The organism is Micromonospora sp. NPDC048040, assembly GCF_055587185.1.
In genome coordinates this window covers 1-47026 of the sequence record NZ_JBVJGT010000052.1, presented here as the reverse complement: position 1 = coordinate 47026, position 47026 = coordinate 1, and the positions used below count along the sequence as shown (strand labels likewise).

Below are 47026 nucleotides of genomic sequence, written 5' to 3'. Positions count from 1 at the left end.
CCCCCCCCCCCCCCCCCCCCCCCCCCGCCGGCCCGGCCCCGGCCTGCTGGCGACCTCCGGCCGGCATCGGCCGGGCCGGCCGGCCACGCTGACGGACGACAAGACCCTGAAGACCTCGGGCTCTGCCCCGAACCCCGGCCCTCCTCAGAGATCAGGTCCGGATCCCCTCATCGGGCACCACAAGGGCTACCAGCCTCCCGGGACGGGGCCAAGGTCGTTCGTCCGGTAGGGCGCTCCACCTTGTCCCCGTCCCGGGAGGCTGGACGGTCTACGACTGCCCGACGAGGAGATCCTCCCAGGACCGCTGGCACGACTTACCTGTTCTACTCTCGCCCCGTGCCCCAGCGACTCTTTGCCCGCATCGCCGTAGTTAGCTCGGTGCTGGTCGGTGTTCTGGTGCTGTGTGGTCTGGCGATTCTGCTACTCGCCGAGCCGATTAAGAGCCCGGGTGTTCGTGAGACCGAGTGCACGGATGCCGATCACCGGTTGGCCGAGCAGTTGGCGCGAGACCGGGTGCTCACTTCTCCTCCACCGGGCACCACCGTCGACCGTATCGATCAGGCCCCGTGCGGAGATGAAAGCGACGATTGGGGGCGCGTTTCGGCGGACATCAGCTTGCCGCCCGGCACCTCCATGGATGCCGCCATCGACCACTACCGCACCTTGCTGATGGCGGGTCGTTGGAGGATCGTGCCGGGTCCAGATCCAGCAGATCGGTTGTGCGCCGACCGGGCGACGAGCGGGCGACAGGTGCGTCTGCTGCTGGTCTACGGGCGATTCCCGCCGGGTCTGCACACCTACGGCAAGATTGGGATTGAGATCAGCTTTCTGCCTGGCGGGGAGGATCTTCGCTGCCACAGCTGAGGGGCCGCCCCAGCTAGGAATTCCCGGGCGGCTTGGGCCATCCACGGGCCACACGACGGTGTCACCAGGGGTCAAACCAGGCCGCTGCGGACCTTGCCGATGACGGGAAACGCCGTGCCCGGATGCGATCTTGTGCGATTCCCAAGCTGACAGTCGGCCCGTGCCCGCGTGCCCGTTGGGATGGGCGACGGCGGTCAACGACGGTCAGCTCCTGGACGTGGCGGCCAGCACGGCGAAGCAGGTCAAGCCATCTCCGGTGTCACCTATTGGTGCAGCAGACCCCTCGGTTGGTCGAAGTACCCGTACCACCAGTCGAAGCCACCCCGAACTTCGTTGAGGTCGGCTTCCATCAGGGCGTGAAGACGGTTCACGCGGTCTACCGCAGTGCGTACTCGCTCGTTGTGAGGGGCCACCTCAGCATTCTCGCTCCACGACAAACAGGTGGATCCGGATCAGGCCTCGCGGCCGTGGGCCGCCCGCCGGCTGGGGTGACCCTATGGGTTCGGGTCGCACCGCTGCGCGGGAGCCAGCCGGGTCGTACGCTGCGGGGCACGGAGACCTTCGGCATCACGGGCGGTGGCACCAGAGCACGCCACCTGCCCCTCGCCACGCGATCACTCGGTGACAGCCGACAGGTGCGGCGGTTCGCCGCCGGTCTTGAGGAAGGTGACTGCCAGTCGTATTGCCGTTTCGGGCCGAAGTTGTAGGTGTTCGGCCGGGTACTCGGTGGGCACTCCGCCGAAGTCGAATTGGAGTCCCTTGGTCGGGGTTTCCGCTGTGGGGTCGTTGAGGTAGCCGCCGTCGTCGGCGATGTGTACCGCGAAGGCGTGGGTGGGGTGACCAAGGCCGATCTGGATGCCGGGTGGCAGGTCGTCGAGGTCGTCGTTGGTGTCGCTGAAGATGGTCAGCACGACGGGCTCGCCGGCCTGCTGGATCTCGCGAAGGAGTGCCTCCAGGGCGTCGGGGTCGGGCAGTTCGACCTCGTGGTTGTCGCGATGGTCGCCCCGGTCGTAGGTCCAGGTCACCTTCATGCGATCGCCTTTCCGTTTCCGGTATAGGTACGCCAATGGCGTACCTGCCCGTCATCGTCGCGTACGTAGACGGCCAGCTGCGCGCCGGCCGGCAGCAGTCGGGAGAGGATCTTCTCGCAGCCGTAGGGGGTGTAGTCGCAGGGCGGATTGTTCGTTACCACAGCCGCCTGGGTGACGTGGTCGCGGCGCATCCGGGCGGCAAGCTTGGCCTCCAGATGGTCGGTCGTGGTGGCGATGAGCTTGTAGGCCGGCTTGAGGTCGGCGGCGGCGGGGTCACGGCCAGACCTCATCGATATCCGCTCACCACCGATCAACGCCACACCGGAGGTAGGGTCTTTCGCTTGCCGTCGAGGCAGGTCCCGAGCGGCATCGGTCAACCCTTCGGGCAGCGGACCGGGTGGAGCCGGCGCTTTCGTTGCGCTCGTGTCGCGTGTGGCGGGCGGTCGGCTGATGTCGCTGCCACCGCCCACGGTCATTTTCCCAGTTCACCGACTTGCCGAGCCTGTGCCAGCGCGGTGTCGACGTGCTGTCGGGCCTCGGTCCCGCGGGTCCGGACGGCCGCTAGGACCTGCAGCACCTGCTGCAGCCGCGACAGCGTGGGACCGGGCTGTCCTCCCTGCAACGCCGCCGTGACCAGCCGTCGCGTGTCGTCGACCGCGGATCCGGCCGCAGCGACATGGCCGTCGACGGCGGTCAGCGCGGCCACGACCGGCGTGAGCGCAGCGACCGTCTCCTGCAGCGACGGCTGCTGCGGCACAGCGCTCAGCGACCGCGACGCCTCACCCAGGACCCCACCGGCCTGCGCCAGCCGAGACCGAGCCTGCCCGAGCCCTTCTCGCACGCGAGCCAACCCCACAGCGACGCCGGCGAAGCCGGAGACCACCGCCCGGCTGGTGATCTGCTCGATCGCATGGTCGACAGCGCCGGCCTCCTGCTGCGCCCGGTCCACACCCGCCGCCATCGCCCGCAAGTCGGCACCAATGCTGTCGGTTAGCGACATCGCGTCACCCTCCGGCCCCGAGTCCACAGAACCGTGGAAGCGTAGAAAGCAGCGCCGATGGAACACAACCAATGCACAAACGGCTTCCGGGTGGGAGAACTGATTTTTTAAGAACAGCAGGCGTCAGTCCTTGTCTCTGCCTGCATCAACACGTTGGGCGTCCCGATGCCTTGGGGCTCTCCCGGTGGCGGCGCGTCTTCGTCCGGTCGGACCGGCGGCCGTTGGCCACGAGGTCTTGCCGGAGGGTGTCGGATCAGTGGATCCGGGCCGCCGACGCAGCTCCAGGTGTCGTTCCAGAGCGCGGAGACGGGCTATGACCGGTCGGCGGGAAAGAACGGATGGGGTAGCGCTCCGTGAGGATGGCGCCTGTGACCCCCGGTGCGCCAGGTGAGGGCTTGCTCGGGGCCGGCCTCGACCAGCACGTACGGCCAGTTCTAAGCCCAGCCCCCTCGAACGCCTCAACCTCGCAGGCCTCGACACCTGACGCATGGTTCGCCGTCGGGACCCGCAACCGGACATCGAACCGTGTCGTTTGCTGGGGTGGACCCGGAGGGTCGGGTGACTGTCTGGGTGTCTGCTGCCGATGTCATGGCCAGCTAGGAGTAGGACGCCCCGGCTCTCGCTGATGACCGCTGTATCAGCACTGGATGGAGACTTGCGACCAGATCGCCCTTTCCGAAGTTGTGGTTACTGAACCGCGGCGGGTCCACGCCCCTGACCAGCACGAGCGAAAAGGGTGATGCCCGGTGGGCAGCCTGTGGGCCGGCGTCGATGTCGGCAAGACCCATCACCACGTGTGCGTCGTCGACGACGACGGCACCGTGGTGATGTCCGAGAAGATCCCGAACGACCAGCACGCCATCTCCGGCATCGCCGGGCGGCTCGGGAAACGCCGTAAGCCGCTCCGCTGGGCCGTCGACCTGCGCGGCGGACCCGCGTCGCTGTTGCTGGCGGTCCTGTTCGACCGGGGCGCGGACGTGCGCTACGTCAGCGGCACGGTCACCTCGCGGATGGCGGAGGCGTTCCACGGCGAACGCAAGACCGACGCTCACGACGCCTACGTCATCGCCTAGACCCTGCGCATGCGCGCCGATCTACCAACCCTCACCCTCGCAGACGGGGTGCAGCAGCAGCTGAAGCTGCTCGTCTCCCGCCGCCTCGACCTGGTTGCCGACCGGGTCCGCATCACCACCCGTATCCAGGACCTCCTGACCATGATCAGCCCTTCCCTGGAGAAGGCGCTGAACCTGCGCAGCAGGGGTGCGCTCCGGCTCTTGGCGCAGTGGCAGACCCCCGCCGGGCTGCGCCGTGCCGGTGAAGCCCGCATCCTGGCCTACCTGCGCCAGCACAGCGTCCAGGCCGCCAAGGCACTCACCGCCAAGGCCCTCACCGCCGCGCGGACGCAGACCGTCGCCGTCGCGGGAGAGGCCACCGCGGCCGGGATCCTGGCGCAGATGGCCACCGACCTGGAAGCGGTCAACGACCGCATCACCGCCATCGAGGAAACCATCGCCGTAGTTGTCGCCGAGCACGAACTTGGGGAGATCGTCACGAGTCTCCCTGGTATTGGCACCACTCTCGCCGCCGAGTTCCTCGCCCACGCCGGCACCCTCGCCAGCTACGCGAGCCCCGCCGCACTCGCCGCGCACGCCGGCCTCGCACCGATCTCCCGCGACTCCGGACGCAGGCAGAGCCACCAGGTCCGGCCCCACCGCTACCACCGCGGCCTACGCCGGGTGTTCAGCATGTCCAGCTTCACCGCGCTGACCCACTGCCCACGATCACGCGCCTACTACGACAAGAAGAGAGCCGAAGGAAAGGCCCACCGCCAAGCCACCGCCGCCCTGTCCAGACAACGCCTCAACGTTATCTGGGCCTGCATCCGCGACAAGACCCCTACCAGCCCAAACAACCAAGATCAGCAGAGCTGGCGCCATGCGAACTCGCGTAGAGACTCCTGAAGGTTGACGACAGCGGCAGCCGACAATGGCAGCCGCTGGGCGGCCACGGACGGAGAACGCATGCGTACAGGGGCAGACGCTGACGCTCGCCCTGCGGGCGGCCTCCGGCCGTCCTCGGGCGGCGCAGCGCCGACGGTCCGGACTACCAGTCACGCCAGCGATCGGTGATCTCCCACCGCTTGAGCCCGTTCCTGGCTGCCAGGGCATCGACCTCAACGCCCACACCCGTAAGCACCTCGTCGATGTAGGCACACAGCTCCTCACGCTCACCGGTCTCATAACCAGAGCCGTTGTGGGTCTCGTTTACACCGTTGAGCGCTATGACGACCCGCTCTACCGCTTCAAAAACAGCGGCGTCTGAACTCAGGTCGATCTGTGTGAGCGCCTGCTCAAAGCTGTACAGCGCAGCGTCGGTCGCAACGATGAGTGAGTCCGGGAAGAGAGACAAGGCCCAGGCTTCGCGCTCTTCCAACACCCCGTCGCGAAGCTGGGCGGCCTGCTCGTCGACGTAACAGCGCCATCTAACGGTAGGTCGGTCAGCCATGACGGCAGAATGTCAGAGCTGTGCGACAGGCAGACCCCGAACGATCGCAGGGCGATCGGCTGCCGCGCCACTGGGTACCGGGGTCCAGGCGCGCGGAGGACCGGCGATACGGCGAGCCGCCCCCGGCCGGAAGGCCGGGGGCGGTAAGCCGTACCCCGCCGGACAGCCACGCGCCCGCCGCGCAGCCGTGCCAGACACGTGCCAGTAGCCGGTGTCCCAGGCGGTCAGCAGCGGTCATGATCGGTCACCACGGCACCGCCGCTGACCAGGCGTTCCGGACAGATCAGGTCAGCCGAAAACGATCTTCCAAACTGAGGCTCCCAAGCGCAGTGCGCGGCCCGAGGGACGCTGACGTCGGGCCATGCTGGGTGTGAGGCCAGCCACAAGGCGGCCCGAGGCGTCCACGCGCACCAAACCCGTCTGTGCGAAACCCATGTGCGACAAGCGGGCGGCCACTAGTGGGATTCTGGGGTCAACGAGGGACAGACCGGACAGACGGCGTTTCGGGCACAACGCAGAAGCGCCGACCGGCGTTTCCGCAGGTCGGCGCTTCTGTAGCCCGGCGAAAGACTATGTGGCCAGGGGTGGGGTCGAACCGCCGGCCTTCCGATTTTCAGTCGGAAGGTCTGATGGGCTGCCCGGGAGGTTAGGCCAGCTGTCGGGCGCGGGTGGCGGTGACCGTCGCGGTGCCGCTGTTGGACAGGCCGGAGATCAGATACGCCTGGTAGGTGCCGTCCGTCAGCACCGTCCACAGGTCCGGGGTGCCGTCGGCGTTGATGTCGGCGGCCTGCAGCGTGCTGATCGCGACGCCGGTGTTCCAGTTCGCCGCCACCTGGTACTGGGTGTGGGTCAGCGTGCCGGTGCCGTCACCGTTGTCGATCATGGTGACTCCGGTCCACAGGTACAGGTCACCGGTGCCTGCGTTGCGCAGGAAGAGCGCAATCCCTGAGGCGGTTTCGGTGCTGGCGAGGCTCCAGTTCTGCCAGTCGGTCCCGCCGGTCGGCGTGGGGTTGGTCAGCCCGGTGACGCCGTAGTAGAGGCCCGGCGCGAAGTAGTTGGGGTGGTAGCCGAGCCGGTAGCCGTTGGTGGCGTCACCGGCGATGCCGAGCAGGTCCGGGATGCCGGTGTCGACGCCGTCAGCCTGGAACGCGTTCACCAGTTGCAGCGGGCTGTTGCCGTTGGCGTCGATCAGATTGTCGTAGCTGATCGAGAACTGGTTGCCGCTGAGCGCCGGGTTGGTCATCGTGCCGTCCCCGGCGCCGCGGATGACGCCGCCGATGCCGGCGGCGGTACCGGTCGGGTAGTAATACAGGAAGTCCTGGCGGTCGACGCCGGTGAAGCGCCCGGTGATGACCTGGGCACCGTCGAAGTCTGTCGGGGCGTTGTATTCGGTGACGCCAGTGCCGCGCAGGCCGATGTTGCTGGCCGGTGTCTGCACCTCGCCGGTGCCGACACCAGTCTTGCGGGACTTCACACCGAGTGCCGACCAGACGCCGGAGCCGAGGCCAGTGCCCGGACCGCCGACGGCGACTAGGTCGGGCACCCCGTCGCCGTTGAGGTCCTTGTCGACCGGGCCGGTGGTGACGGTGGGCGTGGGCTTCGCTGCGGCCTGGGCTGGCAGGGCCGGGGCCAGCGCGGTCAGCGCGAGCGCCACGGGCGCGGTCCAGGCGAGCATGCGACGGGAACCGAAGGAATTAATCAAGGGTTCCCCCGTCCTGTAAGGAACTTGCCGCTCGGACGGTACAGGACTACGGCAACTGCCAGCACCAGCCTTCGCCAGACCAGCCCTCCAGCCGATCGGCCCCGTCACCGCCTCGGCGCCCGCCACCGCCGGCCCCGTTCGTCTGGGGTTCGGGGTCCGATGCAGGGAGTTGGCAGTGCAGCCATCACACAGCCAAGCCAGCCGACGGTAGCGGATGAACATCGGCGGCAGCCGACAGATCAAGCAGGCCAGCCAAAATGGGCGACACTGGCCGACAGACGGCTCAATCTTTCAAGGCAGGGTAGTCCACGCACCTGCAGCTCGCCCTGCGGGCCGAGCCGACCCTGGCGTCGGTCAGGTGTTGTGCAGTGCGGTGGCGGCGGCGCGGGCGATGAGGCGCCCAGCGTCGGCGGGGTTGCCGAGAACGGTGGTGTGAGCGCCGCCCAGTGGGCGGGAGTCGGGCGGGCCGAGCCAGAGCAGCCCGCACCCGGCGCGGACGAGACGGTCCAGGCGTGCCTGGCCGTCCATGATCTCGGCGGCGGTGAACTCGCCGTCGCTGACCACGACGAGCAGCCGCGCTCCGCCGCGCGGGCCGGCTAGGCCGAGGGCCGCGTCGAGAGCATCCACCGCCAGGGGAAAGCCCTGCGTGTGGCCTTCCTTACTGAACAGGCGGACCTTCTCCGGTGGCTGGCCAGGACGGGTCACGGCCGTGACGTACCGGCCGAAGGTGACGGTGGCGCTGGTGCCGCCAGCCCAGGCGGTGGCCTGCGCGGTGATCCACGCCGCGGAGGCGATCGGCCCGGCGAAGGCGCCTACCGATGGCGAAACATCGGCGACGATGCCGACGTGGATCGGCGGCTGGGGCACGCGGCGGCGCTCGGTACGCCGCCACGGTTCGGACGTGGGGATCTGACCGGCGGCGCGTTGGGCGTCGGCGGCGAGTGCGGCACGGGTGACGAGCCGCCCGGGTGGCGTCACCGAGGTGGTGACCGTGTCGGTCGGTTCCCGGTAGGCGGCCTGCCGCAACGCGCGGGCGAGCTGCCGGGCGGCGGCACGCTCGTCGTCAGTCGGCGGCCGGGTCCGGTGCGCGGGCGGTCGCGTGCGGATTAACGGGGAGCCGTTGGTGCTCGCGCCCCCGCCGCTGCCCGCACCGCCGCCGTCGCCGAACACCGCGTCGGCCGCGTCGTGGGACCGTTTCCGCTGGTTAGCCTCGGCCTGGCGCTGCTGGGCCCGCTGTTGGGCGCGGGCGGCGGCAGCCGCCGCGGCCTGGGCGGCTTCGGCGTCGTGGATGGCCACGGCACCGACGACGGAGGTGGCCGCGCGGCGCAGCACGCCCCCGCCCGCGGGGCTGCTGCCGCTGCCCTGACCGGCACCGCCCCGCCCCGCGCTGCCAGAGCCAGCTTGGGCGGGTCCGGGCGCGGCGTCGGGGTCGACACCCAAGGCGCCGCACCAGCGTCGGCCGAGGTCGAGCATGGCGTCCGTGTCGTCGTCGGGCACCTGGTGGGCGGCGCGCCAGATCCGGGTGAGGGTGCCGAGCAGAACCGGGCGCAGAATCCGGGCGACCGCCCTGCGGAGCTGGTCGGCCTCGTCGGAGTCGATGACACCCGCGTCGACGCGGCCGAGCACGAGCGCTGCGCTGGCGGCGGCAGCCCACGGGTCATCGGTCGTGGGAATGTCGTCGAGCATGATCTTGGTGACGGCGGCGCGGAGCCACCGGCGGTCACCGGGCCTTCGGCGCAGCTGGGCGGCCTCGATGCGGGACTCCTCCAGCAGCGCGGCGGCCTCGGCTACCCGGGCGGGTCCGGTACCGAATTCCCAGCGGGTGTGCTGGGAGTGCGCGGCCTCGTGCACCAACAGTCCCCACGCGACCGGGTATCTCTCCCGCGCGTCGGGATCATGCGGGTCCACCATGCGGGGATCGATGCCGAGGTACGTGCCATCGATCTCGACGGTGGCACGTTCACGAATGAAGCAGGCCGGGGCGCCCCCGCCGGCGCCGGGTTCGATGACGACGAGCAGGTCCTCGCGGCCGGCGATCGGTGGGATGTGCGCGCTGAGCGCGGCCGACATGCGCAGCCACGCGTGGTCAGCCGGCAGCGCGGTGGCCGCGGCGTCCGGGTCCGGGTTGAGGTGTTTCGACAGCGACATGCTGGTGCTCCTTCCTGGGTTAGAGCTGGTTGCCGAGGGCGAGGGGCAGGATCTTGGCCTTGCCGAAGGCTTGGCAGACGGCCTTGTGGACCACCTCGCGGTCCTCGACCGGGGCGAGGCCGATCAGGTTGGCCATGGCGGTGTCGATCCCGAGCACGTCGGTGATCCGTTTGAAGGCGAGCAGTTCCCGCAGTTGGGGCGCCCAGCCGATCTCGCCGCTGTCGTACTGGGTGGCGAGGTTGCGGGCGGCGCGGACCATGCGGGAGTCGACGCCGAGCGCCGCGGCCAGGTCGTAGTCGCTGGACACCTTGACCTGGGTGGAGAACCGCGACGCGAGGGCCTCGGTCAGCACGGCGCCGTGGACGCCCGGGTTATGGCCCGCGACGACGTAGAAACCGGAGGCGGCGGTGACGACCCGGCCGGCGGCGGCCTTGAGGATGATCTGCCGGCGGCCGTCCATGGCCGGGTAGACCACGGCGAGGACCTTCGGCTGGATCAGAGTGGCGTCGTCGATGAACAGCACCCCGCCGGCTTCCATCGCCCGCGGCAGCGGTCCGGGAACGAACTCGTAGCCGCCGCTGTCGGTCGGCACATAGTCCCCGACGATGTCCCCGACGGTGGTGTCGCCATCTCCGGGCACCGTGTACAGGTCGGCGCCGAACGCGGCCTCGATCAGCGAGGTCTTGCCGGTGCCGGGCGGCCCGTACAGCAGCACCGGCACGTCGGCGTCGCGCAGGTCGCGCAACACGTCGACATCGGGGCGCTTGGCCAGCAGCCGCGGGTAGTACAGCTGCCCGTTCGGGCGTCGCACCGGCCCCGTGGTCGGCCGCTTCGGTGCGGGTGCCGTGGGTGTGGCCGGTCGCGGGCTCGCGGCGGCCGGACGAATAGCGCTGGCGGCCGACGCCGCCCCCGGACGCGGGGCGGGGGTCGCCGGTCGGGTGGCGGCCGCAGGTCGGGCGGCGGGCTGCGACGCGGGCGGCACCGGCGTCGGGTTCGCCCGGTGCTCGGCCGTCCCCGCCGGGGTGATGCGGTACTGCTTGGGCGAGCCCGGGAGAAGCTCGGCGTGGCCGCGCTCGGCGAGCCGGTCACAGGCCTGACCTATCGCGCCGGAGGACCGGCCGGCCAGAATCGTGGCGATGTCGCCGACGTCCATGGCGACGCCAGCGCGGGCCAGGACGGCGAGGACCTGGTTCTGCAACTCGCCGGCGCGCAACCTCGGCAGCCCGCTGACCGCGTTGATCCCGCTGCTGGGCGCGGAGCCGCTGGGCGTGGCGGGCGTACCCGCTGTCGGTGTGGTCATCGCCGGTCCCCTGACGCCGTCGCTCGGTGTAGCGGGGACACGACTACCGCCGTCCGCTGCGGTGATCAAGTCGCGGTCGGGGCCGGTGTGCTCTGGTGCGGCTTGAGGTTGCATCCGTTGTTCCTCCTGACAAAGGGGCGGGAGGTGGCCACGCCTCCGGCGCGGCCACCTCCCGGTTGGGAATGGGGTTGGTGCCGCCGAACCGCCGCGAAAGGGGGGCGGGGCGGACAACCGGAGGCGGTCGCCGGAAACGGGCGTCGGTCAGCTACGGATGACGCCGCGCAAACAGGTGGAGCGGGTGCCGCTCGCGCCGCACGCCGAGGCGTCCGAGCGCGGAGCGGGTCATGTTGTTGCGACTGGTAGGCGTGAGCGGGGCGGTCCCGGCCTTACGCGGTCTGCCACATCCAGCGGCCGCCGACGCCGTTGAGGCCGTCGCGCGTGCCACGCGACACGACCGTCCCGCGCTCGTCGATGACCTCAATGCGCCAGAACACCGACAGGCTCGACGGGTACGCGCGCTGCACATGCTGGTGCACCGCGGTGAGGCTGGGGAACCGGGTTCCGACACCGGCTGGCACCTCGGTGATCGGGTGAACCGTCGGGTTGCCCTCCAGGTACCGGTTCCCTCGGATGGATACAGCAACGATTCTGAACATGTCGTCCCTTCCTCGAGAGCGTGCAGGCCCTGCCTCCAGGGCTTGGGGTTGCGCCGGCTGTGCTCGCCGCGCGGACGGCCCCCGGCATGCCGGACGAGTTCGGCCGTGGGCGCGGCGACCCCGGCCGTGACCTGGAGGCCTAATTGGCCCACTCCTCCCACGTCCAGGTGCTGGCGCCGACGGCGAACATGTCGTCGTCGTCCGGTGCGATGACTTCCCGGACGCCCTCGTCGTGCAGCAGGAGCACGTCGCCGCTGGCGAGTAGCTGTCCGGGCATGGAATCGGGCTGCGCGCCGCTGCGGCGCCACTGCTCGTCCCGGTCAGCCATCAGCCGAGTGACCACGTCACGGGTAAAGCGGGGCTTGGCCCAGCCGTTCCAGTGCTGTGGCCCGATCTGGCAGGGGTAGGGCCCGCCGTGCGCGCCGGCGATCCGGACCACCGCGGGACGCCAGGTCGAGAAGTCGGCGGCGCGCGTGCCGCCGGGGGCGAGCTGCCGTGCGGCACCGGTGGTGACCGCGGTGGCCAGGAGCGCGGCGATGGCCCAGTAGGCGCGCTCGATCGCTGTGACGGTGTCGGCGACGACGCCGCCGAGGTAGTCCGGGTCCTGGCTGATCGTGTACCGCAGGTCGGGGTCGGCGATGCCGCTGACGTGCTCGATCAGGACCGCGCACAGCCGGGCGCACCTCGGGTCGGTCGTGGCGACGCGCGGATCGGTGAGGAGGGAAGTTTCGTCGAGGTCGTAGCCGAACTGCGTGGCGACCCGCACCAGCGGGCTTTGCGACGGAGGCATGGGTATCTCCCCAACAAGGATTGCGGCGACCACGAAGACGGGGCCCGCTCCGCTGGACGGCAGCGGGCGGGCCCACCCCTCGGGGCGCCGGGTGAACAAAGGGCAAGCGGGAGTGACCTGGGCATCGCGGTGCCGGTTGTCGAGGCGGTGCTGCGGGCCGTCGGACCCGAGGCGACCGAGGGCGGTGGCGGAACCGCTCGCCATCCGGCTGACGCGCCGCAGGTCTGCTGGGTCAGTCAGAGACCGGGGTGTGGGTGATGTGGCTCGGGTCGACAACGGTGCAGAAGCTGCGGTGGACTCCCCGCCAGTAGCAACCGTTGTCGCCGCCGAGCTGGACGAGGGACACCTTGTCGCCGGTGACGCGCAGCACGACGTGAAGCTGCCCGGTGGGCAACTTCCAGCCGGGTCCGGCAACTGTGACGACGCTGCCCGGTCAGAGAATGGTGGAGTTGGCCTGGGGGATGGTCCGGGTGCTGTCCGGCTGGCCGGCCGCGGTGGTGGCGGTGGTGTCCGGTGCCGGCTGGAACATGTCCTTGGGTGCCCGGATAGGGCGCCCGCCGGTCACGGGAGCGGCGATGAGGTTGACGCGGTGCACCTCGCGCACGCGATAGACGACAGTCTCCTCGCCCGGCCGGGCGAAGGCCGGGTCGATGATGACGAGGTCATCCCTGGTGAACATGTGGCTGGGCATGGGAAGAGACACTCCTTGGTGATCTTGTCGGGCAAGGCAAAGCCCCACGCATGACGCGTGGGGCGGGTCGATTGCGAGTCGCACGGGATGTCGACGGCGGCGCTCGTATTCGGTTGTCGGGCCGCAGGATGAATCGTGGGACTTGGGTTGGCTGGGCGCCGTGTGTCTGGCTATGGGTGTGCGAGCAGCGGCTGAACGTGCGCGCAGTACTCGTACCCCTTGTCCCACGGGAACCGGCCCTGCTTGTCCGGCCACACGATCTGCTGCAGGTGCACGCGATCCTTGCCGTACCGGGCGTAGGCCACCCCGGGATGCAATGCCGCGGTGGCTGGCCCTTCGACGATCACCGCGTCGTAGCCGACGATCAGGTCGTCGACGGTTTGACCATGGGTTAGCGGCTGCGCTCGGCGGTACACGCGTCGGGCCATGTCGTTGAGGAGTTCGTGCGCGATGAGGGGATCCAGTCCGGCGATGACCAGCTCGGGGAGATCGCGCTCGGTGAGGCCGACGGTGTAGGCGAACGGGGTGTCGGCCTCGTCGGGATCTGGCATGACGGCGGTCACCGACCAGCCGATGTCGTCGATATGCTTCTGCTGCTGTCGGAAGAGCTCGTCGAGGGATGGCATGTCGTTCTCCTTCTGATGGTGGTTATCGGGCGAGGGTGGAGACGGCGTCGCCGTCAGACCGCGAGGCGCAAGGCGGCCATGGGCTGCCGGCGGGGCAGCGGTATCGGCGAGGGCCGCGTCACCGCCGGTGTGGGTCGGAACCAGCCGGCGAACTTCTGCGCGACAGCGGCGACGGCGGGCACGCGGGCGCGTCCTGGCGTGACCCGCTGCGGACGGACGGCGGCGTGCTGCGCGCGCCGTGCGTCGCGTAGCGGCGGGCAGGGGTACGCCTCGTGGACGCAGCGCAGGTTGGCACACCGGCCGGGGTGGGCCGGGTCGGGTTGATGCGCGGCGGCGACGCGGACGGCCATGCGCCAGAGCAGGACGTCCGTGACGTCCTCGGGCACGTCGGCGGGAGTGGTGGGCAGCATCGGGGCGGGTCCTCTCGACGAGCGGATCGGGGTGGTCACCACCCCGCGGGCCGTCTTGGCTTGTGGCCTGGGAGCCGTCCTACCCGCCGTCCAGTCCGCGCGATGGTGACCGCACCGATCGACGCTCGACTCTGCGAACAGATCAAGTCGTCCACAAGTCGTCGACGGGCCTCCGGCGTCCCCTCGCGCCTCCCGGGCCGGCGTGCTCGCCGCGTCGCGGACCACACCGGGTGGCCCGGTGCGCAACGGCGGCTCGACGAGCTGATGGTCCTCAGCCCAGGCGGCGACGCAGGACAGCTATCGCCAGGCGAGGCCACCTGCTTCTGCCGCTGCCGCCGGACGGCCCCGCTGAGGTCGTCGGTTCTCGCGACGAAGGCGACGGCGGGCGCCAGAGCGTCGACCCGCCGTAATGCGCGCCGGAAGGAGCGGTCGTCGGCAGGGTTCGAGGTTGCCGTAGCCGGTGGCCGGTGGCAGCCCGTCACGGCTGGGCCTGCATCGCAGACGCGAACGTCCAGCGCCACTGGTAGGCGCCGATGGCGTAGCAACCGTTCGCGTCCGGTGCTACCCGATCCTCCTCGACGACCCGGCCGCGATCACCGTCATCCTCTTCCCACTCGATGACGATGGTGTCGCCCGCGAACCGGAGCGTGGGGTGCTCGCCGGGCATGTCGCCGAGGTACAAGCTGCCGAGGTCGCGCATCATGTTCTGCACCGCCCCACGAGGGAACCGGCACACCAGCCCACCATCGAGGGCGGCGTATCCGTTGGCGACCATGGCGCGGTAGCTGCCATCCCCGACGGTGGGGGAGGTGACGGTGGCCGGCGTCCAGGTCGCGAACGATGGGGTGACGTCGCCGCGGCTGTACGACAGCAGATAGCGGCCGTCGGTGCCGTGACCGTCCGCTTCGGGATTCACTCCCAGCCAGTGCACCCGGTGCGTGCGGGCGTAGCGCAGGAGGCCGAGAAGGTGACGCTGCCAGAAGCGGCGCCGGGACAGCAACGGCAGGAAGCCATGCCCGCGGTCGGAGGGCGTGGGGTTGCCGGTAGCGCCGGTGGTGGTGTGGGTCCACGTTTCGGCGCGGGCGCGGTGCTGGGCGCCGTCCGCGTCGTACCAGATCGGCATACCGTTGGAGGACAGCCAATCGCCGTCATCCTCGCGTGACCAGACCAGGGCGGGCCCGTCCGACGGAAGGCCGGCGTGAACCTGCTGGCAGATCGTGCGACGGAGGGGCGCTGCGGCGGCGTGTTCGGCGAGGGGGAGGATCTCCTCCACTCGCCACCAGAGTCGACGTGTCATGGTCGGTTGGCTCCTTGCATAGGGGGACGGCCACCCGGGTGCCGCGCGGGACGCGGGCCGGGTGGCCGTCGGTGAAGGATTGGTGTTGGGTTCCGCCGTCGGTGGGCGCGAAACCGGTAGGTGTGGCGTGGCCTGCGGCGGCCGGGGCAGTGGGTTGCCGCTGCCGACCTCATGCGCCGCGCGGCCTGCCCACCGCCGCTGCCATCGCGGGCCTCCTGCCGTCCGGCAAGGGCGGCGGGCGGCGCGGTGGCGGCGGGGGTCGTCAACCAGCGGCGGCCGGTCGAGGCGCGCGACGGCGACGGTGTGCCGGTCGATGTCCCGCAGAGCGTCGTCGAGGCCCTCGGCGATGTTGGCGAGCAGGTCGCACACCGCGGCGAGTCTTCGGCGTCAGCAGCCCGGCCGGGACGGGCGCCCGCTGACACGGGCCGGCACACGGCCGGCGGCAGCGCAGGCCCCGGCCGGGGCGATCGCGTCAGGGTGAACTGTCGGATAGGCCGTCGTGGCTACGACGTTGGTGGTCGGGGGCGGAGGCCGGCGGGGAGACCTTGAGCGGGAACCGCACGCCGGACGGTTGTGCCCGTGACGCAGCTGCTCTCCCGGCAGATGGTGGGCGCTGGTGATGAGGGGTGGACTTCCCGTGCCCGGTCGCGCCGATGGTTTCGCTGGCTCACTGCGGCGTCGGGGTGGCCGGGGCCGGATCGGGGTGCTGTGTCAGCCAGAGCCGGGTCATGGCCCGCAGGTGCTCGACCTGCGCGGCTCGCCTGCCGATCAGCGCGTCGAGGCGAGGCCCCCGCGCCTGGAGCACGCCGGTGTAGTCGATGACCGGGATCCGGTCGTCGGGACCGGCGGCGAGGACCTGCTCGACGTCCCGCAGCGCGTGGCCGATGGTCGGGACGAGCCGGGCGATCTGCGCTTCGGTGCTGGCGAGCGAGGTGAGCGCGTCACGCAGTTCCGAGGCCACGGTCGGCTGGTCGATGCCGGCGGGGACGGCGTCCGCAAGCGCATGGGCGCTGATCCGTACGCCGCAGTACTTGAGGACGAGCTGGGTGTCGATCATGGGCTGCTTCCTGTCGAAGGTGCGGGTGAGAGAAGGGTTCGCGCTTTGGCGGTGCCGGGCGACTGTGCATCTGGTGTGAGGCGTCAGGGACCATGGACCCGGGTGAGGAAGTCCCAGTCCCGGCCCGTCCAGATCTCCTAGGCGGTGCCCGTCGGCTGGCGCTTGTGCCGGACGAACGCTCCGTCAGCAGCCAGCTATCGGATGGTCCTGGTCGCCGGCCGGCACACCGGGGGACGATGCGCGCGGCGCGGTCGAGGTCAGAGTCGGTCTGCGGCGTTCCGGTGCCGTTGATGAGCAGGTAGATGGTGGCCTCGTCAGCGACGGTGTCGACCCGCGCCCGCACGCAGGCCAGGTCCATCAGCCGGGCGATCCAGCGGGGTGGTGCAGGCCGGTCACGCGGACGTAGGGACCGTCGTCGGTGTCGTCGGCGATGCGGATCCAGTCGGTGGGCAGCAACGAGGCAGGGATGGCCAGGTTGCCGTCCTGCCAGGCGAGGGCGGTTTCGAGGCGCTGTCGGCCGTCCACCACTGCGTAGGTGATGTGGGTGTCGGGGTCGTTGTCGTGCCAGGCGGCCCCGGTAGCGGTCGTTGAGGACGACGGCGGGGATGGGGACGCCCTGTAGCCCGGACCGCATGAGAGCGATGCGCTGGTCGTCGGTCCAGTGGCGGCCACGCTGGTAGGGGGCGTCGAGGATCATCTCGCCGCGACGAATCCGTTCGGTGTACTCGTCGATGGACCAGACGCCGAAGATGGTGGACAGCTTCGCCAGCGGGAACGCGGTTTGGCGATGACGGACGAGATGGGCTCCACCGGTACGGCCATACTGGCCCCATCACGGGCTGACTGTCCCTGCTCTCGGCTACCGAACGTAGTCTGCGCTGGTGCTTACCGAACGGCGATTGGCGCCGACCCCGCGCGTTGTTTACGGCAGATGTGCGCAGTCGCTGGTCAGTTGACGGTCACGACGACCTTGCCGAGGGCGCGTCCGTTACCCACGCGGGCCAACGCCTCGGGCACCTCGTCGAACGTGAAGGTGCGGTCGATGTGGATGGCGAGGTCGCCCGTGGCGCAGAGGTCGGCCACCGGTTCGAAGTGCGTCGGCCCTTCCTTGACGGCGAGCACGCCCAGCCGGCGGTGCGTGAGCCGGCCGGCCACCGCGCCGATCGTCAGTACGCGCAGCAGCGCCGAGACCGATCCGCCGACGCACCGGTAACGGCCGCCGGGGGCCAGTGCCCGGCGGTAGGCGAACACCGACCGGTGCGCGACCAGATCGAGGATGAGGTCGTACGGGCCGCTGCGGGTGAAGTCCTGGCTGCGGTAGTCGATCACCTCGTCGGCGCCGACCGACCGCATGAAGTCGAGCTTGCCCGCGTTGTCGACGCCGGTCACCTGGGCGCCGAGTCGCTTGGCGAGCTGGATCGCGAATGAGCCCGACCCTCCGCCAGCACCGTTGATCAGGACCCGCTTCCCGGCTGTGGCGCCCTCAGTTCCCTGCCACGCGATCACGCCCGCCTGCGGAATCGCCGACGCCTCGGCAAAGGTCAGTGCCGCGGGCTTGCGGGCCAGCACCGACTCGGGAGCGATCGTGTACTCGGCGAAACCGCCCTTGAGCATGAGGTTGTCGCCGTACACCTCGTCACCGGGTCGGAACCGGGTGACGGCCGGGCCCACCGCATCGACCCATCCGGCGATGTCCGAGCCGAGGGTTCGGCGTGCCGGGGAGCGCAGCCCACCAATGCGCGAATACAGGGGCGAGCCTTGGAGGGTCTCCCAATCGCTCAGGTTGACCGAGGTCGCCGCAATCTTGACGAGCACCTGCCGGGCAGCGGGACAGGGCTTGGGGACGTTCTCGATCCGCAACACGTCAGGAGGCCCGTACCGGTCGTACACGACCGCTCTCATCCGCGTACCCCTAGCCCTTGATGGAAGTAGGCCAGCCGCATTACCCGAGGCGTCCAGGGCCAGCAGGCTCCGCCTCTTGGTAGCACACAGAGACGAACGGCTGACTCACAAGGAGGCTGCCGGCGACCGCGGAGTAGGTGCCCGGGGACTCGGGTGGTGGCCGGTCGAGGACGAGTGATGAGTTCCGGTGCCGAGTCGTGTCTACTCCAGTGTTGAGCGCCCTGGCGGGTGAGCCCTTGCAATTGTCGGGCTAACGCCCGGCATGATGTCGGCCATGAGCCGCGTCGACTTGTACCAACGCCCACCAAGCCGCCGTTGGTACGCGGTGGCCGTGACGGTTGCGGTGCTTGGCCTGCTCACCGCAGCCGCCGTGCTCGCCACCGGGATCCGGTCATGGATCGGGGACTTCCCGACTCTGGGCGGTCACTACCGCAGTGACGAGTCGGTGCACGTAGACCTCCGGGCTGGGCAGCCGGCGGTGCTTTACGTCAGCCCGGACACGGCAGCGTTCGACTGGCGGTGCACCGCCGAGTCAGCCGGCTCGCAGGTCGCTATCACCGAGGCGGATACGTTCACCTTCTTCAGCGACGGACGGACGTGGGCGGCTCGGTACGAGCTCCAGGCCGAACGCGACGGGCGCGCGCAGCTCACCTGCGTCCCGATCGAGGGAACGGGTGCCGCACTGCTGGCGGTGGGCGACAAGCCCGACAACTTGCACCTCCTCCGCAAACTCGTGGGAACGATCGCGGCTGGCGCGTGCGTCGCCCTGCTCGGCCTTGCCCTTGGCGGAGCGCTCGCCCTGGTCGTCTGGAAGCGCTGGCAGGCCCACCGTTCATCGGCCGGTCCCGGTCTTGCCTGACCCGTGACCACCGCACCACACGACTCGCGGATGAGGGCAGGCGTTCAACGGTACTGCCTGTGTTGGGCGAGCGATTCACGGCATGATCGCCGATGTGGAGGCACGCTCATTTAGGTGGGCGGACTATGCCTTCGTGGCCGGTCTGGTAGGCGGGCGGTTTTCGAACTGGCTGGTATTCGCTGCCATCGGGCCGCTTCGAGTTGGGCCACAGGCGGAGTCTGTGGGCCAAGTGGGTGGGCGTCGCTGCGGTTGCGTCCGCTGTGGATTTCGCTGGCGCCTCGGCGAGGCTGGCAGCTTGCTGGGGTCTACTCAACGTCTCCGAGGCACATGATGTGCACGCCCTGATCGGCCGGCCAGAATGCGCCGTCGATCCGCGACCAGTCCCTTCCGCATGTGGTGCAGGTCCATGCCTGTCCGATGCCCGGTGCGCCGTAGTGGGCGACAAACGCAAGTGTTCCGGCTGCTTCGCAGTCGTGCTCGGGGCGGTGAACATTGGCACCGTCATCATCGACTCTCTCCACTACTTCCTCCGGTTACGTAGCTGATGGGAGTTGTTGGCTGTCGGGGGTAGCCTCCGGCGGGGCACTATTTCCCTGACGTCTACAGCAGGAATGCCAGGCCCCGAACGTGCCTAACGGCTGGCACGGACCTTGGCGGTGTTGCGTCTGGTGCCATCACCGTGCGCTTGTGCGGAGCGGTGCCCCTTGCGCGGCCATGAAGGGCACCGGGTCGATCGCGCCGGCGCCGCTGGCGTCGCCGCGCACGTGCACCTCGAAGTGCAGGTGCGGGCCGCTGGAGTGGCCGGTGGAGCCGACGACGCCGATGGACTGTCCAACGGTGACCTGCTGCCCGACCGTCACCACCGGCGGCTGATCCATGTGGCAGTACCGCGTCACGATCCCGCCGGCGTGGTCGATGTCGACGTACCAGCCGCAGCCGCGGGTGCGGACGGGGTCACCGTCGCGGTCACAGCCCCACTGCGCACCTGTGCTGGCGTAGACCGCGTTGCAGCGGACGGTGCGGACCGTGCCGGCGGACGCGGCGCGGATGATGGTGCCGCGCGGCGCGCTGAGGTCGACGCCGTCGTGGCCGGGCCGGTCACTGCTGCGGAACGCGGATCCGACCGTGGCGAGCACGGGCTGGGTCCACGGGCCGGCCGCCCCGCACCCGGCCAGGCCTGCCGTCGGCAGGCCGGCAGCGTCAGCGATCGCCGTGACGAGTTCGGTGGCGGGGCCCTCCCACTTGGCGTACGCGTCGGGATAGGCGCTGATCTGCACGGCCTGCGCCGCTTCGGTCAGCGGCATGGACTGCCAGCCGCCGATCGTGAGCAGCTTCGCGTAGAACCTGCCGGCCGCGTAGACCGGATCCTGGAGCTGCGCCGGGGAGCCCCAGCCCTGGCTGGGGCGTTGCTGGAACAGCCCGACGGAATCCCGGTCGCCTCCGGGCAGGTTGCGCAGCGTGCTCTCCTGCATGGCGGTCGCGACCGCGATGACCCAGCCGCGGGCCGCTACCCCGAGCTGGGCGCCGGTGGTGACGATCGCCGCCGCGTTGGCGACCTGGTCGCCGTTCCATGGGCCGATCGCCGGCCACGTCCCGGGCCCCTTCGCCACAGTGGCGGTAGGGCTGGCCGGTGCGACGGTGAGCGGTAGGCAGGCCTCGGCGGCGGCACCGCCGCCGAGGAGGCCCGCCAGCCCACCCGTGCACAGAACGAACACGGCGACGACGGCGATGATGATCGACACCAGGGAGCGGATCTTCATGGTGGCCTCCAGGGACTCATCGACGTGGCAGCGCCGATGGCGGTGGGGTGCGAGTGATGCTTCGCCGGCTGGACACCAGGTGACGCGGAGTGGACCTGCGGCTAGGCCCCGTCAGGTCTTGTCCGGGTGACCCTGCTTGTTGCACCTCGGGGAGGGGCAGCCGGCCCAGCGGTAGCCGAATGCGTTCGCCTGCGGGCAGCGCGACGCGTGAGCAGGTCATCGGGGCGTAACGGAAACTCAAATCCTGCGCATCTCCCGCGGCCGCGTCGGTTCGACGGGGGCCGGGGATGAGCGTGGCGGAGCAGCAGCGTCGCGGGGCCTGCCCCCGGCCCGCGATCGCGCCGGGTGGAGAAGCGGGCAAGGGTTGTGACTGACGCTGACAGGCAACACCCGGTCTCCCGCGTCTGCGGTGTAGGGGGAGTGGACCCCGCAGCCAGGGCGGCTGCGGGGCCCATGACATGCGCGGCGCGGAGGTTCAGCGGTGGTGGCGATCGCGGCTGCGCACGGTGGGTGTGTGGTCGGGCAGGTACTCGCGTACGCCGACGCCGACGCGTTTCGCCTGGTACATGGCGAAGTCGGCCTGGGTGAGCAGCTGTCGAGGGCTGACGTCAGGGCGGTGGGCGTGGGCGTAGCCGACGGACGCGCTCACCTGCAGGTCAGCGTTGACGACGCGGATCGAATGGGCGGTGATCGCCTGCCAGGCGGCGTGGGCCGCCGCGGCGGTGTCGTCTCGGTCGCCAGCCACGAGAAGCGCGAACTCGTCACCGGAGAGCCGGGCGGCGACCCGCACCGGGCTGGGAAGCCCGGCGAGGCGACGGCCGACCTGGTCGAGCAGATCGTTGCCGACCTCGTGACCGAGGCTGTCGTTGACGGTCTTGAACCGGTTGAGGTCCAACAGCACCACCCCGACCGGCGCGTTGTCGGCGAGGGCGGCGCGTAGGCGGGTGAGGAACAGCCGCCGGTTGGGCAGGCTGGTGACGTCGTCATGGGTGGCCTCGTAGCGGGCCGTCCGCAGAGCTTGCTGCTGACGCCACAGCACGGCTGCGGCGAGGGCGAGGCCGGCGAGGATCCCGCCGACAGAGGTGAGAACGTCGTGCATGATGGGGACGCTCCTTTCCACGGAAGGAGCACCGGGGGCGGGCGGATAGCCTCCAACTTCACGCCCGCCCCTGGGCTACCTCTTGCGTATGCGGTGCCGTCGGCTACTGGTTGGCGACAGCGAGTTGGAAGGTGGCGGGCTTCTCGACGGTCTGCACGGCAGCGCCGGTGGCGACCAGCTTGATCGCCGCGTTGTAGACCGCGCCCGCGCTGGCCTTTCTGGTGCCGGTGCCGGTGTTCGCAGCGTCGATGAGCTTGCACAGCTCACCGGTCTTGTAGGCACGGTCGGGGTGGGCCTCGAGGATGTCCAGCACGGCTCCTCGCAGCGAACCCTTGGCGCGGCGGCCAGCGCCCGCGGGGGAGGCCTCGTCGCCGGGGCCGGGGCCCGGCTCGGCGTCAGTGCCGTCGGGCACGGGAGCAGACTGCTGGCCGTCCCCGCCGGTCGGCGGGTGTTTCTCGTCGCGGGCGGGCAGCGCGGTCGTTTCGGCCGAGGCGGCGGTGTCGTCGACGGAGGTCGGGTGCCCGTCGTCGGCGGGGGCGCTGGGCTCGGGTTCGGGGTGTGCGTCGGCGGGCTGCGCGGTGGCGATGCTCTGGCGCGTTTCGTCGGTGTCGTCGGTGTCGTCCGTGGGCGCCGGCGAGGCGGCCTGGTTGGTGGCGATGCTGGTCCGGCCGGTGTCGGTCAGCCGCCAGAGGGTCCGGTTGTCCTCGGTGCGGGTGCGTTCGGTCTGCCCGGTCTGCTCCCAGGCACGTAGCTTCGCCGTGACGGTGGAGTAGCCGAGCCCGGCTCTCTGCGCCACCGTCGCGGCGGTGGCCTCGCCGAGTTCGCCGAGCGCGGCGAGGACCGTGAACATGGCGTGCGCGGGCACGGCTTCCGGTGCGTCGGTCATGCGTGTGTTCCTCCTCTTCTGCTGTTGAGGTCGGCACTGATCCACGCTTCGAACGCGACGTGGATCAAGTGCGAGGACCGGATCTCGGGACGCCCCGAGATCCGGCCGGGGAAGCGATACCCGGCGACCGCCGGGTGTCGCGGCTCGCGTGCGGGTGACCGCTCTAGTGAGCGGCCTGGTAGGCGGCGTGGACAGCCGATGGGATCGCCCCTCGGGTGCGGGGCTCGGGCAGGTTCTGCTCCTGCCAGTGCATGGCCCACCACCGCCGGACGTCAGCGTTGGCGGTGCGGCGGGCCGCGTTGGCGTCATGCCCGTTTCGTGTCGTCGCTGCCGCCTTCGGTTGACGGCGGGCGGCGGCGATGAAGGGTTGGAAGGCGGCGGCCATCCGGTCGAAGTTGGGGCGGGACAGATCGATCTCGTACAGGACGCCGTTGAAGGCGAATCGGTACGTGCCGACGTCGGTGGTGGATCCGTCGAGGTCGTCGTAGACGACGCTCGTCGTTCGGATGGCCATCAGGGTGTCCTTTCCAGGGAAGGTGCGAAACCGCCCTCGCCGGGTGGGCGGGGGCGGTGGGAATTGGTCGAGGAGCGTTCTGCTGTCCGGCAGGGCCGTTCGGGTGGGCTCTGGCCACGGGAGCCGGCGCCGAGCTGATTGGGCCTAGCGGCCGGCACCGAGGCCGAGTTTGTCGCCGATAGCGGGGTCGTTCGTGCACCGTGCCGGCCGCGGCGGGCAGGTGCCGGCGGTGCCAGCCGTGCAGGGCGGCGGGCAGGTCAGCGGTGTACTTGCGGTGCTGGGTGAGCCCGCCGCCGAGCGGGCGGACGCCGGCGCGGCCTCGGAGACGGTGACCTCGAGCCGGCCTGCGACACCAGCAGGGCGGTGACGGGGCCGGTCAGCCTTCCGCCGACCACGGCGGCGTGTAGCCAGCGGGTGCCGCGTTGCGTGCTGCGGGCGGCCGAGGCGAGGTTCGACATGATGGGGGTTCCTCTGCGCAAAGGTGAGAACCCGGGCACAGCCGTACGGCCGTGCCCGGGGTGCGCGGGATGCGCGGGTCGGCCAGGCGACGGCCAGGTCGTGCGAGGTGCGGTGGTTGCGAAAGTCCGGCGGGCCGGTGTCAGCCGGCGGCCGGACGTCCGGTCAGCAGCCTGGGCGGGTGAGCCCGCCGAGGATGGTGCGGGCGAGGAGCCGGTCTGCCACGCCCGTCACGGGTTCTTCCTCCTGAAAGAGGTGTAGACCGGCCCTTGTACGGGCCGGGCGTCGTCAGATGCCCCAGCCTGGGGCGCCCCGGCGGGACCGCCGAGGGCGGTGACGGCGTCGGGCGACCGCCGGTCGCGGGCCGCCATCGGCGTCGGCGTCGATGGTGAACATGTCGAATCCGGCGGCGTGGCCAGCGCGGAGCAGGTCAAGCAGCCCGTCGGCCAGCGCGATCTGCACCTGTATCGGCCTGCGGCCACGAGGCGGACGGCCGAGCCATTCGGTCCAGGTGATGCCGTGGCCGTAGCGCCGACCGCGATAGGTGCTGCGGAACGGCTCCGCGTTGACGTTGTCCGCGGACAAGCTCGGGCGGACGTTCGCGTCAATGTAGAGGAGATCGTCGAGGTCGCCGTCACTGTCGCGCATGAGGTGCAGCGCGGGCGGAGCGTGGGTCACGACGTCGCCGTCGATGCCGACCCGTCGGTGCGCGGCGACCGCAGTTTCGGCCAGGTACAGCACCGTTGCCAGGTCGAACCAGAGTCGTAGGGGCATGCGAGTTCATCCCTTCGAGGCAGATTGGATCGGGCGGACTGGCGGGGTGGAGCCGGTCGGGCAGCGCACAGGCCCCTGCGGGTGCGAGGGGATGCCGCTGGCTGGCCCGACCGGTCTCCGGTCACGAGTGGTGCAGGTTGATGGCGAACAGCCGCTGGGACTCGTCGAGCGAGTCCAGGTAGCGGGACGCCTGCTCCAGGTAGGTGATCCGGTCGGCGAAGAATGCGCTGGCCGGTTGCAGCCGGTCGCCGGCCTCGGTGAGGAAGGCGTCGGTGCACAGCGCCCAGAGGGCGTGGTAGTTGGCGTACGCGCTGGCACCGGCCTGGAAAATCTCCAGGTCGCCCAGGTCGAGGTGACCCGGACCGTGGGTGGCGGCGTTGTACATGCGCATGGCCTGCACCCGCGGCTGCATATTGAACTCGGCGGTCGCGGTGTCCATCGGATATCCCGACGGGTCGGACAGGTGCCATTGCAGGAACGCGGGCCACACGGTGGCGGCCTTCGTGCCCGCGACGACGCTGGCCCACTGCGCGTGGCGCACGCTGGCCCCGACGTAGGCGCCATGGCGCATGCCGGCCAGGTCGAGCAGGCGGATGGGTCCGCCCGCGCAGTACCGGGGGCCGGTCTTGGCCGTGCGCGGGTCGATGAGCTGGCGGCGCTGCCAGGGGCGCAGGGCCGGGGAGGCCCAGTACCGGGGGCAGCTGGTGCCCGACACGCCGAGGTGACGTTCGAGGTGCCGGCTGCTGTCCAGGACCGGGGACAGCTCGTCGGAGACGCAGACGACCATGGTGCGGACGACTGCATCGGGGATGGCCGTGGGGGCCGGGGCGGCCGTGGGGGCCGTGGGTGCCGTCTTCTTGGCCATGCGGTTCTCCTTCGCGGTGGGGCGTGCGGTAGGCACGCGGAGGTAGCCGGTCCACTGGGTGCGTGGGCGCCGGCTGGGATGGGTTGGGGTTGGTGCGAGGTGGCAGGTGCGACCGTCGGGGTTCGTCGCGGGCTGCTGGGCCGACCGGGCCGGTGAGGCGGGTGGGCGTCAGGGTGCCGGAATGCGGCGAAGGGTCCGAGGGTGGGACCTGTCGGGTGGAGATATATGAGGTGCTGTAGTGCCGAGAACCGTAGCGGCCTGATCTGTCAGCGCCGGGACAGCCGCAGATCCTGGAAAGAGGCCGGTGAGCTGCGCTGTCAGACGTGAGGGGGCGGTCAAGAGCGGCAGGTCGACAACGCGTGACAGATCACCGTGATCTGGCAGGCGGGGTTTGTGGTCTGACAGATGTGGTGCGTGTCTGTCAGCCGGGCGGGTGGTCGACCGGGTCCGGGTCGCGGGAGACGAACCGGTTCGGGTTCGTGGCCGCGTAGGGGCCGTGGTCGCTGGGGAGTTCATGCAGGCGGCGGAGCCTGTCGGGATCCCTGGTCAGCGTCCATACCGGCCCGGCCGGGTCGGTGCCGTGCACGGCGGTGGCCATCGGCATCGCGGTGGAAGCACCGGCGAGCGCGTCGAGCAGGTTGCGCTCGCGGCCTCGGCTCGGCAGCCAGAACAGGACCGGGTAGCGGGGGCCGAACTGGGTCACCCGTTCGTAGGCGCGCAGCTTGGCCAGCACCCGCCTGAGCGGTTCGGTGCCGTTGTCGTGCTCGAGGAAAAACCCGACCGTGGAATCGCCGACGGTCCAGACGCCGTGGCCGTCGGGCTGCACCCCGGCGCTGCCGTAGGCGTCGGTGGCGTGCTGTTCGGACCACCACCGCTCCAGGCGCGCCTGCGGGTTGGTGCGGGCGTGGGCGTGCAGGTCGGTGAAGAAGTCGTTGACGCCGAGCAGGTGGCGCAGCTTGCGGCTGCCGACAATGCGGTCGGCCCGGTCGCGGCTGCTACGCGGCGGCTTCGCGGCGGGGTTGTCCGGGTCGTGGTAGGCGTCGCGGTTGAGCCGCAAACCGAGCGGCCCCAGCGCGTACAGGTACTGCGTGGAGCCGGCGGCGGCGGTGTCGACGAACCGGTCGACCGCCGCGATGCGATGCAGCAGCGTCAGCCGCAGGCGGGCGCTGCGACCCGACGGAAACAGGGCCTTGGTGACCTGGCGGGTGGACAGCAGGTAGTGCTCGGCGAGCCAGGACAGCAGCAGCCGATCACGCGAGGTGAGACGACGGGTGTGCAGATACGGGTCAGACGAGGAAGGACGAGGCGGAAGACGGCTGGACACGACGGAAACTCCTAGGGAGAAGAAAGCCCTCCAGACGGAGGGTGTCTGAGTGGAGGCCGACCACAGTGGTCGGTCGACAGGCCGCAGTGCGGCCCGAACAGCCCGCCACGGGTGATCCGTCAGCCGCTCCGGGCGATCGAGGTGGAAGGGGTAGTGGATCCCCACAGGGATCCCGCTACGGAAGCCAGCACCTGTCGCTCTGACAGATCGGTCACGACGACGGCTTGCCGCCTCTGCGGCGCCGGTCGTCCGGTTTCTGGCTGTGCCGCTTGACCAGGGCGTCGATGGCGGACGGGTCCTGAACGGGCACCGCCTGGGCGACCCGGCGACGAATCGCGGTGGCCTCACCGACCACCGGGAGCGGCGGACGGGTCTTGAGGGTGAACGCGGCGGTCTGCCGGCCGTCCACGACCAGGCGGGCGACCGCGGTGTACGCGTCGAGGTGGGCGAGGTCATGCTCGTCGAGTTCCGGCAGGGTGTGCCGGGCCAGCACCCGGGCGTCCTCCGGGGCCACACTGAAGTAGATCTTGTTGCGGGCGTTCGCGGACACGGCCGCGAGGAGCTCGCGGGGGAACTGGGCGAGGTCCTGGTGGGCCAGGGTCATCGCAAGGCGGTACTTGCGGGCCTCGGCCAGCATCGTGTCCAGGCTCGCCGCGAGGGTCAGGAAGTTCTGGCACTCGTCAAGATAGATCGAGCAGTCCTTGCGCCGGTCAGCGGCGACACTCGCCCTGGCGGTCGCCGCCTGCCACACCCGGGCCAGGATCAGCGAACCGAGCAGCCGGCTGGTGTCCTCGCCCAGCTCCCCCTTGGGAATGCGGACCAGCAGCACCCCGCCGTCGAGGATCTTGCCCATGTCGAAGCTCGACCTGGGGTACCGCATCGTCTTGCGGACGAAGTCCCTGAGCAGGAAGGCGCGCAGCCTGGCCAACACGGGGCCGATGATTTGCGAGCGCAGCGCCGGGGACAGGTCGTCGTACCACTGCCAGAAGCCGTGCAGCCCGTCCGGGTCGTCCAGGTCAACGGTCATCGCCGACCGGAACTGTGCGCTGTTGAGCAGCGGCGGGATGTGCTGGAGGGTGACGTTGGCGTGCCGCAGCAGGGTCAGGCAGGACACCCGCATCACGTCGTCCATCCGCGGCCCCCACGCCTTGGAGAAGATCGAACCGAAGATCGAGACGAGGTTGTCCACGACCAGGTCCGGGTCGTCGCCCTCGAGAGGGTTCATCGCGGGCGGGTTCGGTTGGGCGGGGTCGAACAGCACCACCCGGCCGGCCACCTCAGCCGGTATGCGGTCGAGGACGTCGAGGACGAGGTCGCCGTGCGGGTCGAGCACGATGGTGCCGCGACCGGCCTTGATGTCGTCGATGATCAGGTTCGCGAGCAGGGTGGTCTTGCCGGAGCCGGTCTGGCCGACCATGTGCGTGTGGTAGCGGGCGTCCGGCACGGACAGGGCGACGGCGTGCCCGCCGACCTCGGCGTCACCGAGGACCTTGCGGCCCCGCCCACCGGCCGGTACGGCGACCGGGACCGGCATTGACTTGGCTCGGGCCCGGTCCAGGCCGGGCACTGCGAGGTCGCGGGGCAGTCCCGCCATCGCGGCGAGTTCGGGGGCGCTGGTGAGGAACCCGACGCCGAGCCGACGGGCGGCCAAGACTCCGACGGGCCGGAGCATCCGGGCCCGGGGAGCGAGCCGGTTGCGGCCGGCGTAGACGGCGAATGAGGAGGCGACCGCGTCGGCGACGCCCCGCAACCGCTGATACGGCAGGGTGCCGTCGCGGTGGAGGCGGGAGGCGACCGCGTACCGGATCCCGGTCTCCCACAGCTGGTGGGAGGTCTTGTCGAGGATCGCCCGCACGTCCCGCTCGACGGTCGGGTCCCGCCGGCTGGCCGGCGCCGCGCTGCCACGGCTGCGGGAACGGCCGGGCAGGAAGATCTCGATCATCTCGATCAGCGGCCCGGCCAGGTTGACCGAGGCGGTTGTGCCCTGGCGCAGCCGCCCGGCGGCGCGCCGGGCCCGCCCGGCGCGGCGGGGCGTGGCGGGCCGGGCGAGGATCTGCACGCAGGCGTACTCGCCGCCGTGGAGTTGAGCGCCCGCGGCCATCAGGGCGCGCAGCGGGTCGGCGTCGTGGTCGGTGTTCAGCGGCAGCCACTCGGCGGCCACGGGCAGCAGGTGGCCGCCCACCGCGGCGGCCGTGTTCATCGGGATCGGGTCCGGCGCGGGTTTGCTGGTGGTGGTGGCCGCGCCGGGCCACGCCGCGCGGACGGCGGCCTCGACCGCCCCGTTCGGGACTGTGCCGGGCACCCACAGGGAGATGAGCAGCTGCCGGCCGGTCCAGGCGTACTGCAGCGCGACGTGTGGTGTGCCGTGCAGCAGCCGCCGGCGTCGGGACGGGGTGAGGATGCCGGCCAGGTTCGCCCACAAGGCGGCGGCGCCGTGCTCGTCTACCTTCGGCGGCGGGGCGATGGTGATCAGCCGGGCACCTGCGGCGTGATACCGGTGCCGCCAGAGCGCGACGAGGTTCTGGCCGGCGATCCAGACGAGAAACAGGCCGGCCGTGACGCCCAGCAGCCACGGCCGATCGATGGCCCAGTCCACCGCCTGCAGGAGCCAGCGGGTCGCCGGGGACGGCGGGATTGTCGAGCCGGGATCGGCGGGGATGGGCGACGGGGCAAGCAGAAGCACAGTCATGACGTGCGTCCTTCGCGGTTACGCGCACGGGTAGGCGCCGGTGCCGCACCTGCGCGGGTGCGGCACCGGCGCCTGCCGTAGTTGATGTGGTGGGGCTACACGCTGTCGGCGTCGTCGGCGATCAGGTCGAGCGGGTTGGTCGTCGCCAGGGCGTGCTCCGCGTCGCTGGAGATCGCCTCGAACGCGGTCCGGTTGGTGCCGCTGATCAGCAGGCCCTGGCCCCGGCGGGCCGCGAGCAGCAGCCGCCGCTCACCGGCGGTGAGGCCGAACGCGTCTCCGACGGCGTCGATCGCCTGGGAGGCTTGGCGGAGCAGGATCTGGGTGGCGGCGTTGGCCACCACGGCTTGCCCGAGGTCGGTGCCGAGCACGTCGGCGGCGTCCTGGGTGACCACGGTCAGCCCGGTGTGCCGCTTACGGCCCGCCTTGGACAGGCGGAAAAGAAACTTCGCGCCCTCCCCGTCGCGCATGAGCAGCCACGCCTCGTCGACCACGACGATGCGCCGCGGTGGCGGCCCGCCGGCCGGTGGCGCGTCGACCTGCCGCCAGATCGAGTCGAGGGCGAGCAGGGTGCCGACGGTGCGCAACTCGTCCGGAAGCTGCCGCAGCGACCACACGACGAGGTGACCGTCCGGCCGAGTCGTGCTGGGCCCGTCGAACAGATCCTTGAACGAGCCGTCCACCCACGGCGAAAGCCGGGCGGCGAGCTGCGCGGCAGCCGGGTCCGCGTCAGCCGCCAGGGCCGCGGCGAGGTCACGCAGCAGCGGCGCGGGCCGGCGGTGCGTGCGCGGATCGGCGGTGATCCCGGCCTGCCGGTAGACGCCGAGGATGGCGCGGTCCAGCGCCGCCCGCTCGGCCGGCGGCGGCACGCTCCCGATCAGGACGCTGACCAGGGTGTGCAGGAACAGGCCCCGCCGGGTGAGCACATCAGGGCGGGTGTCACCAGCGGGCAGCTCAAGCGGGTTGACCCGCACGCCGGCCGCGCCGAGCCGCACGACCGTCCCGCCGACCGCGTCGGCCAGGCGCAGGTACTCGTCCTCCGGATCGATGATCGACACCTGGACCCCGGTGTAGAGGTGACGCAGCGTCTCCAGCTTCACAAAGTAGGACTTGCCCGCGCCGCTGCGGGCGAGGACGACGCTGTTGTAGTTGTCCTGGGCGAAGCGGTCCCACCACACCACTCCGTTGCCGGCCGGGTTGGTGCCGTAGAGCACCCCGCCGCTGGCCGCCGGCTCCCCGGGCAGCGGCGCCGGCAGGTCGGGCGACGCGAGAGGGAACGCCGCCGCCAGCGCCTGGGTGTCCATGGTGCGCGGCATCCGCAGCCCATCGGCTGCGAGGGGCAGGGTGGTGGTCCAGCCGGCGAGCTGCCGCCACGTCGCCGGCTGCACCTCCAGCAGGGTGGACGCGGCGGCGGCCTTGACCCGGGCGCACGCCTGCAGCAGCTCCTCCTCGGAGCGGGCGTGCACCGTGACGTACAGGCCGACGCGGAACAGCTTGGCGGCGCCGCGGGCAAGCCGGTCAGCCAGGTCAGTGGCGTCGGCCGCGGCGGCCTCGATGTAGGGATCGGTGAGCTTGCCCCGCTGCGCGTCGGCGCGCCGCGACGATTCCAGCCGCGCCCGCTGCTTACGCAGCCGGGCGGCGGCGATCGGGGCGGACAACGGGTCGATGTGCAAAGTCACGTCGACGCGGCCGGGGTAGGACAGCAGCGGTTCCAGCCAGGCCGGGCCGACCTCGGCGGGATAGCCGGTAACCACGAGGGTGGCGGTGTAGCCGTCGCCGACCCGCAGCCAGCGCGGGGTCACCTCGACCGAGGCCGGCGCGACCGCGGACGCGAGCGCCCCCTCCTCGGCACGACCGGTGGACGCGGTTGCCCTCGGGTGGGCACGGGAGCGTCGGATGCCCTTCACAGCGTTCTCCTCTCAGCTGCTCCTGCTGGCGGGGGTGCGGTTACGGTGATGACCGTGTCCGGGGCAGCCAGGCCGCCCGGGCGCGGCGGCCGGTAAGGGTCGGCGGCGGCGACGAGCGCCGCGGTGGCGCCCGCGCCGTCCAAGGCGCGGGCGGTCACGCCGAGGCCGGACAACGCGCGGACGGTGTCGTCGGCCCGCCGCCGCGCCGTGTGGCTGCCCTGCTCACCCGGCGCGGTGCGAGTGACCACGAGGACCTGGCGGCGCAGCGGATCCCGGTGGGTCGCCAGGTCGGCCAGGAACGCGGCGTGGTCGGCGCACGCCGCCTCCAGCGCGGGGTGCGGCTGGGTGTGGGCGGCGTCGGCGACCGCGCGGGCGTGGGAGGCGAGGTCGACCGGTTGGGCGGAGACCACGACCTGGGTCGGCGCCGACAGCGAGTTGAGCCACCGGCCGAACCCGTCGATCAGGGCTGCCTGCTCGCTGGCGGTGCGCAGCGTCAGGTTGATGTTCGTGGCCGCGACGACCGCCGCCCGGGCGCCGCCGACGCTGATCTCGCCGTCGTCGTCGATCGCGTCGGCGGGCAGCCGCAGCGGAGCCGGCAGCACCACCCGCCCCCTCGGCTGCTGCACCCACTCAGGCACCCCCGTGGTGGATTCCCCAGCCGACGACAGCGCCTTCGGGCCGCGGGAGTGACGGATCGCGTGCAGCAGCCAGACGTCCATCGGCAGCCCGTCGCGGCGCCCGACCACCAGGCCGAACACGACACCGCCGACGATCACGCCAGCGAAGACGATGACCTGCGGCGCAACCACGGTGCGCAGGCCGTTCCAGGCGCCGTAGAACAGCATCCCGGCGACCGCCAGAATGGCCAACTGCCGCCAGGTCAGCCCGTAGGCGACCTTGTCGGGCGCGTCAACGTCGGCGGGCATCCGCGCACGGTCGACAACGTCGTCCCCATCGTTGTTGATCATTTCGTGACCCTCCTGACGGCGTTGAGGCCGGGGATGCTGCGCGTGAGTTGCTGCAGGACGACGACCCGCACGACAGCGCCGAGAACGTTGCTCCCGCCGCGTCCGCCCTGACCGACCCACCGGCCGACCAGACCGGGTATCTTCACGGTCGTCCAGAGCAGGACAATCACGATGAACAGGTTCAGCGCCCCACCCGGCTCGAACGGCAGACCCAGGACGGGCAGCATGTGTGCCGGGTCGAGTAACATCCACTGACCGGTCGTCAGGGTGAACGCCTGGGCGATCGGGATCGCCAGGCAGCCGACGTAGGCACGCCACCACATCTGGGCCACGCCCTCCAGGGCGGGCACGGCGTGGCAGGCCAGCGGCAGCGGCGCGATGGCGGTCATGACCAGCAGGGCAACGAACCGGCCGATGAGCTGGAACGCCGTCATCACGATCAGCACCACGATGACCAGCACCAGAGCGAGGAACAGCAGCGGAGCGGTGGGGTCCCGTCCGGTCTCTATATGGTTCCGCACCGCGGCGAAGGCACTATCGCCGTCGTAGGTGCCCTCGCTGATCGCGCCGGTCAGGGCGTTGGCCAAGGTGATGAGCTCACCGCAGAGCAGCTGGGAGAAGTGCGCGGCGACGAACCCGACAACCAGCCGCGGCGCGAGGTCCTTCACGGTGTACCGGGAACGCTCGTCGCCGCCGGAGACCATGACCATGACTGCGGCGGCGACGAACACCAGGACGAACGCGGTGTCGACGATCCAGATCGACCGGCCAGTCAGGGCCTGGACCTGGGGCAGCGCCGTGACCTGAGGGGTCGTGAGGAGCACGTCGGTGATCACACCGAAGATCGCGTCGAGACACGCCAGTACCGCCTCGGTCAGCCATTCGAGGATCTGGTCGAGGATCCCACCCATCCAGTTCATCGCCGATCAACCCCCGACGACGCCCTGCAACATCTGCAGCAGGATCGGGGCGAGCACGGCCAGGCCGTAGCCGATCAACGCGTTACGCAGGGCACCCTTGGCCTTGTCGACCTGACCGGGGTCACCGCCCGCGGTCGCCCAGTAAACCCCCGCGAGAACGAGGAACAGGGTGGCGATCCCGGCCAGCAAACCCATGACCATGGTCTGCAGGTTGGCGATGACGACCGGCAGAGTGTTCGCCGCCAGGTAGGCGACACCGCCAGGATCGGCCTGGGCGGCACTCGGAACGGCGAGAATCAACACGGCGGTGCCCGCGGCCGCGCAGACACGCGCGGCGCGACGGACAACGGAATGCGGGACAGGCTTGTTGGTACGGATGCGGAGCATGGGTCACCTCCCGCTCCGCCGCCGGTCACCGAACGGGGCGCCGAGGGCGGAGCGAAACCAGAGACGGACGAAGGAACCGCCGTCGAGCGCGAGGTCGGCATGCCACGCCACCCCGGGAGGAGCGCGTCCTCCCTTACTGGGTGGTTGCGGCAATCGATGAGGTGTCAGCGCATGCGATGGCGCGGCACCCGGGATGACACGGCAGGCGTCACCCCACACTCGACGGCGGACGGGTCCCGGACCAGCGCTCGTCGGCTGCTCTCGTCCGGTCCCGCACCCACCAATCGGCGTTTGTCAGACGTAGCGAACACTCGCCGACCTGACAGCGGTCTGACAGCCATGCCGGGGCATCTGACAGCGCCGGCACGCATTGACCGGAGTGCTGTCGTCTGGGCCCTGTGGTGCCGCGAACGGAAACGGTTGTGGGCCTGGACGCATCGACGCCAGGCCCACAACCGTCAGGGGCGCAGAAGGACACTGCCGTCAGGCGGCTACCGGGATCCCGCGCGGTGCGGCCGGGACGCGGGCCCTGCCGGCGCGGATGCTGCTCCGACGCCTAGCCTGCGCCGCCGTCCGTTCGACGACGGCGGTCGACGCGATCTCGGTCAGGCTGCCCTCGGCCACCGCCCGCGCGAGCCGCTCGTCGGCGCGGGCCAGCCGCATCCGCAGCGCGTCCACGGTGATGCCGAGCCGGGCGGCGATCGGCTCGGGCGCGCGCCGGCCCAGCCGGACCTCAATCCACGGCTGCACGTCCGCCTCGTCGATGATCCGCAGCGTGCCAGCGCGGCGGACCAACAGGTCCGGGTGGCCGTAGGGGACCCTCGGGGGCCGGGAACCGGCCACCACGTGCTCGATGTCCTCGACCGGCACCGCCTGGTCGTCGGCCAGCCGCAGCCGGCGCCCCGCCCGAAAGGCGGCCATGGTCAGCGACGCATAGAGCGCGGGCCGGGTGAGGTCGAGGTAATCGCGCAGCGCTTCCAGGAACCCGGTCAGCACCTCGCTGTCGACGTCGGCCGGGTCGCCCCGGTATCCCGTGGATAGCTGCCCGGCGATACGCACGAGCGCGGGCATCGCCATCCCGACCGCCGCGATCGTCCACTCATTGCCGTGCAGCCGGGCACGCAGGACCAGTTCCCGCCACACCGCGTCTCGGCCCGCGTAGTCGCCTGGGCGCGCCAGCAGCCAGTCCCGCAGCACCGGCAGGGCGACGACGCCCGACGGCAGGCGGTGCTCCTTGCCGATGGCACAGGGCAGGCTGTCACAGTCGAGTGTCAAGGGTTGCGGATCACTGGTCAGCGCCACGAACGCCGCGTCCGCGGCAAGCAGGTGAGAGGTGGGCCAGCCCGGGGTGTCGGACACGGACATGTCAGGACTCCAAACGACAGACAGGTGCTGCAGCGGCGACACGCCACAGACGGACACGGGCGAATCCCGTGCCGGCAGTAGGACACCGGCGTCTGACACGGCCATGACAGCAGCGCCCCGGAGCAGGGCGCGGACACGATCACCGTGATCTGACAGCCAGCCGCCGTCGTGCGGCCAGCAACCGCCGCGCTTCTGTCAGACCGACTCTGAGCTGCACTGTCAGTCCGGCGCTCGACGCCTGCCCGCCCGGAAATGGGGCGTGCGCGCCGGGCCGGCACCGCGCCTCGCCGGCCGATCCGCAATCGCCTCACTGTCACACCCGACGCCTCTGACACGCCCGCTGACAGACAGTTGTGGCCCCGCCTCCGGCCACGCCGCAGCGATGTCAACCAGTCCATCGATGACGCGGACATGCCAACCGCGGATGTCAATGGCAAGCATCGATGTCAAATCCTTGACCGACATGTCCATGTCAACGGCATGTGCCGATGCCAAAGCGGATGTCCGGGGCGTCCATGCCAACGATGTTGACCGATGTCAGAGTCGACCGTCGGGGATGACCACCGACTCGCGGAAGGACACGCGGCGACGGGCAGGCCGTGCCGCCACCGGTCGGCCGCCATCCACCAAACCCGTGGCAGATACGCCGAGTGTCTGACAGGCATCCCGATTCCGCCCCCTGCCGCCGATCGACCCGAAGGAGGACTCGCTCTCCGTGGCGACGTCGACGGGGCGGCGCGTTCCCCACCTGTGCGCCAGCAACCGCGCCCCGATCTGACAAAACCCGCCTGACACATGCCCAGCGCATCTGTCAGCGCGCGGACAGCAGTCACGATCGGCGAGGCGACGACCGGCAAAACAGATCAAACGCGGACTGTCAGACGGGTTGAGGCCGCTGTCAGACCGCCAGGTGTTCGCCACAGCTAACAAATCCCGATTGGTAGACGTCAGCGCATCACGGCGCGGCGCGGAGCCAACACCACATGAGCGAGCACTCCACGCCGCAGCCCGCCCACCTGGGCGGCACCCCCCACATCCCTGCGATGGATCTGGTCGCCGGCGACCCGCCGGTGCCGATCACCGTCTGGCGCACCGCCCGCAGCGGCGACGACCAGACAACGACCATCTCCAACCGGCTGGCGTACCGGCTCATCGCCGCGTACAGCCGGCCCGGCGAGGCCGTCGTCGACCTCACCGACGCCCACGCCCTGGACATTGCCAGCCTGCGAGGCGGACGCCGACACCACCCGGCCCGGTTCACCGGAGCCTCGGCACTGGCCGTCGGGCCGCAGACGCCGCAGCACCCGGGCGAACCCAACAACGACCCGGACGGCGACGACCCGGACTCCGACGGCGCGCACGACGCGCCGACGTGGTTCGGCGACGACCTCACCGACACCACCCTGCTCCCAGACGACGACCCGCCCGCCGTGCTCGGCGACGGCGACGACCTACAGGGGCACACCAGCCTCGTCGTGGCCACCTGGCCGCTGGACGCCAGCAGCGACGCCGCCAACCGCGTCCGCCTGGCGTGGCTACTCGCCGCCTGCACCAGGCTGCTGCGCCCCGGCGGGTGCCTGGTCCTCGTCGTCGGGGTCCCGGCCGGCACGGTCGCGACCCCAGAGGACTTCACCCCCGTGGTCGACGCCGCCGCCAACGCCGGACTCGGCTACCTGCAGCACATCGTCGCGGTCGCCGCCGACACCGACGGCGACCGATTCACCTACCACGCCACCGACGAGGAACTACTCTCCCTGGCCCGCGCCACCGGCGCGCAGGAGTTCGTTCTCCACGTCAAAGTCCACGCCGACCTGCTCGTCTTCACCAGCCGAGGTGGTGGCCGCCATGGCTGACCCCACCACCAACACCGGCACCCCGGCACCGAACGACGCCCCCGCAGCGAGCTGGCCACAGGACCTGTCCGTCTGGGCGACCGCCCAGTCGACAGGTCCAGTCCAGCGCCGCGGCCGGTACATGCCCCAGTCGGTCAAGCACCCAGCTCGGATGCTGCCGGCCATCGCCGCCCACGCCGTGCACGCCTACACCCAGCGCGGAGACCTGGTCTTCGACCCGATGTGCGGGATCGGCACCACCATCGTCGAGGCCATCCACGCCGGACGCGACGCCATCGGCGTGGAGTACGAGTCCCGCTGGTCCGACATCGCCGACCTCAACATCGCCCACGCCCAGCGCCACGGCGCCACCGGACGAGGCTCCGTGATCCGCGGCGACGCCACCCGCCTGACCGCGCTGGTGCCCGCCGCCCTGCAGGGACAGGTCGCCCTCGTGGTGACCTCACCCCCGTACGGGCCGACCGTGCACGGTCTCGTCCGGCCCAGCGCCGACGGGGTCACCAAGTACGACAACCGCTACGGCGAGGACAAGGGCAACCTCGCCTACCGCTCCTCCCTCGCCGGGCTGATCCACGGATTCACCAACATCCTGCGCGGCTGCCACACCCTGCTGCGCCCCGGCGGCGTCGTCGTGGTCACCGCCCGCCCATGGCGCAAGCGCGGCGAACTGATCGACCTGCCCTCGGCCGTCCTGGCCGCCGGCACCGCCGCCGGCTTCACACCGCTCGAGCGATGCGTCGCGCTGCTCGCGGCCGTCCGCGACGGGCAACTGGTCGCCCGCCCGTCGTTCTTCCAACTCCAGCAGGTCCGCAAGGCCAGGGCCAGCGGTGTGCCGATGCACCTCATCGCCCACGAGGACGTCTTGGTCCTCGGTAAGCCGGAGAAGTCCCAACCGTTGGGGACGGTCGATGAGTGACCACCCGTTCCGCCCGGGGTGGGGGAGGTGGCGTGAGTGAGCCTCCCGGGCCGCGGATCGGATCACTGTGCACCGGGTACGGCGGCCGCGACATGGCCGTCGAGCTGGTGTTCGGCGGCCGGCTCGCGTGGTACGTCGAAACCGACCGCCACGCCCGCACCGTCCTGGCCCACCACTGGCCCGACGTGCCCAACCTCGGCGACATCCGCACCTCAACTGGACACAGGTTCAGCCCGTCGACATCCTCACCGCAGGCTTCCCCTGCCAGGACATCTCCAACGCCGGCAAACGCGCCGGCATCAGCGGCCAACACTCCAGCCTGTGGACCAGCTGTACTGCCCAGGGAGGTCGCCGACGCCGTTCGCGCACTTCGACCATCGCTCGTGTTCGTGGAGAACCCACAACCCGCCAGCAGCGAGGTGCGGACGTTGCCGACACCGTGCGCCCGTGACGGCAAAGGCCCCGGCCACCAGTACGGACTGCCCGACCTCGTCGAACCCGGCGGCACCCGCCACAATCTGCTACCCACGCCGACGAGGACCGACAGCAGCACCCGCACCAACACCACCGCCCGCACGAACCCGACCGATCACCACGGGCGAACGGTGACCGACACCGTCCGGCTGCTGCCCACCCCACGCGCCAGCGACACCGGCACGCCAGGGCGACGCGCCGGCACGGGCTTCCGGCCGCCGCTGTCACAGGTGTTACTACCGACACCACGAGCCACCGACGGAGCGAAAGGCTGCCCCGGCCAACGGGGCTCCCACGGCGACCTCACCCTGCCATCAGCAGCGGTGCGGGTCTTGCCCACACCCCGCGCGTCCGACGCGCGAGGACCCGGCAAACACGGCGACGGGGGAGCGGACCTGCGCACCACCATCGCCAGCCTCGGGCAACCCGACGAGCAGCGGTGGGGCGCCTACGCCGCCGCCGTCGCCCGCTGGGAACTGCTGCTGCTGGGCCCGCACCCCACCCGACCCAACCGGTCGGCACGGCAAGCCGGTGCTGGCCCCGCCGTTCGTCGAATGGCATCTCAATCACGAAGTCAAGGCGGCGCCGTCGGCTCGACGTTGGTTCCGACGATCCGCCGGGCTTCCGCGAGGATCTCATCGTTGATGTCCTGCTCCGTCATGTCGGTGTACTCCAGGGTGTCGTACACGTCGTCGAGTTCGACGAGGCGTTCGGCGAGTGCCAACCTGTCATGGCCGATGGTGGAGTGCGCCCACACCGCCAGGTCCAGGGGAGGCAGAAGCCCGGCCAGGACTCGCGACGCCATGATCGTGACTGCGGCTTCCTGCCCGCCCTGGCTGCCGCGCGGATAGTAGCTGAGCCCCACGTCCTTCAGCGCGGCTTCGAGCAGTTCGGGGACTTCCTCGTCGGCATGCCGGGCGTGAACGCCAGCGAGCGTGGCCAGGTTGAGTCCGTCGAAGCCGGCGACCAGCAGTTCGCAGGCGACGTCGACCAGCTCGGCTGCGGTGACCTGGCCGACGCTCCACAACGCGGCGGCTTCGTGCATCCGGGCAAGGGCTTTGTCGCGCTCCACGGGCCCATCCTGGATCGCCAGGTGGTGAAACGCCCGTGGTTTATCCGAGAGACGGTTAGGCAGCACGCGCTGGCGCGACCGGTTGGAAGCACCGACTGTCGCGCAGCAGCGCCCACAACACGTCGACGCGTCTACGGGCCAGGGCTATCAACGCCTGCCGCGGCCTGCGCCCTTCGGCTCTCTTGCGGTCGAAGTACTCGCGGTTCGACCCGTCGAACTTGAGGCTGGTCAGGGCCGACATATAGAACACCCGGCGCAGGGTGCGGCTGTAGTGCTTGGGACGACACATGATCCCGACTCTGCGGCCGGACTCGTGCGGCACCGGCGCCAGGCCGGCGAAGGCCGCGAGGTGATCGGCGTCGCGGAAGTTGCGGGTGTCACCGATGACGGCCAGGAACTCCGCACCGAGCACGGGCCCCATCCCGGGCATGCTCAAAATGATCTGCGCCTGCGGGTGATGACTAAACAGCTCGGCGATCTCCGCGTCGAGTTCCTGGATCCGGCGGTGCAGGCCCAGCAGGTAGTCGGCCATCTGCTGGATCAGCCGGGCGGTAGCCCTCTGCCCAGGCAGCTGAACCGTCTGGGCCTGGGCTGCCGCCCAAGCCTTGTCCGCCAGGGTGCCGGCCCGCCGGGCCTGGCGCTCCTTGAGCTGACCGGCGATCTCCTCACGTCCTGCCTGCCGGATCGCTTCGGGAGTCTGGAACAGCGTCAGCAGGATCAGCGGACCGCGCTTGGCGAAGTTGAACGTCTTCTCCAACGCCGGAAAGGTACCTGTCAGGTAGTCGCGCAGCCGAGTGATGGTGCGCGTCCAGTCGGTTGTCAGATCGGCCCGATGCGCCGTGAGGACCGCCAGCTCGGCGACCAGCTCCGGCTTGACCGTCAACGCGGACAGGTCCCGGCGCATGCGCGCTGTCTCGGCGATGATCCAGGCGTCCTTCGCGTCGGTCTTGCCCTCGCCGCGGAACGCGCCCGACATGCGGTGCACGGTCCGGCCGGGCACGTACACCAGGCACTGCCCGGCCAAGAGCAGCAACGCGATGGCCAATGCCGCCGGGCTGCCCGCCAGATCGATCGCCCAGGTCACCTCCTGGGCGGTGTCTCGTCCCTTGGCGATCAAGTTCTCGATCGCCGCCTGGTCGTTGACCACCCGCTGCGACCAAATCACCCGTCCGCGATCGTCGACGGCTGTCGCGTGATGCGCAGCCTTGCCGGCGTCGATCCCGATCCAGGCCCGTTCCAACCTTTCCTCCCCACAACGACATCGAAGGTTCCCAGCGGAGCACCCCGCCAGCACAGCCTTAGACAGCGACGATTCGCGGCTCTCAACCAGCGGCCAGGGCGTCCAGAAGGAGCCGGGCGGCCATACCACTCAGGCCACCGGACGGCGTCATGGGCCAAGCCACACCCGGCCCCTCTGGGTAGTCCAGTTGATCTCACCTGGACGATCGAAAACCCTAAGGCTCATGGGACTACCCGCGCACTGGGTCACAGACCCCACCCTCGCACTGCCCCGCACCGCCACGCTACGCGTGCTCGGCAACGGCGTCGTCCCCGCCCAAGCGGTAACCGCACTCCGTCTCCTGCTCTGCCGGCATCACTGACCCCGGCCACTGGCGGTTCTTCGCGGGCAGCCACCACCGCTGCCCGCGAAGAAACCCCTCAAGCCTTCGCCACCCCAACCACCTGGAGCCCGCATGCCCTCCCACCCGCCCAGATCCCGACGCCGGCTACCGCCACCCGCAACCCCATCCACCCACCGAGCCATCCCACCGACGACCAGCAGCCTCGTCTTTACACCCCCGCCGAAGCCGCAGCGCTGCTGCGCGTCCCGGAATCCTGGCTGCGCCGCCGTGCCAGCCGCCGCCAGATCCCCCGCACCTTCCTCGGCAAACACCTGCGCTTCTCCGCCGCCGACCTCACCGCCATCATCGCCGCCGCCGCCGAACCCGCCACCGGACGACGGCGAACCGCCGTGCCCCACACCCCGTCGGCACCGACTTGCCGCACGCCAAGAGTCAGCGTCAATCAGCGACGCACCACAGCCACACCGAACGGAGTAACCCATGGCCTGGGTGGAAAAGCGCGGCACCCGCGTCCGCGTCCGCCTCCGCACCCCCGACGGCACCGTCACCACCGACTCAGTGCACGACCTCCGCGCCGACGCCGTCATCCGCGCCAAAGAAATCGACGTGGAACTCGCCCGCGACACCTTCATCGACCCCTGCGGCGGCCGAATCCCCCTTTACGAATGGGTGCCAATCTAGGAATCAACACATCAAGCAGCCCCAGCCACCTGGTCGGCCTACCGCAGCCACCTACGCCTGCACATCCTGCCCACCCTCGGCCACCTACCCCTGGTCGACATCCGCCGCCAGCACATCAAGACCCTCGCCGTCACCCTCGGCAAGCGCCTGGCACCCCGATCCGTCGCAGACGTGATCATGGTGCTGTCGATGATCCTGCAAGAAGCAGTCGAAGACCGCCGACTCCCCTTCAACCCCTGCCGAGGCATCCGCATCCCCAAAGGCATCCGCGCCGAACGACCCCACGCCACCGCCGAACAAGTCGCCACCATCGCCGCCCGCCAAGCCCGCCCCACCGACGGGCTCATGATCCTCACTGCCGCCTACAGCGGCATGCGACGGGGAGAACTCGCCGGACTCGCCCGCAGCAACCTCGACCTCGCCACCGGCAGCATCTACATCCACCCCGACATCGGCGCGCTGCACGAAGTCGACGGCAAACTGTTTCTCGGCCCACCCCAAGACCAACGACTCCCTCCGCCACATCCGCCTACCCCGCTTCCTGGCCAACCTCCTCGCCACGCACCTCACCGACAAACCCGCACGACATCGTCTTCCCCGGCGCACGCGGCTACCACCAGCGCCGCTCCAACTTCAACCGCCGTGCCTGGACCCCCGCCGTCTCCGGCAACCCCAACGCGGCATCCCACCGATCCTGCCCGGCATGCACTTCCACGACCTGCGCCACACCCACAAGACCTGGCTCATCGAAGACGGCATCCCCGAAATCGCCCAAGCACGCCGCCTCGGACACCGTCTCGCTGGCGTAAGGGGCATCTACAGCCACGTCACCGAACCGATGATCACCAACCTCGTCGACGCCCTGCAGCGCCGCAGGAAACCACCCAGCCCGACGGCACCGTCCGGCAACTGCGCCCGGTCGCCTGACACCTCTGAGGGATGATGAGGACATGCTTCAAGCGTTCGTCACCAACCCGCGCTGCGCGGTGTGTGGGCGACCCGCGTCGCGCGTGGAACTCGTCGCGCCCGGCGCGAAGCCCGCCGACTGGCAGCAGTGGGCACCGCAGCAACGCGACTCCTTCGACGCCGCCCGTCAGCGCCACGGCGACCAGCGGTGGTGGCTGCTGTTCTCCGGCATCGAGGCCGGCAACGGATACGGCCGCCCAGTCGACCTAGTGGAAGCAACGAGGATTGCCGCCGCTTTCGCGGCGCCGTACCGGTACATCCTGGTGAGAACAGCGGGGTTCTACGACGACGCCGGATTCTGCGGCCCGTGCGATGCCCCGTACTGCCACCACCACTGGAATGTCTCCGGCAGCGGGTGCGGCACCTGCCCCCGCGGCCACGGCAAGAGCCTCGACCCTCACTGGTGGCCCGACGACCGCTAGCCTGGGCCTCCCTCACCGGCTCCTGTCCCTAAAGGACGCCTTGGAACTCGGTGAAGGCGTTGCCCTGTAACAATGCTGCGGGCCGGCAGGATGTGGTGGATCCGAGGGCACCCCGCATCGGGATTGATGTTCCGCTCTTGGATGTCCGCAAACTGCCGCCGTCAAGCACGTCGACCGTCAAGGATGGCTGCCGACCAGGATCCGCGTGGAGGGTCTATGCGATTCGGCTCGGGGTCGGCGCGCTGTCGAGTAGGGTGCCCAATCGGGCGGCGGATTCATCGCAGTAGCTTGATAAAGGTGCCCTCACGCGTGAAGTCCTTGGGGTAGTGACCGACGCGGGCATGGATCTGTTGCGGCTCGACAGGTCGGCCGTCCTGCATTCGGTAGAGCTGTCGGCGTCTGATCTCGCTCGCGAGGTCGCCCGCGCGCATCATCTGGCCCGGCGCCGACTCGAGCACCTTGCGCATTGCTTGGTGCAGCGTCAGCCTCGTGCCCGACGAGTCACCGTTGCCTGGCTGGCCATCCTCTGCGCAAGCGAGGAGCGCCTCCAATGCGACAACTTGTCGCTCCGCTTCCCTCAGATCGCTGGCTGCCCGCTCCCGTGCCTGGCGCGTCAGTGCGAGGTCTGCCTCGATCTCATCCCGTCGGGCCCTTACAACATGCGCCACATCTTCGCGGTAGCTCACACTTCTCCTTGTGCGACTGTGCGACATCATTAGGTGCGACAGTCGCACAAGATGGTTCCCGGGTCAAGCGACCGGCCATGGCCGGGGCGATCTTCGGCGCAGCCCACGGTCTCGAAACGTGTCCGGCTGCTTGGGCCGTGCGGGTGGAGTACGCCGACCAGCTCGCCGAGATCGGTAACGTCGTCGACCCCGAAGGGTTCCCGCGTCATGACCAGTGGGGAGGCCGGGTACGGGCGGTGGTGGGTGCCGGGCAGGCCGAACCTGCCCGGCACCTCGCCCACGTGGGGAAGGATGCGCGGTGTACCCCGCGCTGCGGGGCGCCTCGCCGGTCTCGGTGTCGCATCCACGTGTGGCTCTGGCTTTCGGTGACCGTGGCATCGGTGTGGTTCCGGGAGCTGAGACGGATCCCACCAGCAACCCTCTGACCAGTGCTACCTGCTCCGAGACCTCTTCGGCGTATCCGAAGGGTCTTTCTATGCTTCGCTCGACGGTTGGGGGCCATGTCGTCGGCTGGCCCTCTGGGATCGCGATGTGGGCTGGGCCGGGGTCAGAGTTTGCGGTGTTGGGTTCGGGCGAGTGTGTAGGCGTCGCGTGGGGTGGCCTGGGGTGAGTGTGTTGCGGTGATGAGGAAGGCGATGTCCCCGCGGTGAGCGGCGATCCGTGTGCGGGTTTGTCCGCCGTCTTCTGCCACGGTGCTGGTGAAGGCTGTTACGCCGGGGAGGTCGGGAACCTCGGCGACGCCGGTTTCTCCGACCTGGTGCCGCATCTGCTGGCGGTAGGCGGTGGCGAATCGGACGGCGGTGTCTGGGGTGTCGAAGCGCATCAGTGTGATCGTTATCGAGGTGCCGTCGGCTTCGGTCCAGCCGTCGGTGAGGGACTTGCGGATGTCTCGGACACGCAGGAGCAGTGCGGTGCTGGTCGGGTTCTCGATCTGACCGAGTTCGAGTTGTCTGAAGATCCCGGGAGTTACGGCGTGCGGTGTCGCTCCCTCGGGAGCCGCGACTATCAGTTGAGGCAGGTCAGCGGTGCGCCATGGCGGTTGGTCCGGTCGGTGGGCAGCAAACCAGACCGCCACCCCCACCAACAGAATCACGGTCGTTGCCCCGGCGATGAGCGCGGTGACCAGGCCGCGGCGGCGCCACCACGGCTCCCAGACCGGCCGGGCGGACCAGCCTCTGCTCTCGGCGGCAGCCGGTGACGGTGAGGGACGAGCAGGGGTGACAGGAGGCGCTTGCGGCGTAACGGCTTCCGCGCGTGTCTTGGCCGGTCGGGTCAGGACCGTAACCGCGGAACCGAGCAGCGCCGTGCCGATCAGCGCGAGCCACGCCCCCAACAACAGGTTGGCCTTTGGATAGTCTCCGGGGAGGTATCTGCCCGCCTCGATGGCGGCCTGACCCAGGTCGCACGTCAGGAATACCAGTACAGCGACTGTCGCAGAGGCGCCACGGAGCGCGATGCGCCGCCACTGCGGCTTCGTCCAGCCGAGCACGAACATGGCGAGGAGCCCGGCCCATCCGATGTAGAGCGGGATGCGCGCCCCCGACAGACCGTGCAGGTGCCAGGTCCGTTCGTTCCCGGTCTTTATGCCAGGGAAAAGATCGTCGGTCCGCACGCTGATCCACGGCAGGAACTGTGCGCCGGCCAGTGCCATCACGCCGAGCAGCGCGAGTGACGAGGCGATCAGCCGGGCCTGGAGGCGCGACGCATCGAGGTCATTGTCGCCCTCGGCCGGGCGGACGGCGTCTGTCACGGCACGGATCTTCGCAGCGAAGATCGAACCACGTCCAGGGCGCGGTCGGCCCTCCCCAGCTCGAGGCCCTGGTTGACGGGACCACCGTTGTAACGGATGCCCGCTAACGATAACGATCCTATAACAGGATGCGTATGCCTGTGTCGCTGAGAGTGATGGCGATGGTGTTAGACGCCCTTTTGGGGAGGGTTGCACTCGGTGATCTTGCGAGGTGGCTGCCGTCCGCCAGGGGCCAATCAGTTGGCAATGCGCGATGTCGCGGTAACGCCCTGCTTCTGTGCGTGCCGTCAGTGGATCACCATCGAGGGAAAACGTCCTGTACCGTCCCGGCCTACTTGATCATCATGGTTTGTGCTGGGAGGACCCGTGCTGCGTCGTGTGCGAGCTGTTCTCGGGGCGCGACGGGCTGGGGTCCCTGTCTCGTCGGGGCGCACGCGACCGATGCGTCGGTGGTGTGCATACGTGGCTGCAGGGCTGGTGGCTGTCGGAGGAATCGCTGCCGTACCTCGGTCTCTTGCTCCACCCGCACGTGCGGCGTCACCCACTTGTGTGGAGGTAGCGCCCTTTGAATCGGAGGCGCTTGCGACGGCGGCCGCCTGTGCGCATCCCGTGGCGGTGCAACCGTCGCAGTCGGAGTACACGCAGGTGGTCGCCCAGCCCGATGGGCGTCTTTCCTTCGAGTCGGCAGTTGTTCCGCAGCGTGCCCGGCAGGCGGACGGGTCGTGGGCCGATGTGGACCTGACCCTTCGCCTGGGGTCCGACGGGCTCGTGCGTCCCGTAACGTCGGTCGCGGACGTGGCATTCTCCGGTGGGGGCGCGGCGCCGCTGGTGACCCTTCACAGGGACGGCAAGGCCATGCAGCTGTCGTGGCCGGGTCCGTTGCCTGCTCCGGTGCTGTCGGGCGATTCAGCCACCTACCAAGCCGTGCTGCCCGACGTCGATCTCGTCGTCCATGCCACGCACACCGGCTTCACACATGTGCTGGTAGTGAAGTCTGCGCGCGCCGCAGCCGATCCCGCAGTCCGGAAAGTCACGTTCGCTGTCGACGGTGACGCGCAGCTGAATCGGCGTCCCGACGGCCGGCTGCAGGCCGTGGTTGGGCAGTCGGTCGTTGCGGAGGCGGAACGGGCGGTGATGTGGGACTCTTCCGTTCCCAGCAACGCCAGCTCGACGACGGCCCGGTCCTCTTCGCTGACATCGGGTGACGGTGCGCTCGTGGCAGAGGTGGCCACGCGCATCACAAGCGCGGGGGACCTGGAGATGGTGCCGGACCCTGGGCTGCTGGATTCCGACCAGGTGACATTTCCCGTCTTCGTTGACCCCGCTTGGTCTGTTGCCCAGTCGAAATGGGCCTACGCCACCCACAACGGGTGCACTAACACCGACTACACCATGGCCCGAGTCGGGTTGAGCCCCGAGGGCCCTTGCATCGGCGCCCGATTCCGCTCGTTCTTCACCTTTCCCGCCACCAACGGGACCGTGGCGCTCGCGGGCAAGCACATCGAGTCGGCCTACGTCCAGATGAAGCTCTACCACTCGTATTCGTGTGGCAACACCCCGGCGCACATGTACCTGACGCCGTCGATCAACGCCACGATGAAGGCCTCGTGGTCGACGATGACCCTGTCCAAGTGGCTCGATGCCGCCGACGGGCACGCGAACAAGGAGAACGGCTGTTCTGACTCGCCCCAAGCCGATATGACGATGAACTTCACCGGGTCGAACGTCACTCGGGAGGTCCAGGCGGCAGCGACGGGTAAGGCTAGCAGCATCACGGTGTGGGCCTGCCCCGTTTCGACGGACATCCGAGATCAGGAGCCGGTAGGGCTCCGGGAGGATGTCCAGCATCATGGAGAGCGTGGGGAAGAAGCGAT

Annotated in this window: 43 protein-coding genes and 3 pseudogenes; 11 read left to right on the top strand and 35 right to left on the bottom strand. The window is 70.2% G+C overall.

Annotated features, from left to right (window positions below):
* Window positions 1-336 precede the first annotated feature (336 nt).
* On the top strand, window positions 337-864 hold the full coding sequence (locus ACZ6O2_RS30110) for a hypothetical protein (RefSeq protein WP_466025236.1): 528 nt from the start codon (window positions 337-339) through the stop codon (window positions 862-864).
* A gap of 614 nt (window positions 865-1478) precedes the next feature.
* Here ACZ6O2_RS30110 and ACZ6O2_RS30105 read toward each other — a convergent pair.
* The 3 genes from ACZ6O2_RS30105 to ACZ6O2_RS30095 are packed head-to-tail and all read right to left on the bottom strand — an operon-like array spanning window position 1479 to window position 2895.
* Complete coding sequence (locus ACZ6O2_RS30105) at window positions 1479-1895, bottom strand: Imm1 family immunity protein (RefSeq protein ID WP_466025235.1); 417 nt, start codon at window positions 1893-1895, stop codon at window positions 1479-1481.
* A complete protein-coding gene (locus ACZ6O2_RS30100; protein WP_466025234.1) occupies window positions 1892-2371 on the bottom strand; it encodes a DddA-like double-stranded DNA deaminase toxin in 480 nt (159 codons plus the stop codon). Before ACZ6O2_RS30100 ends, ACZ6O2_RS30105 begins: the two co-directional genes overlap by 4 nt.
* Entirely contained in the window at window positions 2368-2895 is a 528-nt protein-coding gene (locus ACZ6O2_RS30095; RefSeq protein ID WP_466025233.1) for a DUF6244 family protein, read from the bottom strand. Before ACZ6O2_RS30095 ends, ACZ6O2_RS30100 begins: the two co-directional genes overlap by 4 nt.
* A gap of 746 nt (window positions 2896-3641) precedes the next feature.
* Here ACZ6O2_RS30095 and ACZ6O2_RS30090 point away from each other — a divergent pair.
* A pseudogene (locus ACZ6O2_RS30090) lies at window positions 3642-4846 on the top strand (IS110 family RNA-guided transposase).
* Between the two features lie 152 nt (window positions 4847-4998).
* Here the strand turns inward: ACZ6O2_RS30090 and ACZ6O2_RS30085 are convergent.
* From ACZ6O2_RS30085 to ACZ6O2_RS30020, 14 genes are all read right to left on the bottom strand, one after another.
* Entirely contained in the window at window positions 4999-5400 is a 402-nt protein-coding gene (locus tag ACZ6O2_RS30085) for a hypothetical protein (protein WP_466025232.1), read from the bottom strand.
* 646 nt (window positions 5401-6046) lie between these two features.
* Window positions 6047-7075: a hypothetical protein gene (locus ACZ6O2_RS30080; RefSeq protein WP_466025231.1), complete on the bottom strand. Its 1029-nt coding sequence runs from the start codon at window positions 7073-7075 to the stop codon at window positions 6047-6049.
* Window positions 7076-7456: 381 nt separating this feature from the next.
* Window positions 7457-9250, bottom strand: coding sequence for a hypothetical protein (locus ACZ6O2_RS30075; protein ID WP_466025230.1), 1794 nt, complete (start codon window positions 9248-9250; stop codon window positions 7457-7459).
* A 19-nt stretch (window positions 9251-9269) separates the two neighbouring features.
* Window positions 9270-10550: an AAA family ATPase gene (locus tag ACZ6O2_RS30070; RefSeq protein WP_466025229.1), complete on the bottom strand. Its 1281-nt coding sequence runs from the start codon at window positions 10548-10550 to the stop codon at window positions 9270-9272.
* 386 nt (window positions 10551-10936) lie between these two features.
* On the bottom strand, window positions 10937-11206 hold the full coding sequence (locus tag ACZ6O2_RS30065) for a hypothetical protein (RefSeq protein WP_466025228.1): 270 nt from the start codon (window positions 11204-11206) through the stop codon (window positions 10937-10939).
* Between the two features lie 139 nt (window positions 11207-11345).
* On the bottom strand, window positions 11346-11996 hold the full coding sequence (locus ACZ6O2_RS30060; protein WP_466025227.1) for a hypothetical protein: 651 nt from the start codon (window positions 11994-11996) through the stop codon (window positions 11346-11348).
* 232 nt (window positions 11997-12228) lie between these two features.
* A complete protein-coding gene (locus ACZ6O2_RS30055) occupies window positions 12229-12366 on the bottom strand; it encodes a hypothetical protein (RefSeq protein WP_466025226.1) in 138 nt (45 codons plus the stop codon).
* A 63-nt stretch (window positions 12367-12429) separates the two neighbouring features.
* Window positions 12430-12687, bottom strand: coding sequence for a hypothetical protein (locus tag ACZ6O2_RS30050; protein ID WP_466025225.1), 258 nt, complete (start codon window positions 12685-12687; stop codon window positions 12430-12432).
* 170 nt (window positions 12688-12857) lie between these two features.
* A complete protein-coding gene (locus ACZ6O2_RS30045) occupies window positions 12858-13313 on the bottom strand; it encodes a DUF4262 domain-containing protein (RefSeq protein WP_466025224.1) in 456 nt (151 codons plus the stop codon).
* Window positions 13314-13366: 53 nt separating this feature from the next.
* The gene (locus tag ACZ6O2_RS30040) at window positions 13367-13723 is read right to left on the bottom strand and encodes a hypothetical protein (protein ID WP_466025223.1); all 357 of its coding nucleotides are present in this window, start codon (window positions 13721-13723) and stop codon (window positions 13367-13369) included.
* Between the two features lie 478 nt (window positions 13724-14201).
* Window positions 14202-14996: a hypothetical protein gene (locus tag ACZ6O2_RS30035; protein ID WP_466025222.1), complete on the bottom strand. Its 795-nt coding sequence runs from the start codon at window positions 14994-14996 to the stop codon at window positions 14202-14204.
* A 691-nt stretch (window positions 14997-15687) separates the two neighbouring features.
* The gene (locus ACZ6O2_RS30030) at window positions 15688-16077 is read right to left on the bottom strand and encodes a hypothetical protein (RefSeq protein ID WP_466025221.1); all 390 of its coding nucleotides are present in this window, start codon (window positions 16075-16077) and stop codon (window positions 15688-15690) included.
* Between the two features lie 357 nt (window positions 16078-16434).
* The gene (locus ACZ6O2_RS30025; protein WP_466025220.1) at window positions 16435-16605 is read right to left on the bottom strand and encodes a hypothetical protein; all 171 of its coding nucleotides are present in this window, start codon (window positions 16603-16605) and stop codon (window positions 16435-16437) included.
* Between the two features lie 420 nt (window positions 16606-17025).
* Window positions 17026-17979, bottom strand: coding sequence for an NAD(P)-dependent alcohol dehydrogenase (locus tag ACZ6O2_RS30020; protein ID WP_466025219.1), 954 nt, complete (start codon window positions 17977-17979; stop codon window positions 17026-17028).
* Between the two features lie 274 nt (window positions 17980-18253).
* Between ACZ6O2_RS30020 and ACZ6O2_RS30015 the strand changes: the two genes are divergently transcribed.
* Entirely contained in the window at window positions 18254-18838 is a 585-nt protein-coding gene (locus ACZ6O2_RS30015) for a hypothetical protein (RefSeq protein WP_466025218.1), read from the top strand.
* Between the two features lie 674 nt (window positions 18839-19512).
* On the opposite strand, the gene ACZ6O2_RS30010 is transcribed toward ACZ6O2_RS30015, so the two are convergent.
* The 13 genes from ACZ6O2_RS30010 to ACZ6O2_RS29950 form a co-directional block, all read right to left on the bottom strand.
* Window positions 19513-20598, bottom strand: coding sequence for a M23 family metallopeptidase (locus tag ACZ6O2_RS30010; protein ID WP_466025217.1), 1086 nt, complete (start codon window positions 20596-20598; stop codon window positions 19513-19515).
* 475 nt (window positions 20599-21073) lie between these two features.
* Window positions 21074-21697: a diguanylate cyclase domain-containing protein gene (locus tag ACZ6O2_RS30005; protein WP_466025216.1), complete on the bottom strand. Its 624-nt coding sequence runs from the start codon at window positions 21695-21697 to the stop codon at window positions 21074-21076.
* Window positions 21698-21800: 103 nt separating this feature from the next.
* The gene (locus tag ACZ6O2_RS30000) at window positions 21801-22583 is read right to left on the bottom strand and encodes a MarR family transcriptional regulator (RefSeq protein ID WP_466025215.1); all 783 of its coding nucleotides are present in this window, start codon (window positions 22581-22583) and stop codon (window positions 21801-21803) included.
* Window positions 22584-22746: 163 nt separating this feature from the next.
* Window positions 22747-23097, bottom strand: a complete 351-nt coding sequence (locus tag ACZ6O2_RS29995) for a histone-like nucleoid-structuring protein Lsr2 (protein WP_466025214.1) — start codon at window positions 23095-23097, stop codon at window positions 22747-22749.
* A 744-nt stretch (window positions 23098-23841) separates the two neighbouring features.
* Window positions 23842-24327 (bottom strand): hypothetical protein, encoded by a 486-nt coding sequence (locus ACZ6O2_RS29990; protein WP_466025213.1) that lies wholly within the window; start codon window positions 24325-24327, stop codon window positions 23842-23844.
* A gap of 121 nt (window positions 24328-24448) precedes the next feature.
* A complete protein-coding gene (locus ACZ6O2_RS29985) occupies window positions 24449-25192 on the bottom strand; it encodes a hypothetical protein (RefSeq protein ID WP_466025212.1) in 744 nt (247 codons plus the stop codon).
* Between the two features lie 421 nt (window positions 25193-25613).
* Window positions 25614-26516, bottom strand: a complete 903-nt coding sequence (locus tag ACZ6O2_RS29980; protein WP_466025211.1) for a replication-relaxation family protein — start codon at window positions 26514-26516, stop codon at window positions 25614-25616.
* Window positions 26517-26727: 211 nt separating this feature from the next.
* Window positions 26728-29205, bottom strand: coding sequence for a type IV secretion system DNA-binding domain-containing protein (locus tag ACZ6O2_RS29975; RefSeq protein ID WP_466025210.1), 2478 nt, complete (start codon window positions 29203-29205; stop codon window positions 26728-26730).
* A 95-nt stretch (window positions 29206-29300) separates the two neighbouring features.
* Window positions 29301-31004: a VirB4 family type IV secretion system protein gene (locus tag ACZ6O2_RS29970; RefSeq protein WP_466025238.1), complete on the bottom strand. Its 1704-nt coding sequence runs from the start codon at window positions 31002-31004 to the stop codon at window positions 29301-29303.
* Between the two features lie 101 nt (window positions 31005-31105).
* Complete coding sequence (locus ACZ6O2_RS29965) at window positions 31106-32035, bottom strand: PrgI family protein (RefSeq protein WP_466025209.1); 930 nt, start codon at window positions 32033-32035, stop codon at window positions 31106-31108.
* A gap of 38 nt (window positions 32036-32073) precedes the next feature.
* Window positions 32074-32988, bottom strand: coding sequence for a hypothetical protein (locus tag ACZ6O2_RS29960; RefSeq protein ID WP_466025237.1), 915 nt, complete (start codon window positions 32986-32988; stop codon window positions 32074-32076).
* Window positions 32989-33003: 15 nt separating this feature from the next.
* Window positions 33004-33384 (bottom strand): pilin, encoded by a 381-nt coding sequence (locus tag ACZ6O2_RS29955; protein WP_466025208.1) that lies wholly within the window; start codon window positions 33382-33384, stop codon window positions 33004-33006.
* A 483-nt stretch (window positions 33385-33867) separates the two neighbouring features.
* Window positions 33868-34749 (bottom strand): hypothetical protein, encoded by an 882-nt coding sequence (locus ACZ6O2_RS29950; protein ID WP_466025207.1) that lies wholly within the window; start codon window positions 34747-34749, stop codon window positions 33868-33870.
* Between the two features lie 983 nt (window positions 34750-35732).
* On the opposite strand from ACZ6O2_RS29950, the gene ACZ6O2_RS29945 reads away from it, so the two are divergent.
* From ACZ6O2_RS29945 to ACZ6O2_RS29935, 3 genes are all read left to right on the top strand, one after another.
* A complete protein-coding gene (locus tag ACZ6O2_RS29945; RefSeq protein WP_466025206.1) occupies window positions 35733-36602 on the top strand; it encodes a hypothetical protein in 870 nt (289 codons plus the stop codon).
* Window positions 36586-37518 carry a TRM11 family SAM-dependent methyltransferase gene (locus tag ACZ6O2_RS29940; protein ID WP_466025205.1) on the top strand — a complete coding sequence of 311 codons (933 nt, stop codon included), beginning with the start codon at window positions 36586-36588 and terminating at the stop codon, window positions 37516-37518. Before ACZ6O2_RS29945 ends, ACZ6O2_RS29940 begins: the two co-directional genes overlap by 17 nt.
* Before the next feature lie 67 nt (window positions 37519-37585).
* On the top strand, window positions 37586-37969 hold the full coding sequence (locus ACZ6O2_RS29935; RefSeq protein ID WP_466025204.1) for a DNA cytosine methyltransferase: 384 nt from the start codon (window positions 37586-37588) through the stop codon (window positions 37967-37969).
* Between the two features lie 597 nt (window positions 37970-38566).
* Here ACZ6O2_RS29935 and ACZ6O2_RS29930 read toward each other — a convergent pair.
* Together ACZ6O2_RS29930 and ACZ6O2_RS29925 are read right to left on the bottom strand one after the other, a co-directional pair.
* Window positions 38567-39064, bottom strand: coding sequence for a hypothetical protein (locus ACZ6O2_RS29930; RefSeq protein WP_466025203.1), 498 nt, complete (start codon window positions 39062-39064; stop codon window positions 38567-38569).
* A gap of 55 nt (window positions 39065-39119) precedes the next feature.
* The gene (locus ACZ6O2_RS29925; RefSeq protein WP_466025202.1) at window positions 39120-40304 is read right to left on the bottom strand and encodes an IS110 family RNA-guided transposase; all 1185 of its coding nucleotides are present in this window, start codon (window positions 40302-40304) and stop codon (window positions 39120-39122) included.
* On the opposite strand from ACZ6O2_RS29925, the pseudogene ACZ6O2_RS29920 reads away from it, so the two are divergent.
* Both ACZ6O2_RS29920 and ACZ6O2_RS29915 read left to right on the top strand, forming a co-directional pair.
* A pseudogene (locus ACZ6O2_RS29920) lies at window positions 40260-40985 on the top strand (helix-turn-helix domain-containing protein); the annotation flags it as partial. The gene ACZ6O2_RS29925 and the pseudogene ACZ6O2_RS29920 sit on opposite strands and share 45 nt — an antisense overlap.
* Window positions 40986-41127: 142 nt before the next feature.
* Window positions 41128-41328 (top strand): hypothetical protein, encoded by a 201-nt coding sequence (locus ACZ6O2_RS29915; RefSeq protein ID WP_466025201.1) that lies wholly within the window; start codon window positions 41128-41130, stop codon window positions 41326-41328.
* A gap of 84 nt (window positions 41329-41412) precedes the next feature.
* Here ACZ6O2_RS29915 and ACZ6O2_RS29910 read toward each other — a convergent pair whose 3' ends face one another.
* The gene (locus ACZ6O2_RS29910) at window positions 41413-41829 is read right to left on the bottom strand and encodes a hypothetical protein (protein ID WP_466025200.1); all 417 of its coding nucleotides are present in this window, start codon (window positions 41827-41829) and stop codon (window positions 41413-41415) included.
* A 202-nt stretch (window positions 41830-42031) separates the two neighbouring features.
* On the opposite strand from ACZ6O2_RS29910, the gene ACZ6O2_RS29905 reads away from it, so the two are divergent.
* Both ACZ6O2_RS29905 and ACZ6O2_RS29900 read left to right on the top strand, forming a co-directional pair.
* On the top strand, window positions 42032-42271 hold the full coding sequence (locus ACZ6O2_RS29905; RefSeq protein WP_466025199.1) for a hypothetical protein: 240 nt from the start codon (window positions 42032-42034) through the stop codon (window positions 42269-42271).
* A 7-nt stretch (window positions 42272-42278) separates the two neighbouring features.
* Entirely contained in the window at window positions 42279-42716 is a 438-nt protein-coding gene (locus ACZ6O2_RS29900) for a hypothetical protein (RefSeq protein WP_466025198.1), read from the top strand.
* Between the two features lie 275 nt (window positions 42717-42991).
* Here the strand turns inward: ACZ6O2_RS29900 and ACZ6O2_RS29895 are convergent, their stop codons facing one another.
* A complete protein-coding gene (locus tag ACZ6O2_RS29895) occupies window positions 42992-43402 on the bottom strand; it encodes a hypothetical protein (RefSeq protein WP_466025197.1) in 411 nt (136 codons plus the stop codon).
* Between the two features lie 547 nt (window positions 43403-43949).
* A complete protein-coding gene (locus ACZ6O2_RS29890; protein WP_466025196.1) occupies window positions 43950-45152 on the bottom strand; it encodes a hypothetical protein in 1203 nt (400 codons plus the stop codon).
* A 615-nt stretch (window positions 45153-45767) separates the two neighbouring features.
* Between ACZ6O2_RS29890 and ACZ6O2_RS29885 the strand changes: the two are divergent.
* Window positions 45768-47026, top strand: a pseudogene (locus tag ACZ6O2_RS29885) (LamG domain-containing protein); the annotation flags it as partial.

Bases quoted from the DNA above. Each gene is read 5' to 3' on its own strand.
- ACZ6O2_RS30020 (WP_466025219.1), bottom strand. From the start codon at position 17,979: ATGAGAGCGGTCGTGTACGACCGGTACGGGCCTCCTGACGTGTTGCGG.
- ACZ6O2_RS29990 (WP_466025213.1), bottom strand. From the start codon at position 24,327: ATGCCCCTACGACTCTGGTTCGACCTGGCAACGGTGCTGTACCTGGCC.
- ACZ6O2_RS29985 (WP_466025212.1), bottom strand. From the start codon at position 25,192: ATGGCCAAGAAGACGGCACCCACGGCCCCCACGGCCGCCCCGGCCCCC.
- ACZ6O2_RS30050 (WP_466025225.1), bottom strand. From the start codon at position 12,687: ATGCCCAGCCACATGTTCACCAGGGATGACCTCGTCATCATCGACCCG.
- ACZ6O2_RS30065 (WP_466025228.1), bottom strand. From the start codon at position 11,206: ATGTTCAGAATCGTTGCTGTATCCATCCGAGGGAACCGGTACCTGGAG.
- ACZ6O2_RS29950 (WP_466025207.1), bottom strand. From the start codon at position 34,749: ATGTCCGTGTCCGACACCCCGGGCTGGCCCACCTCTCACCTGCTTGCC.
- ACZ6O2_RS30030 (WP_466025221.1), bottom strand. From the start codon at position 16,077: ATGATCGACACCCAGCTCGTCCTCAAGTACTGCGGCGTACGGATCAGC.
- ACZ6O2_RS29955 (WP_466025208.1), bottom strand. From the start codon at position 33,384: ATGCTCCGCATCCGTACCAACAAGCCTGTCCCGCATTCCGTTGTCCGT.
- ACZ6O2_RS29945 (WP_466025206.1), top strand. From the start codon at position 35,733: ATGAGCGAGCACTCCACGCCGCAGCCCGCCCACCTGGGCGGCACCCCC.
- ACZ6O2_RS30040 (WP_466025223.1), bottom strand. From the start codon at position 13,723: ATGCTGCCCACCACTCCCGCCGACGTGCCCGAGGACGTCACGGACGTC.
- ACZ6O2_RS30095 (WP_466025233.1), bottom strand. From the start codon at position 2,895: ATGTCGCTAACCGACAGCATTGGTGCCGACTTGCGGGCGATGGCGGCG.
- ACZ6O2_RS30005 (WP_466025216.1), bottom strand. From the start codon at position 21,697: ATGCACGACGTTCTCACCTCTGTCGGCGGGATCCTCGCCGGCCTCGCC.
- ACZ6O2_RS29975 (WP_466025210.1), bottom strand. From the start codon at position 29,205: ATGACTGTGCTTCTGCTTGCCCCGTCGCCCATCCCCGCCGATCCCGGC.
- ACZ6O2_RS29900 (WP_466025198.1), top strand. From the start codon at position 42,279: ATGCTTCAAGCGTTCGTCACCAACCCGCGCTGCGCGGTGTGTGGGCGA.
- ACZ6O2_RS30045 (WP_466025224.1), bottom strand. From the start codon at position 13,313: ATGCCATCCCTCGACGAGCTCTTCCGACAGCAGCAGAAGCATATCGAC.
- ACZ6O2_RS30070 (WP_466025229.1), bottom strand. From the start codon at position 10,550: ATGACCACACCGACAGCGGGTACGCCCGCCACGCCCAGCGGCTCCGCG.
- ACZ6O2_RS30060 (WP_466025227.1), bottom strand. From the start codon at position 11,996: ATGCCTCCGTCGCAAAGCCCGCTGGTGCGGGTCGCCACGCAGTTCGGC.
- ACZ6O2_RS29995 (WP_466025214.1), bottom strand. From the start codon at position 23,097: ATGGCCATCCGAACGACGAGCGTCGTCTACGACGACCTCGACGGATCC.
- ACZ6O2_RS30100 (WP_466025234.1), bottom strand. From the start codon at position 2,371: ATGACCGTGGGCGGTGGCAGCGACATCAGCCGACCGCCCGCCACACGC.
- ACZ6O2_RS30085 (WP_466025232.1), bottom strand. From the start codon at position 5,400: ATGGCTGACCGACCTACCGTTAGATGGCGCTGTTACGTCGACGAGCAG.
- ACZ6O2_RS30105 (WP_466025235.1), bottom strand. From the start codon at position 1,895: ATGAAGGTGACCTGGACCTACGACCGGGGCGACCATCGCGACAACCAC.
- ACZ6O2_RS29905 (WP_466025199.1), top strand. From the start codon at position 42,032: ATGCACTTCCACGACCTGCGCCACACCCACAAGACCTGGCTCATCGAA.
- ACZ6O2_RS29960 (WP_466025237.1), bottom strand. From the start codon at position 32,988: ATGGGTGGGATCCTCGACCAGATCCTCGAATGGCTGACCGAGGCGGTA.
- ACZ6O2_RS30080 (WP_466025231.1), bottom strand. From the start codon at position 7,075: ATGCTCGCCTGGACCGCGCCCGTGGCGCTCGCGCTGACCGCGCTGGCC.
- ACZ6O2_RS30000 (WP_466025215.1), bottom strand. From the start codon at position 22,583: ATGACCGACGCACCGGAAGCCGTGCCCGCGCACGCCATGTTCACGGTC.
- ACZ6O2_RS29915 (WP_466025201.1), top strand. From the start codon at position 41,128: ATGGCCTGGGTGGAAAAGCGCGGCACCCGCGTCCGCGTCCGCCTCCGC.
- ACZ6O2_RS30075 (WP_466025230.1), bottom strand. From the start codon at position 9,250: ATGTCGCTGTCGAAACACCTCAACCCGGACCCGGACGCCGCGGCCACC.
- ACZ6O2_RS30015 (WP_466025218.1), top strand. From the start codon at position 18,254: ATGAGCCGCGTCGACTTGTACCAACGCCCACCAAGCCGCCGTTGGTAC.
- ACZ6O2_RS29965 (WP_466025209.1), bottom strand. From the start codon at position 32,035: ATGCCCGCCGACGTTGACGCGCCCGACAAGGTCGCCTACGGGCTGACC.
- ACZ6O2_RS30010 (WP_466025217.1), bottom strand. From the start codon at position 20,598: ATGAAGATCCGCTCCCTGGTGTCGATCATCATCGCCGTCGTCGCCGTG.